This window comes from Streptomyces sp. NPDC107521, from assembly GCF_055598485.1.
On the sequence record NZ_JBVKAT010000026.1, the window covers coordinates 57672 to 108994 of the forward strand.

At 72.0% G+C, this 51323-nt stretch carries 44 protein-coding genes and 1 tRNA gene (1 of these 45 only partly in view); 25 read left to right on the plus strand and 20 right to left on the minus strand.

Annotated features, from left to right (window positions below):
• On the plus strand, positions 1–1537 hold the 3' portion of the coding sequence (locus tag ACZ7LB_RS28710; RefSeq protein WP_471472114.1) for a DUF6185 family protein. It extends 1067 nt beyond the left edge of the window; the window shows 1537 of its 2604 coding nt (coding positions 1068–2604); the start codon falls outside the window, past its left edge; it ends in the stop codon at positions 1535–1537.
• Positions 1538–1850: 313 nt separating this feature from the next.
• Here ACZ7LB_RS28710 and ACZ7LB_RS28715 read toward each other — a convergent pair whose 3' ends face one another.
• The 3 genes from ACZ7LB_RS28715 to ACZ7LB_RS28725 form a co-directional block, all read right to left on the minus strand.
• Positions 1851–2477, minus strand: a complete 627-nt coding sequence (locus tag ACZ7LB_RS28715) for a hypothetical protein (protein ID WP_471472115.1) — start codon at positions 2475–2477, stop codon at positions 1851–1853.
• A 359-nt stretch (positions 2478–2836) separates the two neighbouring features.
• On the minus strand, positions 2837–3169 hold the full coding sequence (locus tag ACZ7LB_RS28720; protein ID WP_471472116.1) for a hypothetical protein: 333 nt from the start codon (positions 3167–3169) through the stop codon (positions 2837–2839).
• A 333-nt stretch (positions 3170–3502) separates the two neighbouring features.
• A complete protein-coding gene (locus ACZ7LB_RS28725; RefSeq protein WP_471472117.1) occupies positions 3503–4318 on the minus strand; it encodes a DUF6551 family protein in 816 nt (271 codons plus the stop codon).
• A 227-nt stretch (positions 4319–4545) separates the two neighbouring features.
• Here ACZ7LB_RS28725 and ACZ7LB_RS28730 point away from each other — a divergent pair, with 227 nt between their 5' ends.
• The 3 genes from ACZ7LB_RS28730 to ACZ7LB_RS28740 all read left to right on the plus strand — a co-directional run bounded on the left by ACZ7LB_RS28730 (position 4546) and on the right by ACZ7LB_RS28740 (position 9369).
• Positions 4546–6228 carry an HNH endonuclease signature motif containing protein gene (locus tag ACZ7LB_RS28730; RefSeq protein WP_471472118.1) on the plus strand — a complete coding sequence of 561 codons (1683 nt, stop codon included), beginning with the start codon at positions 4546–4548 and terminating at the stop codon, positions 6226–6228.
• A 294-nt stretch (positions 6229–6522) separates the two neighbouring features.
• The gene (locus ACZ7LB_RS28735) at positions 6523–7476 is read left to right on the plus strand and encodes a DNA-processing protein DprA (RefSeq protein ID WP_471472119.1); all 954 of its coding nucleotides are present in this window, start codon (positions 6523–6525) and stop codon (positions 7474–7476) included.
• A gap of 1104 nt (positions 7477–8580) precedes the next feature.
• On the plus strand, positions 8581–9369 hold the full coding sequence (locus tag ACZ7LB_RS28740) for an NUDIX domain-containing protein (RefSeq protein WP_471472120.1): 789 nt from the start codon (positions 8581–8583) through the stop codon (positions 9367–9369).
• On the opposite strand, the gene ACZ7LB_RS28745 is transcribed toward ACZ7LB_RS28740, so the two are convergent.
• The gene (locus tag ACZ7LB_RS28745; RefSeq protein WP_471472121.1) at positions 9353–10360 is read right to left on the minus strand and encodes an XRE family transcriptional regulator; all 1008 of its coding nucleotides are present in this window, start codon (positions 10358–10360) and stop codon (positions 9353–9355) included. The two genes, ACZ7LB_RS28740 and ACZ7LB_RS28745, sit on opposite strands and share 17 nt — an antisense overlap.
• Before the next feature lie 766 nt (positions 10361–11126).
• On the opposite strand from ACZ7LB_RS28745, the gene ACZ7LB_RS28750 reads away from it, so the two are divergent.
• The 12 genes from ACZ7LB_RS28750 (at position 11127) to ACZ7LB_RS28805 (ending at position 22051) form a co-directional block, all read left to right on the plus strand.
• Positions 11127–11396 (plus strand): DUF6284 family protein, encoded by a 270-nt coding sequence (locus tag ACZ7LB_RS28750; RefSeq protein WP_471472122.1) that lies wholly within the window; start codon positions 11127–11129, stop codon positions 11394–11396.
• Complete coding sequence (locus ACZ7LB_RS28755) at positions 11393–11839, plus strand: Pycsar system effector family protein (RefSeq protein ID WP_471472123.1); 447 nt, start codon at positions 11393–11395, stop codon at positions 11837–11839. Before ACZ7LB_RS28750 ends, ACZ7LB_RS28755 begins: the two co-directional genes overlap by 4 nt.
• A complete protein-coding gene (locus ACZ7LB_RS28760; protein ID WP_471472124.1) occupies positions 11836–12942 on the plus strand; it encodes a conjugal transfer protein in 1107 nt (368 codons plus the stop codon). The genes ACZ7LB_RS28755 and ACZ7LB_RS28760 overlap by 4 nt, the downstream gene beginning before the upstream one ends.
• Positions 12943–13007: 65 nt before the next feature.
• Positions 13008–13763 (plus strand): phosphoadenosine phosphosulfate reductase, encoded by a 756-nt coding sequence (locus ACZ7LB_RS28765; protein WP_471472125.1) that lies wholly within the window; start codon positions 13008–13010, stop codon positions 13761–13763.
• Between the two features lie 40 nt (positions 13764–13803).
• Positions 13804–14121 (plus strand): hypothetical protein, encoded by a 318-nt coding sequence (locus ACZ7LB_RS28770; protein ID WP_471472126.1) that lies wholly within the window; start codon positions 13804–13806, stop codon positions 14119–14121.
• 105 nt (positions 14122–14226) lie between these two features.
• On the plus strand, positions 14227–16356 hold the full coding sequence (locus ACZ7LB_RS28775) for an FtsK/SpoIIIE domain-containing protein (protein WP_471472127.1): 2130 nt from the start codon (positions 14227–14229) through the stop codon (positions 16354–16356).
• Between the two features lie 203 nt (positions 16357–16559).
• Positions 16560–17024 carry a hypothetical protein gene (locus tag ACZ7LB_RS28780; RefSeq protein WP_471472128.1) on the plus strand — a complete coding sequence of 155 codons (465 nt, stop codon included), beginning with the start codon at positions 16560–16562 and terminating at the stop codon, positions 17022–17024.
• Positions 17025–17053: 29 nt separating this feature from the next.
• The gene (locus ACZ7LB_RS28785; protein ID WP_471472129.1) at positions 17054–17488 is read left to right on the plus strand and encodes an NUDIX domain-containing protein; all 435 of its coding nucleotides are present in this window, start codon (positions 17054–17056) and stop codon (positions 17486–17488) included.
• 86 nt (positions 17489–17574) lie between these two features.
• Positions 17575–18486 carry a bifunctional DNA primase/polymerase gene (locus ACZ7LB_RS28790; protein WP_471472130.1) on the plus strand — a complete coding sequence of 304 codons (912 nt, stop codon included), beginning with the start codon at positions 17575–17577 and terminating at the stop codon, positions 18484–18486.
• A gap of 3 nt (positions 18487–18489) precedes the next feature.
• A complete protein-coding gene (locus ACZ7LB_RS28795; protein WP_471472131.1) occupies positions 18490–19965 on the plus strand; it encodes an ATP-binding protein in 1476 nt (491 codons plus the stop codon).
• Positions 19966–20428: 463 nt separating this feature from the next.
• Positions 20429–20614 (plus strand): helix-turn-helix transcriptional regulator, encoded by a 186-nt coding sequence (locus ACZ7LB_RS28800; protein ID WP_471472132.1) that lies wholly within the window; start codon positions 20429–20431, stop codon positions 20612–20614.
• A 57-nt stretch (positions 20615–20671) separates the two neighbouring features.
• The gene (locus tag ACZ7LB_RS28805; protein WP_471472133.1) at positions 20672–22051 is read left to right on the plus strand and encodes a tyrosine-type recombinase/integrase; all 1380 of its coding nucleotides are present in this window, start codon (positions 20672–20674) and stop codon (positions 22049–22051) included.
• 174 nt (positions 22052–22225) lie between these two features.
• Here ACZ7LB_RS28805 and ACZ7LB_RS28810 read toward each other — a convergent pair.
• A tRNA-Tyr gene (locus tag ACZ7LB_RS28810) sits at positions 22226–22307 on the minus strand.
• 235 nt (positions 22308–22542) lie between these two features.
• Here ACZ7LB_RS28810 and ACZ7LB_RS28815 point away from each other — a divergent pair.
• Complete coding sequence (locus ACZ7LB_RS28815; protein WP_365207592.1) at positions 22543–23031, plus strand: YajQ family cyclic di-GMP-binding protein; 489 nt, start codon at positions 22543–22545, stop codon at positions 23029–23031.
• Between the two features lie 282 nt (positions 23032–23313).
• Here ACZ7LB_RS28815 and ACZ7LB_RS28820 read toward each other — a convergent pair whose 3' ends face one another.
• The 13 genes from ACZ7LB_RS28820 to ACZ7LB_RS28880 all read right to left on the minus strand — a co-directional run bounded on the left by ACZ7LB_RS28820 (position 23314) and on the right by ACZ7LB_RS28880 (position 36726).
• Positions 23314–23580: a GlsB/YeaQ/YmgE family stress response membrane protein gene (locus ACZ7LB_RS28820; protein ID WP_471472134.1), complete on the minus strand. Its 267-nt coding sequence runs from the start codon at positions 23578–23580 to the stop codon at positions 23314–23316.
• A gap of 107 nt (positions 23581–23687) precedes the next feature.
• Positions 23688–24104: a YccF domain-containing protein gene (locus ACZ7LB_RS28825; protein WP_161227914.1), complete on the minus strand. Its 417-nt coding sequence runs from the start codon at positions 24102–24104 to the stop codon at positions 23688–23690.
• Positions 24101–24961: a zinc metalloprotease HtpX gene (gene htpX, locus ACZ7LB_RS28830; RefSeq protein WP_471472135.1), complete on the minus strand. Its 861-nt coding sequence runs from the start codon at positions 24959–24961 to the stop codon at positions 24101–24103. The genes ACZ7LB_RS28825 and htpX overlap by 4 nt, the downstream gene beginning before the upstream one ends.
• 724 nt (positions 24962–25685) lie before the next feature.
• Positions 25686–27350 (minus strand): NADH-quinone oxidoreductase subunit N, encoded by a 1665-nt coding sequence (locus tag ACZ7LB_RS28835; RefSeq protein ID WP_471472136.1) that lies wholly within the window; start codon positions 27348–27350, stop codon positions 25686–25688.
• Positions 27347–28921, minus strand: coding sequence for a complex I subunit 4 family protein (locus ACZ7LB_RS28840; protein ID WP_471472137.1), 1575 nt, complete (start codon positions 28919–28921; stop codon positions 27347–27349). Before ACZ7LB_RS28840 ends, ACZ7LB_RS28835 begins: the two co-directional genes overlap by 4 nt.
• Positions 28922–28927: 6 nt before the next feature.
• Positions 28928–30922 carry an NADH-quinone oxidoreductase subunit 5 family protein gene (locus ACZ7LB_RS28845; RefSeq protein WP_471472138.1) on the minus strand — a complete coding sequence of 665 codons (1995 nt, stop codon included), beginning with the start codon at positions 30920–30922 and terminating at the stop codon, positions 28928–28930.
• Positions 30919–31368: an NADH-quinone oxidoreductase subunit NuoK gene (nuoK, locus tag ACZ7LB_RS28850; RefSeq protein ID WP_471472139.1), complete on the minus strand. Its 450-nt coding sequence runs from the start codon at positions 31366–31368 to the stop codon at positions 30919–30921. The genes ACZ7LB_RS28845 and nuoK overlap by 4 nt, the downstream gene beginning before the upstream one ends.
• Positions 31368–32063 (minus strand): NADH-quinone oxidoreductase subunit J family protein, encoded by a 696-nt coding sequence (locus ACZ7LB_RS28855; RefSeq protein ID WP_471472140.1) that lies wholly within the window; start codon positions 32061–32063, stop codon positions 31368–31370. Before ACZ7LB_RS28855 ends, nuoK begins: the two co-directional genes overlap by 1 nt.
• On the minus strand, positions 32060–32686 hold the full coding sequence (locus ACZ7LB_RS28860) for a NuoI/complex I 23 kDa subunit family protein (protein ID WP_471472141.1): 627 nt from the start codon (positions 32684–32686) through the stop codon (positions 32060–32062). Before ACZ7LB_RS28860 ends, ACZ7LB_RS28855 begins: the two co-directional genes overlap by 4 nt.
• Before the next feature lie 2 nt (positions 32687–32688).
• Positions 32689–33657 (minus strand): complex I subunit 1/NuoH family protein, encoded by a 969-nt coding sequence (locus ACZ7LB_RS28865; protein ID WP_471472142.1) that lies wholly within the window; start codon positions 33655–33657, stop codon positions 32689–32691.
• Complete coding sequence (locus tag ACZ7LB_RS28870; protein WP_471472143.1) at positions 33654–35615, minus strand: NADH-quinone oxidoreductase subunit C; 1962 nt, start codon at positions 35613–35615, stop codon at positions 33654–33656. Before ACZ7LB_RS28870 ends, ACZ7LB_RS28865 begins: the two co-directional genes overlap by 4 nt.
• Positions 35612–36325 (minus strand): NADH-quinone oxidoreductase subunit B, encoded by a 714-nt coding sequence (locus ACZ7LB_RS28875; protein WP_471472144.1) that lies wholly within the window; start codon positions 36323–36325, stop codon positions 35612–35614. Before ACZ7LB_RS28875 ends, ACZ7LB_RS28870 begins: the two co-directional genes overlap by 4 nt.
• Entirely contained in the window at positions 36316–36726 is a 411-nt protein-coding gene (locus ACZ7LB_RS28880; protein ID WP_161227905.1) for an NADH-quinone oxidoreductase subunit A, read from the minus strand. Before ACZ7LB_RS28880 ends, ACZ7LB_RS28875 begins: the two co-directional genes overlap by 10 nt.
• A 208-nt stretch (positions 36727–36934) precedes the next feature.
• Here ACZ7LB_RS28880 and ACZ7LB_RS28885 point away from each other — a divergent pair, with 208 nt between their 5' ends.
• The 7 genes from ACZ7LB_RS28885 to ACZ7LB_RS28915 all read left to right on the plus strand — a co-directional run bounded on the left by ACZ7LB_RS28885 (position 36935) and on the right by ACZ7LB_RS28915 (position 46697).
• On the plus strand, positions 36935–38167 hold the full coding sequence (locus ACZ7LB_RS28885) for a sensor histidine kinase (RefSeq protein WP_471472145.1): 1233 nt from the start codon (positions 36935–36937) through the stop codon (positions 38165–38167).
• A 552-nt stretch (positions 38168–38719) separates the two neighbouring features.
• Positions 38720–40096, plus strand: coding sequence for a sensor histidine kinase (locus tag ACZ7LB_RS28890; RefSeq protein WP_471472146.1), 1377 nt, complete (start codon positions 38720–38722; stop codon positions 40094–40096).
• A gap of 547 nt (positions 40097–40643) precedes the next feature.
• On the plus strand, positions 40644–41315 hold the full coding sequence (locus ACZ7LB_RS28895) for a response regulator (RefSeq protein ID WP_471472147.1): 672 nt from the start codon (positions 40644–40646) through the stop codon (positions 41313–41315).
• A gap of 248 nt (positions 41316–41563) precedes the next feature.
• Positions 41564–43495 carry a 2-oxoacid:acceptor oxidoreductase subunit alpha gene (locus ACZ7LB_RS28900; RefSeq protein ID WP_471472148.1) on the plus strand — a complete coding sequence of 644 codons (1932 nt, stop codon included), beginning with the start codon at positions 41564–41566 and terminating at the stop codon, positions 43493–43495.
• Positions 43488–44546, plus strand: coding sequence for a 2-oxoacid:ferredoxin oxidoreductase subunit beta (locus tag ACZ7LB_RS28905; protein WP_471472149.1), 1059 nt, complete (start codon positions 43488–43490; stop codon positions 44544–44546). Before ACZ7LB_RS28900 ends, ACZ7LB_RS28905 begins: the two co-directional genes overlap by 8 nt.
• A gap of 377 nt (positions 44547–44923) precedes the next feature.
• The gene (gene rarD / locus ACZ7LB_RS28910; RefSeq protein WP_471472150.1) at positions 44924–46063 is read left to right on the plus strand and encodes an EamA family transporter RarD; all 1140 of its coding nucleotides are present in this window, start codon (positions 44924–44926) and stop codon (positions 46061–46063) included.
• Between the two features lie 157 nt (positions 46064–46220).
• On the plus strand, positions 46221–46697 hold the full coding sequence (locus tag ACZ7LB_RS28915; RefSeq protein WP_471472151.1) for a VOC family protein: 477 nt from the start codon (positions 46221–46223) through the stop codon (positions 46695–46697).
• An 842-nt stretch (positions 46698–47539) separates the two neighbouring features.
• Here ACZ7LB_RS28915 and ACZ7LB_RS28920 read toward each other — a convergent pair.
• On the minus strand, positions 47540–48202 hold the full coding sequence (locus ACZ7LB_RS28920) for a zinc ribbon domain-containing protein (RefSeq protein WP_471472152.1): 663 nt from the start codon (positions 48200–48202) through the stop codon (positions 47540–47542).
• A gap of 1089 nt (positions 48203–49291) precedes the next feature.
• Here ACZ7LB_RS28920 and ACZ7LB_RS28925 point away from each other — a divergent pair.
• Positions 49292–50245: a M28 family metallopeptidase gene (locus ACZ7LB_RS28925; protein WP_471472153.1), complete on the plus strand. Its 954-nt coding sequence runs from the start codon at positions 49292–49294 to the stop codon at positions 50243–50245.
• Between the two features lie 61 nt (positions 50246–50306).
• Here ACZ7LB_RS28925 and ACZ7LB_RS28930 read toward each other — a convergent pair whose 3' ends face one another.
• Positions 50307–50954 (minus strand): tetratricopeptide repeat protein, encoded by a 648-nt coding sequence (locus tag ACZ7LB_RS28930; RefSeq protein WP_471472154.1) that lies wholly within the window; start codon positions 50952–50954, stop codon positions 50307–50309.
• Between the last annotated feature and the right edge of the window lie 369 nt (positions 50955–51323).

Consider the following 51323-nt stretch of genomic DNA (forward strand, 5'->3'; position numbering starts at 1 on the left):
GCCCGCGAACATCTGGCTGCACGAGGACAACATCGAGGACGTCCAGCACCTGCGGGACACCCACGGCTTCCTCTGGCTCGCCGTGGCCTGCGGCTGCGTCGCCTTCGTCTGGATGGTGGGCACCCTGGCGGCCGCGCAGCGCCTGCGCCTGGCGCCGCGGCTGACGTCCTCCGGGGCGTCGCAGCGGGGCCGCTTCCCCTGGTGGGCGCTGCCCGCCTGCGCCGCGCTCTCGGCCGCCCTGGTCGCGCTAGGGCTGTGGGCCACCCGGAACGCCTGGAAGCAGGAGACATGGCTCAGCACGGGCGGCTGGGACCCCTACTACGACCGCTGGCGGCTCGCCTACGTCGCGAACCAGGGGCTGGCCTGGTTCCCCTCCACCTGGCCGGACTGGTTCCCCCTGTGGACGGGGTGGCTGACCGGGATGGCCATGCTGCTGGCCGTGCTCGCCGCCCGCTCGGCGGCGCCGGGTGCCGCCCGGGTGGCGCCCCGGATGCCGGACTCGCTGGTCCTCGCCGTGTTCTTCGTGGCCATGGTCGCGCCCAGCCCCGGTTGGTACGTGGGGCTGCCGGCGCCGCTGCTGTCCGTGCCGCCGGTGCTGGCCGCCGGGTGGGCCCTGCTGGCGCTGGGACGGCGGCGCTCGGTACTGGGGCAGGAACTCGCGCCGGGGACACCGCTGCGGGCGGTGATAAAGGAGTCGGACCGGCGCTGGCTGATCGAGTCCGCGCGCAAGTACCGCGACCTGCACTCGCAGCTGCGCCAGTGGGAGCAGGGCGACCGGGACGGGGAGCGGGCGGAGCTGGAGAGCAAGCTGGACAAGCTGCACCGCTGGAACCCCGGCGACACGGCCTCCCCGTACTCCGGCGATCCGCTGCCCGCCTCGGTGGACGCCGTCGAGCTGGCCCTGGCCTGGGGGCCGCGGGCCACCTGGTGGCTCAACGCCCGCCGCGCCGCGCTCCTCGCCGCGGTCCTCGCGCTGCCGGCCACGGGGGTGGCGTTCTGGGCGGACCGGGTGCGCGGGCCGCTGTGGTCCAACATGACGCGGGAGCAGTTCGGGATCGCCGGGCTGGTGGAGTACGTCATCGCCTCGGAGGCCATATGGGCGGCGGCCGGCTTCGTCCTGGGCGCGCTGTGGCGGGTGCTGCCCGGCCGCCGGGGCCCGGCGAAGGCCCTGGGGCTGGGCCTGGTGTACGCGGCGCCGGTCGCCCTGCACTGGGTCATCACCCGCGCCCTGGGCGAGTCCTTCGGCACCTGGGCGCTGGACGTGGCCCTGACGGTTCTGGTCCTCACGTCGACCGGGGTGGCCATGGACATCGACACGTTCCGCCAGGAGGACCACTACTGGCCGACCCGGATGACCCTGCTCCTGTCCATCTACCAGCTCCGCACAGCCTCGGTCCAACTGGCCTTCTTCGTGGCCCAGTTGGTGGCCCTGGTCGGCGTCTGGCAGCAACTGAAGGGCAACGACCCCACGGTCCTGATCCAGCCCCAGCCCCCGACGGGCACACAGGGGGGCCCACCGGAGGGCGGGACGCCCTGAGGAGGTGTCTGCGGTGACGCCCTGAGGTCCTCTGCGGGGGGCTGGAGGGGACTTCGGGGGGACGGTGGAGGGGCGCCTGCGAGGGATGCCCTTGGGAGGCGGGGTGCGTGAGAACAAGGTGAGGTGTGCGGGGTGGAGGGTGCGTGAGGGGATACGCCCTGACGATGCTCGCTGATGACGGCCTCCTGAACAGGACGCTCAGCGCGGGGCGCGAACCGGGCCCGCCCACCTCGGTCGCTCCCGGGGTTGTGCCCGCCTCCGCCCCTGACCTGCTCTCAGGGCCGGGGGCGGCCCCCGGCCCGGTCAGGTCAGGTCACGCGTCGGGGAACTCGTGCAGCGCCGAGGGAAAGACCACCCGGCCAGCCTCATGGGTGACCACCGCCGAGCCCTTCGGCACCGCCACCTGCGAGAGGGCCGTCCAGACACCGAGGGCAAGTCCGCCGAGCCCCGGCATCCGGCGCGCCTGAACGGCACCGCGGGAACGGCTCTGCGCGAGGTCGCGGGGCCGCCAGTCCCCGGAGGTTAGCCGCCGGCGGCTGTTCAGGGGCGGTGCGGTCGCCACCTGGAGCGTGTGCTCCAGCGCGAGTCCGCAGACCTGACGGCCCATGTCCTCGACATCCGCCCGTTCGGCCTCCGGTGCCCCTCCCAGCAGCAGCGGCCAGCGGATCACCACCACCCTCTCCCAGACCTCGGGCGGCACCGTGTTGGCCAGGTGGTGGCTCTCACCCACCGGGAGGTCCCGCAGCCTACGCCCGGCCTCCAGGGTCTGCCCGACGTAACAGAGCCCGGCGCCGGAGGCGAACACCCCGTAGAGCACGGGCCCGGTAACAGCGGGGCTGCCGCCCTCCGCGCCGGTCAACAACGCCCCCACCCGGTGAGCGAACCGGTACCGGCGCTCCTGCCATCGGGCCAGTTGCGAGGGATCGCCCAGCAAGGTCACCAACGATGCGCGCCACGTCCGATAGGCATCCTCATGCACCTGACCCGCCCCGGCCGCACCGTGCCCCAAAAGACCGTCCACACCCGCAGCGTAGACCGCCCTGGAACACTCCCGACGGCCTGCGAACCCGCAACCGCCGTACTCGGCCGAAAGGACCACGGCCGGGGGCGAACAGACAAGAAACCCCCTCCGATCAGCGAAATTCGCTGTTCAGAGGGGGTTTTCCCCAGTGTGGCGGCGCCAGGATTCGAACCTGGGAAGGCTGAGCCGGCAGATTTACAGCGGGCCGCGCCTGACTGGTTTGACCTTGGAGTACGCACGTCCAGGCGCCCCCTGGGGGATGCCTGGGGGAACGACCCTCACTTGGGCGCCTGGGAAACGTGCGAGCTCGCTGGGGCAGGTACCTGCCTGGATGTCTCCTCGCCTCTTGGGGAGGACACGATCGCAAGGGTGAGGACGACCACGCACGCGAGCGTCACCCCCATGGCCCCCATGAATACGAGGCGCTGCTTCTGGACGGTGGCAACTCGTCCCTTCGCGTCACTGGCAATGATCTCGTTCACCTTCGTCCGGTGATCGAAGAAGGTCTTGATAGCGTCCTTGGGTAGGTTCCTTACGACGCGCGCCGTAGCCAGGACTAGACCAACGACGAGCATCACAACAAGCGCAAGGAAGGTCGTCCACGTGGGCATGCCTTCAGGGAGCTGGAACAACACTGTTTTGCTGACCCTTCGATGCGGTCGGCAAGACGGGCACAGCACGTCGGCGGGATCTGCCACGGCAGAAGTCCGCCACCTTCGAGGACACAGATCTCGCAAGGTGGCGAGAGCTTCTAGACATGGGCATGCCTGGAGTAGGACCCCAGGGCTCATCGCGTCCCAGCATCGAGGCGACGCATGGTACGTCCCATCCACGGACACGCACAGCACCCACCAGGGGCGTCCTGCGCGTGACACAAAAACGCGTGCATTCCGTCAAGCCGTTAGATTCATGCCCGTCCGGGTTCGGCAAGGGCACCAGCTGACTTAGGCGTCCGGAATCCGGTTCGCCGCCCGGCGCCCTGCGTTCCAGGCGAACTTGACCAGACGGTATGCCGTTGTGACGCGCGACCCAGTGCCGCTGTTGTTGAACCCACCACGAGACGACTTGCTGAGGATCTCGGCTCGCCACTTCGCCGCCGTACCCTGCGCCAGCATCTTTCGAGCGAGCTCCGTGTCGTCGACCATTTCCCCCCACTTGCCGAGAAACTGGCCGATGCCACCGAGGATCATGCCGTCCCACGTTTCCGGCGAGCGGTCAAAGGCGTTCTCGGCCACGGCGAAGGTTCGGTCGAGGACCGTCGCGCCGAACCGCTCCGTGATTCGGAGGACTCCGGACACGGCACCCACACCGTTGGTGGAGGTGGAGCCGAGGGTGAGCCCGTGCTTCTTCAGGACTCGATCGGTGTCGACAAAGAGAGAAACCCCGCCGGTGAGGCCCACGTGGTATTCGTCGATGGGCCTAGGCTTGTGGGACTCACGGTTCTTGATCAGGAAGAGGATCGCCTCCTGATCCAGCGTCAGGCCGTGGTGGATCTCGGCCTTCACCGTGCGGATGCCGGCCAGCTGGCAGGCACGGTGACGGTGCTGTCCATCCACGATGTACATCTCGCCGTCATCCCTCTGGGACACCATGATGAGGCCGATAGCCTCCCGGACGATGTTGTCCGCGATGCGCTGAGCCCTGCCCTCATTGAGGGTCCGCTGGGCTTGGGGATCGATCTTGAGGTCGCTGACCGCGACCTCGTTCCCGTAGTCCACTTTGTGGGCCGGGAGCTCATAGGCGTACTGAGCTTTAGGCATGAAGGTGCCCTTCCGCGCTGCTTTCAGGGGATTGTCGGCATAGCCGGGGATATGGGGATACAGCGCGCAGAGAACTCAACCACATCGGTTGTTCCGGTTCAAGTGGCCGTGAAAAATCGGGCAGGTAAAGGACCCTTGTGGGGCACGCGCATCCACCATGACTCGGAGACGGACCGACAGCGCTGCGCCGAAGAGCTCTGTCAGTGCCCTGATCTACGGTGTCGCCCATGGCACCTTCGGAGATCACTCGCGCGGGCATCCTTCAGGCGATTGCGGAGCACGATCGGCTCGGCCCGGAAGCGTTTCGGGCTGAGTACGGCTTCCACGCCGCGGCGACGTACTTCCTTGAGCACGAAGGCAGCCTGTACGACTCGAAGGCCATAGCTGGCGTCGCCCACCTGTACGACTTCGGTGTAGCTCTCAAGCCCTCATCACCTGGTCTCAGTGGTGGCCGCAAGCACGCGGTGGCCTGGCTGAGACGGGAAGGCTTCACCGTCGTCGAACCCCCAAAAACCTTCCACAGGCGAGTGGGCGACGTGCGGCCGGCCCGTCGCCCTAAGGGCCCAGCCCTACACCGCCCCATCCTTCTCCTGTGGGCCATCGGGCAGGCCGTCGCCGGTGCGCCTCGCTTGCAGCCGTGGTCGGCGACTCGCGACGCAGTCGCGCCCCTGTTGGAAAAGTACGGCCAGGTTGACGATGGTGCGGACGCGGCCCGCTACCCGTTCTGGGCCCTCACGCGCGACGACCTCTGGAGCGTTGAGCAAGCTGAAGCGCTCTCCCAGACCAGTCGAGCACGCCGCCCCACCCTGGCATCCCTCAATGCAGTCGACCCTCCCGCGGGACTGCCAGAGGACGACTACAAACTGCTCCGCTCACAGCCTGAGGCTGCTGCCGCAGCGGCGGCAGGACTGATCGCCCGCTATTTCCACGTCCTCCCAGCAGGGCTGCTGGAAGACTTCGGCCTTCACGACTTGCTCGCCGGCCGGTGGGCGGACGCACTGCGACCCGTACTCGGTGAAACCTTCGAGGACCGCGATGCGATCTGGCGGGTCTATGGCGGCCAGAAGATGGCGGGCATCGGCTGTCTCGCCGACGGCATCCTGAGTGTGTTCTCGGATAACAAGGGACCCTACGCGGACGGACGCATCCCGGATACAACCTTGATCGCCTATGTCGGCGATGGCCTCTCTGGCGACCAAAAGCTGACCGACGGCAACGAGCTCATGGCCGAGCACCAAGCTGCTGGACGTCCGCTGCGCTACTGGCACAAGCCGTTCCGAGGACAGTGGAGCTTCGAGACATGGGCTGTGATCGTGCAGCGCCGCCTACGTTGGGGCATCGGTGCTGACAAGCTGCCGCGGCGCGAGTTCCTCTGGGTGCTGGCGCCGGTCCCATCACCGGAGCGTGAAACCTGGCCCCGTGAGGTCTTTGAAGCGCTGGAGGCCGATACAGGCGAGCTGCACGACGACACAGATGACTACCGCCCTAGCGATGTCGCGCTCGTGCCTGAGGCTCCGGACACTGCGGAGAGCGACGAGGAAGCGTACCGGCGTCTGGCAGAGAAGGCAGAGGCGAACGCTAGGTGTCGGGGCCAGATGAAGAAGCCCACGAAGGCCGATAGGTACGTCCGTGACCCCAGCGCGAGAGGGGCGGTCCTCCGGCGCTGCCAGAAGCAGTGCGAAAACCCCGAATGCGCTGGCCATCCCGACGAGTTGACCAAAGCTGGCCTGCCCATCCTGCAAGTCGACCACGTTAAAGACCTGGCCAAGGGCGGACCTGACGTCCCTTGGAACATGATCGCCCTATGCCCGAACTGCCATGCCCTCAAGACCTATGGGGCTAACAGGGAGAAGCTCACCCGCCTCCTCGCGGCTACCGCTCGCCTCCTCCACGAGGCGAAGTTCAAGTGACCCACACGTCGCAAGCCAGGTCGCTGGTACGCACCAGAAACACCCAGCGCACCGTCTCAGCTTCGAGGGCGCGGACCAATCAAGATCGGACTCGCTAGGTGCACATCGATGATGTCGAGGTCGGTACGCACGCACCCAGACTCGGTCGCCGCACCTACGAGACTGAGCGTGCAACGTTGCGAAGCTCTCATGTATGTACTCGCCGTGCGAATCTATAGCTCCAGGCGTCCTCCCCACACTAAACTCCGAGACCGGTCCTTCGAACAGTGATCTTTGAGTAGAAGGAGAAGCACGATGATCGATGACACGCAGATGCGCCTCTTAGCGCTTTGCTCGCTACGCACAGAGGGCAAGAGCGTCGACTGGTCGGTACTCGCCAGGGGAGCCGCGAGCGGACATCTCGACAGCCTCTGCGACGGCTTCATCCCCGAGGAATCAGCCTCGGCCCGCAAAGCCACACCCGTCCTTCGACAGGCGCTTCGCGAACAGCCTCTCAGCTCGCACTTGTCGCGCATTGAGCATGAGCTGGAGCTGGCCGCGCAAGTGGACGCACGGCTGGTTACGGTCCTAGACGCCGATTACCCAGCGAACTTGCGAACCGTACCCGACCTTCCACCGTTCCTATTCTATCGAGGAAATCTGGACCTGAAGGCGGATGCGCGTTCAGTTGCCGTCGTAGGAACGCGCAACGCGACAGAGGTTGGACTATCGCGCGCTCGAAGGGCCGCACGCGAGCTGAGCGAGGCAGGTTTCACGATCTCTTCCGGGCTGGCGCGAGGCGTAGACACTGAGGCTCACCGAACGGCTCTCTATTTCGAACGCCGGACGATCGCCGTGATTGGCACGGGTATCACAAAGTGTTACCCGAAGGAAAATTACGAACTTGCGGAGCAGATCGCAGAAACCGGGGTACTGATCTCCCAGTTCTGGCCATCTCGCCCGCCAGGCAGGGACACCTTCCCTCGCCGGAATCATGTAACTTCCGGCATTAGTCTCGGTAGCGTGGTCATCGAGGCATCAAGTACGTCCGGCGCTAAAATGCAGGCACGCATTGCGGGTGAACAGGGGCGACACGTCCTGCTACTCCAGTCCCTTGCGGAGGAGCAACCATGGGCGCGCAAGATGATCGACGCCCAACGGGCGGTGCCCGTGACCGAAACCGAACAGATGATCGAAATTCTCGCCGGGTCTACCCAACCCAGTAAGGCACCCGCCGCACCAACACAGCTCCTACTTGACGTCAAGTGATTGCCCGCCGACGGACTGTGCGCTTAGCCTCTCCTAAAGGGGTAGAGCTAAAGCAGGGGGTCGAGGGTTGTCGTACCGTCGTTTCACGCGCCCAGACAGTAGCGGCTGGAGCACGGCAGGGTGGGTCCGGTGGCTGCAGGAGCAGGATGTTGCACCATCCGTACTCGACACGGATGGAAATTCATGCTGCTCCCTGTGCCGGACACCGACCCGCGTCGGCCCTCTCGGCACGCCATACGACTACTGCCACGCTTGTCGCTACACGTTTTCCGACGTACTAGATGGCCTGGTCCCAATTTGCTACTCGTTGAGTGACGGCTTCGAAGGAATTCTTTGGCGAGCAAAAAATGAGCCTGCCGACTCCTGGTTGCGCTTACCCCTAGGAGCCCTACTTTGGACCTTCATGCGGAAACACTTAGACTGCATAGAGTATTCCTATGGCGGAGCCTTTGATTTAAAGATCGCTATGCCTTCACACTCCTCAACAAGAGGCGGCGTGAGCCATTTAGATGAAGTCATAGGGCGCGTGCAGAACTTTTCTAGCGAATGGACGCACGGTCACCTTGTAAAGATGGACGCCTCCAAAGCAGGAACCCGACGAGCGAAGATAGTTCCCGATCTGTTCCTAGCGAACCGAGGCGTCAAGGGGAAGCGAATCCTGCTGTTCGATGACACATTCACGACCGGCGGCTCTATGGGAAGTGCGGCACACGCACTCAAAAAAGCGGGCGCCGCGTGCGTCGTCGGACTAACCCTTGGACGCCAAATACGAGCAGACTGGGATGATTCGCGCGACTTCGCCTCGACGCTCGCCGACAGAGAGCTAGATGTAGATCAGTGCGTCGCACATGACCGAGACCCCTTCAGCCTCTTCTTCGGACAGTCGGGGTAAAAACGAGTCAGCCACTTTAGGCTCGTTAACCGCGGGGCCCCAAAAACTTGCCGCCATAGGGGCACTCAACACTCTCAAGAATTCCTGAGCCACTGTTGAGGTGATCGCGTTCTGCTTCGTCGGCGGCTTTCGGGATTACTTACAGCGCTCAATACTCGCCTGCCGCCCGCTACGCTGGTACGCACCACGTCAGAACGGAGAGTGCTGCGCGGATGGGACCGAAGACGACCAGGGTCTACGAGACGCTTCGCGCGCGACTCGCGGCAGGCGAGTACGCGCCCGGTGACAAGCTCCCCTCAGAACGCACGCTCGTGGAAGAACTCGGCATCGGCCGGACGGCTCTACGGCAGGTGCTCGCCCGTCTCCTCTCAGAAGGACACTTGGAGGTGCGGGGACGAAGTTCGTACCGGGTGCCGGGCGCGGTGAGCGTTCAACGTCCGGAAGGGCTGGAACCCTGGCGTATCCACGGCGAGCGCGACGTGTACGACAACCGGTGGGTCAGACTCCAGCTCTGGGACGTGGAGCCACCGGGGGTGAAGCGGTTCGAACACCACGTTGTGAGGCTCCACCACGTGGCGGTCACGGCCGTCATTGACGATCAGGACCGCGTCCTGATGATGTGGCGGTACCGCTTTGTCCCGCAGCAATTCGGCTGGGAACTCCCCGGTGGCATCGTCGACCAGGGGGAAGACCCGGTGGACACGGCACTGCGGGAGACCGTCGAAGAGACGGGATGGCGACCCAAGTCACTGGAACACGTCGTGAGCTATCAGCCCATGGTCGGCATGGTCGACTCGCCACACGAGATCTTCCTAGCGCATGGCGCCGAGAAGATCGGCGAGCCAACCGACCTGGAAGAGGCCAGCCACATCGAGTGGGTACCGCTAGCGGACATCCCCAGGCTCATGGCTCGCGGTGAGCTGCTGGGCTCGGGCACCCTGATCGCTCTCCTGCACATCTTGGCGACCCGACGCACCCAGGGACTCACAACCGCGCAGTGAGCATGTCGACGCGACGGCGCTGCCGGACCGAACCGGTCCGGCTCGCCAACAGTCGGGCCTGCCGCAGGTGCGTACCGGCGTTGTCGTACTCGGCTCGTGTGAGGTGCGCTTGGGCAAGGTCGGCGTGGAGGCCGGCGCGTGCGCGAACGAACGTCGGGTCCATCACCTCAAGCGCGCCGTAAAGGCCGGTCACCGCTGACTCCTCCCCAAGCAGGGCGAGCACGTTGCCCTGCCACCGGGCGAGATGCGAGCCGTTCAGGAAGATGCTCACCATGTCAGGGTCCCGATCTTCGGGGCCCGGCGGGATGACAGCCATGGCCGCGTCCAGCGCACGCTGGCAGTCGTCCGGCATGTTGGCGTGCGCGCACATCTCGGCTTCCGCGGCGTACAGCCATGCCCGGAGGCGGGCGGAACCGGCTTGCCCGACGGTGCGCTGAGCATCCCGCACGAGGTCGACGGCGAGCGCCGGCCGTCCCGCTTCGCAGAGCACATATGCCTGCTCGCCCATGGCATGGGCCAGGTACATGGGCTCTTCAGCGTCGCGCGCCGCGCGCTTGGCAAGTTCATAGTGTCGCCACGCCCGCTCGACGGCCCCCGAGTCGATTGCCTGCCACGCTGCGAGAGTTGAGGCGCCAGCGAGCGCGAGCGCCACGGGCCGACGGGCGGAAGGCAGCACGGCGAAGTTGAGCGCGTCTTCAAGGGCGGTCAGGTGGCCGGACATCTGATCGACCAGGGCCGCGGCGCCTCTCTGGCGGTCCATGGTCCGCAGTAGCTCTGTCTGGTCGTTGAACATCTTCACCATGGACTCGCTGACACTGCTGGCTGAATCGATCCGACTCAACAGGTCGTCGTAGCCGTCGGCAACCGGTGCCACGGGGGCCGGGTCAGAATCCCTCAGCTCCCCGTCCGTAACGCCGAGGAGCTGCCGCAGGACGCGCGCGTACCGGTCCGAGATGGTGCGCTTGCCGTTCTCCCACTCGGACACGTACACCCGCAGACTCGCGGTTGAAGCAACCTCCGTGAGGCTCCGTCGGGCGAACTGCTCGATCTCGCGAACCAGTCGTTCCTGCGACCATCCGCGCGCCGTCCGCGCACTCCGAAGTCCCTCACTCACAGGCCCACCTCCCGGCGTTCGCTTGCCTCACAGCACCTTGTCAGCCTGACGCACGTCGCCGCAGGTCAACAGGGGTTAACAGGCCGAAAGTTAAGCCCTGTTGGCTACCGGCGGCCCTGCCTCCAGAGGTCTTCTGGAGATACACCGCGGCGGTTCGACCGCCACCCGATCCAGCGAACCATCTTGACTCTGGTGCGCACCAGTTGCACTCTACTGGTGCGCACCAGATACGGGCTGGCCCTGGAATCACGGTGTATGAGGCAGTGCCCGGATGGCTTGGCCCGGATTCCGCGCTGCGGAGAACTCAACAGAGTGCCGACCCAGCCGCATGAACACGTGCGGTCGATGGGTGCAGGTCACCATCCCGACCGCCCATGTCGGGCCGGGTGGCCTGCCCTGATCCGCCCGTCGGGGCGGTGACTGGCATTGCGTGATCTGACATCCGCAGAACCTTCGCGGCATCTGCCGCGCTCGAACCATCAGCCCTTCCGTCGCGCGGGTCGCGGCGGCCGGTTGCCTCCGCTGCTCGTCTCGTACGAGCAGCGCTGAGGGGAGCCGGAACCGACTCCAACGGCAAGCGGCTCCCGGGGTGCCACCCGGGAGCCGCGTTCGGGCCGTTCCTCGCTGGAAGGAACCACGACCCATGGACCACATCGTCGCTGTTCAGGACGCTGTTACCGCGTTCGCCGACTTTATGGACCCGACGAACGCGGAGCTGAACGCGATCGAGCAGGAGATGCCCGTCATCCTCGCGGACGTCGACCTGCTCGACGCGCACATCGTCACCCTCGACCGCACACCGACCGAACTGGACGCCCGCCGCATCCGCCGGGCCCGCCGCCGCGCTCTCGCCGCCCGCGTCGCCCTGCTCAACTCGACGGCCGGCGCGAGCCTTCCCGGGGGTGCCGCGTGAGTGCCACCGACCGGACCCTGACCGCCGCCCACGCTGAAGTGAAGGCGGAGATCGCGCGGACGGACACGAAGACGGCGCTGCTGCTGGCGTTCGTCGGCGCGGTGCTCGCCGGTACGTGGACGGTCGCCCGCCACCTGTCGCTGACCGTGCCCGCCATCGTCGCGGGCGGCATCGGTCTCGCGCTGCTGGTCGGGGCTGCCGGGCTGCTGCTGCGGTCGGTGCGCCCGAACCTGGGCGGGCGGCATGGCTTCCCCTTGTGGGCCACCCTCACCGCTGAACAGATTGGCGCCGCCGTCATCTCCGATCTGGCCGCTGACGTCGCCGGTCTGTCCCGGCTCGCGGTCGCCAAGTTCACGTGCCTGCGCCGCGCGGTCGACCTGACCATGACCGGCGGCGCGCTGCTCATCCTCGCCGCCCTGCTCGCCACCGGGGGTACCCGATGACCGGCAGCAAGCTGACCCGCGTACAGATCGGTGTGCTGGCAGCCGCGTTCGTTCCGATGCTGGCAACGGGCGTGTTCGGCGGTATCGGCACGTACAGCAACATCGGCCACGCCTACGGCAAGGGCACCGCGCTTGGTGCGCTCGCCGCGGGTGAGGGCGCCACGGCCGTGCTCGCCCTGGTCCTGCTGGGGCTGACCATGCTGGGCCAGTCCTCCCCGCGCATCGTCAGGCTCGGGCTGTGGGCGCTGCCGGCCGCCGCCGCCGTGATGGGGGCGATGGCCGCACCCGATCTGGGCCGCACCGTGATCTACGCGCTGACCCCGATGGGCATGTCCGTCTCGGCCGAGGGCATGGCGTTCCTGGCCCGCCGAATCGTGGTGCACACCGACGGCCGCGATGCCGAGAACGAACGCCGCACCGCCGATCTGGTGCAGGCCCTGGCCTACCACCGCGCCCGCGCCACCCAGCACCCCAGCGACCGGGTCAAGAAATGGTCCGAGCGGAAGTCGTGGCGACTGGCCCGCAAGGTCGGGGTCGGGGACGTGGCGCTCGGATCGAGGCTGCTGAACGTGCAGCGCGACCGCGTCACCGCCGGCGCGGACGCCGCCCTTGCCTCGATGTTCGGCGGTCTCGCCCTCGATCCCGCACCAGTCGCGAATGCGGAGGAAGCCACCAAGACCGATACGAAACGGTCTATGGCTGAACTGCCGGAATCGACGTCGGACCCGGTGGTGACGCTGACCCGGCTGACCGTGCCCGAACCGGTCGCGGTCGACCTGGGCAAGTCGACTCCGCACCTCAAGCCGCTCCCGCCGGTCGACCCTGCTCCGGTCGCCTCGATCGAAGCGCGCGCGGTGCCGGCGGAGTCGACCCGGCCGCGCCGCGCCACCGGCCGCGTGCCGGACGCGGCCAAGCCGACCCGACCGAAGCGCACCCCGGAACAGTTGCTCGCCGAGGCACGCGCGGTGACGGCGGATTGGCCGGACGCGAAGGTGACCGGCGAGGGCATCCGCCGCGCCGTGCGCACGTCGCCGGCGAACGCCCGGGTGGTGCGGGACACGCTCCTTGCCGAGCGGGCCCGCACGGTGGAGGTGGCGGGATGAGCACGCCCACGACGGACACGGTGAAGTCGTTCAGCTTCGGCGGCGGTGTACAGTCCACGGCTGCCTTGGTCCTCGCAGCTCAGGGTGAGCTGGACTACCGCACCTTCCTGATGGCGAACGTCGGGGACGACTCCGAACACCCCGGCACCCTCGCCTACCTGCGCCAGTACGCCATCCCCTACGCCGAAGCGCACGGCCTTGAGCTGGTCGTACTGGACCGCGTGATGAAGCGTTCCGGTGAGGTCCGCACGCTCTTCCAGGACCTGACCCGGGAGGGTTCGAGGTCGCTGAACATTCCGGTGCGGATGTCGAACGGGGCCCCTGGCACCCGCTCCTGCACGGCCCAGTTCAAGATCAAGGTCATCGCCGACGAACTCAAACGGCGCGGCGCCACCAAGGACGCGCCGGCCATCGTCGGGATCGGGATCAGCCTGGACGAGATCCAGCGCGCGAACAACCGGCGCTGCGAGCCACACGAGCGCATCGAGTATCCGCTGTTGGAGCGCGGTATCCGGCGCATCGACTGCGCCCGCATCATCCGCGGCGCGGGCCTGCCAGTGCCGCCGAAGTCGTCGTGCTGGTTCTGCCCGTTCCGCCGGCCGGAGACGTGGCACGACATGCGCCGAGACGAGCCCGAGCTGTTCGAGAAGGCGTGCCAGCTCGAAGAACTCCTCAACCGACGCCGCGACGAACTCGGCAAGGACCACGTCTGGCTGACCCGGTTCAACCGGCCGTTGCGTGTCGCGATCCCGGACGGCGTCGACACCCTCCCGTTCGACGAGTGGGACTCCGGCTGTGACTCCGGCTGGTGCATGACCTGACCTCAGCGAATCTTCCCAACCTCAGGAGGAGAAGCCACGCATGCGTAACGCCGACATACGCCGCCTGGACCGCGAGATCCTGGCGACCTCAAAGAAGTTGGACGCGGTCCGCCGGGGTGAGTGGTGGCCGCTGACCGGCAGTGAGCGCCGGGCGATGGCCCGTGCCCTGGCCGTCGGCGGCTACAAGGTGGCCCGGGGCCGTAGCGCCGGCCGTGAAGAGCAGCGCATGGACGCCACCGGCAACAGCGCGGAGCTTCGGCTGACCGCGGAACTGACCGCCCTGCATGGCGAGCGTCAGCGGCTGATCACCGAGGCCGCCCGCGCCAAGGCCAAGAAGAAGTCGTCCGGCTGGTTCTGACCAGCCATTTCGGTACCGGGGTGGCCGCCTCTTTCCACGGACCCGGCCACCCCGGCTCTCTCCCTACCTCCCGCCCTTGTAGGGGCAGTCAGGAGAACTTCCAGCATGTCTGAAAACGTCGTCCACCTCCACAAGCCCACCGATCCCCCGGCCCCGGACACCGCCCCCACGGTGCTCACGGTCGTGCCCGACGCGCCGCCGGCCCGTCCCGTGCCGCTGTGGGTGCGCTCCGGCCGCGCCATCAAGACCGGCGTGACGCACGAGCGGACGAAGACGGCCGTGCGCGCGACGGCCCGGCACGGCCTGTACACCCTCAACGGCGGGCGGATCGTGGCCCATCTCGCGTGGGACGGCCGGACCGGCTCGCGGTACGAGCGGATAATCCGGGCGGCGGAAGCCGCGGGGAACCTGGAAGCGGCCGAGGAGTGGGAGGAGCGGTTGCAGCGTTTCCGCGCCGCCCGCCACCACCGCCGTATGGACCTGCTGCACTCCCCGGTGGAGGCCGCCAAGGGCGTGGCCGTCGGCGCCGGTATGAGCATCGGCGTCCTGGTCGCCCTCGGTGTCGTGATGGCCGTCAACACGGGCCAGGTCGGGGACGTCGTCACGCCGCTGTCGGCGACGGTCGACTTCATCGCCCTGCTGATCCGGATCGTGCAGATCGTGTGGGGCCCGGCGCTCACCATCGGCCCGTTCCTCGCGTTGCTGGCGCTGTGGTCGGTCGGCGGCAAGCAGCACGCCGCACCTGCCTGGGCACTCCCGGCGAACGTCCGCTCGGGTGAGGGTGAGCCGATCACCCCGTCCATCGTGGTCAAGGCCCTGCGCGACCTCGGAGTGCCCGCGCTGCGCAACGCCATCAAGGAGATGGGCGACGCCGGCGCGTCCATGCTCGGGCCGATCACCATCGCCGGATGCGGCGTCGAGGTCGACGTGACCCTTCCCTCCGGGGTGGCCACGAACGAGGTGCAGAGCAAGCGCAGGAAGCTTGCCGAGAACCTGACCCGGCACGAGCACGAGGTGTTCATCGCGATCCCGCAGGCGGCGCGGACGGTGCGGCTGTGGATCGCCGACTCCGGTGCGCTGGACGAGCCGATCGGCCCGTCCCCGCTGGTCACGGACGAGACGATGACCGCCGACTACAAGAAGGGCAAGGCCCCGTGGGGCCGGAACCTGCGCGGGGATGCGGCGGAGCTGAGCGTGTATCAGCGGCACCTGCTCATCACCGGCCGCTCGAACCAGGGCAAGACCGCCGCCCTGCGCTCGCTCGCCCTGTGGCTGTCGCTGGACCGCTCCGTGCAGTTCTGGATCGCCGACCTCAAGGGCGTGGGCGACTGGAGCATGTACGAGGGCATCGCGGAGGTGCTGATCGAGGGGCCGTCCGACGATCACGTCGTCCAGGCGACCGAGATGGTCGAGGACGCGGTGGAGGAGATGAACCGGCGGATCGAGGTGCGCCGCACCGACCCGGCCGCGACGTTCCCGCCGCTGATCGTCCTGGTGGACGAAGCTCAGGTGGCGTTCATGTGCCCGGTCAAGGGCGAGGACGGCCGCCCCTACGGCGGCGCCAAGGCCACCTCTCGCTACTTCATGGCGGTGCGCAAGATTCACAACCAGGGGCGTGCGGTCGACGTGCTGATGTGGCAGGGCACGCAGGACCCCACCGACCAGAACCTTCCCAAGCTGGTCCGCGAGGGCGCCCACACCCGCGCCTCCCTCGTCCTGGGCACCGAGACACAGTCCCGGATGGCCCTGGGGGACAAGGCCGTGGACGACGGCGCCGCCCCGCACCTGCTGCGCCAGGGTCTGGACAAGGGCACCCTCGTCGTCGCCTCCGACGGCATCGAGATGCCGGCGGGCCAGTCCTCCATCACGGTCCGCACCCACTTCATCGACGACGAGCCGGCCGCCGAGATCGCGGAGCGGGCCAAGGCCCTGCGCGACGGCGTCACCACCCTGCGCGTGGTCGACCAGACCGAGGAGCGCGACGCGCTCGCCGACGTCGCCGCCGTCATCGGCGACGCGCCCCGGCTGCGGACCAACGAGGTCCTCAAGCGGCTGCACGCCCTGGCCCCGACGGTCTACGGCGACCAGTGGACCAACGACCGGCTCAAGAGCCTGCTGGAGGAGCACGGCGAGGAGCCGAAGAAGTCGCACGGCGTCATGGTCGTCCACCGCGATCACGTCCTGCGGGCCATCGCCAACCGCGACGAGACGGGTTCCGCTTCCGCCGCCGAGTAGCGGGGAGGCGCGGCCGTCCGGCCCGGGGAGGCGGGGAGAACTCCCCAACCCCCTCCCCGGCCCGCATCCCCCACGTTGATCAGCGAAAACACCGTTTCGGGGAGGCAGGGAGCCTGCCTGCTCAAACCCCCGAAACCCCCTCCACACGGCACCCCGAAGGGTGTGCCCCCGCCTCCCCAACCAAGCACCGGAAGGGATTCCGCATGTACCCCGACCACACCCCGCACGTGCCCGAGCAGCGGGCCGTAGAGGTCCACCAGCCCACCCCACTCCCGCCCGCCGCCGTCGCCCCGGCGCCGGTCGTTGCGGTGCAGCCGGGCGCGGTCCCGGCGGTGGCGAGCATCGTCCTCCCGGACGGCCGCGTCGTCACCGGCTACGCCATCAACCCCGCCCAGCCCGCACCGGCCGCGACCAAGCCGGCCGTCTCCCGCACGGCCGCGAACGTCGCCCTCGGGGGCGTCGGCTTCCTCGCGGTGTCCGGCGGACTGATCCTGCTCACCTCGTTCATCGCCGCGCTCACCGCGTTCATCGGCCAGCTCGTCATCCTGGCCGCCGTCATCTTCGGCGGATGGGTCGCCGTCCAGGTGCTCAGCGCGAGCGGCCACAAGGGCGGCACCACCGTGAACATCCGCAAGGCCGTGTTCAAGCGCAACCACTTCCACGGCTGAACCCGTTCCGCACAGGGAGCGAGAACCGAATGACCGACACCACCGAAACCTTCGAGACCATCCGGTACACCGCCGACGTGGTGTGCATCCGGAGCGGCACAGTCCTCCTGATCGAGCGGGGATGGCCGCCGCACCAGGGACGGCTGGCCTTGCCCGGCGGGCACGTCGACCCCGGCGAGACCTCCCGCGCCGCCGCCGCGCGAGAACTGCTGGAAGAGACCGGCGTCCACGTCGACCCCTGGGACATGGAACTGATCGGCATCTACGACGCCCCCGACCGCGACCCACGCGGCCGATACGTCACCGCCGCCTACCTCGTGACCGTCCCCGACGACACCACCGCCCGCGCCGGGGACGACGCCGCCGCCGTCCGCTGGCTTCCGCTCGAAGACGCCCAGGGTCTCGCGTTCGATCACACCGACATCGTGCTCAACGCGCGGTACCGGCAGAACAGCCCCTTCTAGCTACGCCAAGGGCGGCCCCATTCCGCCAAGAAGCCGGGGCCGCCCTTGCCTGCCAGCGCCCATCAAGGAACTGGAGATACCCCAGCATGACTCAACCCACCGTGATCCGGCGAGTGCCGGACATCCTCCCCTCTCCTACCGGCGGCGGCGTGAGCGCGACGCCGCAGCCCCTGCCCACCGCGTTGAGTCTCGCCGCGGCCAGCGTGCCCGTGCTGCCCCTACGCCGGGACAAGGTGCCGTTCGGCAACTGCACGACGTGCGCGGGCAACGCGTGTGGCGGCCGGCCGAACATGAAGACCCCGGGGCCCTGCCACTGCCCCGGCGTCTGCCATGCCTGGGCCGCCGCCACCACCGACCCGGCCGTCATCGCCTCGCCCCCGTGGGCGGCGGCATGGCGACGGGCCGTGTGCGTCGGCTACCACCCCGGCGGCACCGGCCTGACCGTGGTCGACCTCGACGACGCCGACGCCATCGCCTGGGCCCGTACCACCCTGCCCGCCACCCGGACCGTGCCGACGACGCGCGGTGAGCACTGGATCTACCGGGGCACCATGACCTCCCACAACGCCGTCCGGCCCGGCGTGGACATCAAGTCGGCCATGGCCTACGCCCGCTACCTCGGCGCCGGCACCGGCACCCTCGCCCCCCTCCCCGACACCGTCCGCGCCCTGGCCGTGAAGGAACCGCCCGCCGCCCGGCCCGCACCCCGCCCCGTGCCCGTGCCCGCGTTCTCCGGGCGGGGTCCGTGTCCGCATCGCACGCCTGTCTACCTCGCCCGTGGGATCGCCATGGCCGAACAGCGCATCGCCCAGGCCACCAGCGCCGTCCACGCGACCGTGTACGCCGCGTTCCTGGCGGTGCTGTCCACGCACGGCCGGTGCGGCTGCCTCACCGACACCCACATCGCCCGCCTGTTCACCGCCGCGCAGGCCAAGGGAGAGACGGCCCGGCACTGCACGGACGCGTGGACCAACGCCCGCACGGCGCTGGGGATGTGAGCCGTGTCCGAGGACGAGAAGACCCCAGCGCGTGAGGTCATCACCGCCTACGCACAATCCCACTTCCGGTACTTCCGCACGACCGAGGGCACCGTCTACGCCCAGCGGATCGGCCACCCCGTGGCCCGCCCGATCCGTTCCCAGGGCACGACGGGGAGCCACCGGCAGGAACTCATGGTCGACCTGTTCAACGATGGGGTCGGCGTCTTCAACGGAACCGCCCTGAAGGAGGCGCTCGACTTGATCGAGGCGCTGGCGCTGAGCCAGGACGTGCAGGCAACCCACATCCGGGTCGCCCCCGGGTTCGACGGGGCGACGTGGCTCGACCTGGGCCGCGACGACGGCCAGTCCGTCCGCATCCACCCCAACGGGTGGGAGATCCTCGTACCGGACCCCCGTGAGGTGTGCTGGCGGCGCACCCAGCTCACCGGGGAACTGCCCCTGCCCGCCCGGGACACCGACGGCAAGGGCATCGACCTGCTGCTGAGGCTCACGAACTTCGCCACCGCCGAAACCGAGTGCCTGGCACTGGCCTGGCTCATCGGCTGCCTCGGCCCCTCCGTCCCCGTCCCCGCCCCGTTCCTCACCGGCCCCCAGGGAGCAGGCAAGTCGACGGCCGGCCGGATGCTGGTGAGGGTCATCGAGGGCATGACCGGCGACCTGCGCCGGGCCCCCAAGGACGAAGAGAACCTGATCACCGCCGTCGCCGCCGGATGGGTCACCGCCCTCGACAACCTCTCCCACCTCGCCCCCGACCTCTCCGACCTCATGTGCTGCATCGTCACCGGCGCCGAAAGCATCAAGCGCGCCCTGTTCAGCGACGGCGACGTCGTCCGCTCCCGCTACCGCCGCCCCCTCCTCCTCACCGGCATCGACGTCGGCGTCATCCGCCCCGACCTCGCCGAACGCCTCCTCACCCTCCGCCTGGAACGCCCCCGCGTACGCCGGACCGAGGCCGAACTCTGGACGGAGTTCGAAGCCGCACTCCCCGTCATCCTCGGGTCCCTGCTGGACCTGACCGTGAAGGTGCGGGCAGCACAGGCCGACATCCCGAGCGACCTGCGCATGGCGGACTTCGCCCACCTGTGCGCACAGGTCGACGCCGCGACCGGGTTCCGGACCCTGCCCGCCTACCGGGCCGGTCTGGACGACCTCAACGACGACGTCATCGAGGGCGACCTCCTCGCCCAGGCCGTCCTCAGGCACGCCGCCGCCCTCGACCCCGGCACAACGGACCGGATGACCTCCACGGAATGGCTCCACCGCCTCACCACCCTCTACAGCGGCGACGAATGCCGCACCGTGCCCAAAGGGTGGCCCACCACCGGGAAAGTCCTCTCCGACCGCCTCAAACGCCTCCAGCCCACCCTCAACGCCCGCGGCGTCCTCATCGACTGGGGCCGCACCCGCGAAGGCCGCTACATCGAACTCAACCGCCACACCCCCCACCCCGACCACCAACAACCCCCACTGCACTAACCCCCGGCACAGCCCGAGCAGCCCGACGGCACCGCGGACAAGCAAGAGGAGCACCCGCCCACCCGGGAGCCGGGTGCTCCTCTTGCTGTTCGGCGCAGCCGCCCCCGATGGACGCGCCGCGAGCGGCTCCCCAACCAGCCCTGACCCGCACCACCCCACAACAACCACCACTCCCCTTTTTCCTAAGAAAGGGAAAGCTGCGTCACCCGCGTCACCCACGCACCCGAAACACCACCTGACCAGCCACGGAAGACGTGACACAAGACAGCTCCGGCCGCGTCACCCACCGTCACCCGCGTCACGCCCGTGACACCGCCCGCGTCACGAATGACGCACCCACAAACACCCGCGTCACCACAAAACCCCAGCTCAGCAGCCCTACACGACGCTGCCGACGCAGTGACGCAGAAATCACGACCTCGGACAGAAGCGCCCCGCCGCTCAACCCGTTCCAAGGAGTGCCGTGACCCGAGACCCGAAGCTCAAGCTCCGCGAAGTCCTCGAAGAGATCGAGATGAGCCGAGCCGCCTTCTACCGCATGCGCGCCCGCGGCAAGGCACCCAAGCTCATCAAGCTCCCCAACGGCCAGCTTCGCTGCCGCCGCAGCGACCTCGACGCCTGGTGGGCATCCTTCGAAGAAGCTGCCTGACCGTCACCACTGCGAGAAACGAGGGGCCCGCTTCCGGCGGGCCCCTCTGGAGTTCACATGGCATTGACCTACGACGTCCGTCTCTACTCCATCGAGATCCGCAAGGAACGCCCCAAGCCCTACCGCGTCCAATGGCTGGTCGGAGTACGCAAGCATTCCAAGAGCTACACACTCAAGGCTCAGGCCGAAGGGCGCCGTTCAGAACTCATGGCGGCCGTGCGGCGCGGTGACCAGTTCGACGAGGAGACGGGCCTCCCGGTCTCCGAACTACGCGCCAAACTCGGCTCCATCACGTGGTACGAGCACAGCCGTACGTACGTCGACCGCAAGTGGGCTTTGGCGCCGGCCAAGTCGCGGAAGAACTACGCCGACGCACTGGCGACCATCACCCCCGCACTCGTGAAGACGCGGACGGGGATGCCCGACGTCGCCCTCATGCGCCGCGCGCTCTACGGATGGGCCTACAACCGGAACCGCTGGAACGAGACGCCCCCGGACGACGTGGCCCACGCCCTCGCCTGGGTCGCCAAGCACTCGCTGCCAGTTTCCACTCTGGAGGACCCCGCCACCGTGCGTCTGGCTCTGGACGCGCTCTCCTTGCGGCTCGACGGCAAGGAAGCGGCGCCGCGGACCGCAAAGCGCAAGCGCGCCTGCCTGAGCGACGTGCTCGGGCTCGCCGTCGAGGAGAAGTACTTCGCCGTGCCGGTCAACCCGATCAGTGCCGTGAAGTGGACCGCGCCCAAGTCGGTGGAGGCCGTCGACCCCGAGAGCGTCGCCAACCCCCGCCAGGTCCGCGCACTACTGGCAGGGGTCCGCGGGCAGGGGCCGCGCGGGCGGCACCTGGAAGCCTTCTTCGGCTGCCTGTACTACGCGGCCATGCGCCCCGCCGAGGCCGCCGGGCTGCGCGCAGGCCAGTGCCACCTCCCGGAGACGGGGTGGGGGATGCTTACCCTGCGGGAAGGAGTCGTCCGGGCCGGGCGGAGCTGGACCGACGACGGGACGGCGCACGAGAGGCGCCACCTCAAGGCCCGCGCCAAGAAGGACTCCCGACCGGTGCCGATCCCGCCGCACTTCGTCCGCCTGCTCCGGCAGCACATCGCCACGCACGGCACGGCACCCGACGGCCGTCTCTTCCGGACGAACCGCGACGGCCTGCTACAGGAGACCGGCTACGGAGAGGTCTGGGCCAGGGCCCGCAAGGACGTGCTGAGCGAGGCGGAAACGGCCTCGCTGCTGGCCCGCCGCCCCTACGACCTGAGGCACGCCGGCGTCTCCTTCTGGCTCAGTTCCGGGGTGGACGCTATGGAGTGCGCCCGCCGGGCCGGGCACAGCGTCGCCGTACTGCACAAGGTGTACGCCAAGGTGCTCGATCAGACCCGGGAACACGCCAACAGCCGTATCCAGGCGGCCCTTCGGGAGTGGAACGAGCCGGGGTGATCATGCTCACCCCTGGGGGACACCTGGGGGACACGCACTGATCAGAGACGGGATTCGGGCGGTACGAGGTGAGACACGCCCCCGCCACGACCGCGAGGAATCGAACAGAGTACGACAACGAGAAACCCCCTCCGACCAGCGAGATTCGCTGTTCAGAGGGGGTTTGCCCCAGTGTGGCGGCGCCAGGATTCGAACCTGGGAAGGCTGAGCCGGCAGATTTACAGTCTGCTCCCTTTGGCCGCTCGGGCACACCGCCGGGGGTTGATGCCCTTCGAACCGCTTTTCGGCGGCGCTCTGTGGCAACGACGTAAACAATACCCGATCCGGAGGGGTGCTTCGCCACCTGATTGATCGCCACTCCGGGGGCGGGGGGGTGGCTAGGCTTGTCCGGATGCGGCCGGGGCCCCGGTGGGGCCCGGTGGCCGCCGACGGATACCGGTACGGACGCGTTACGCGGCCCGACACGCACCAGATACAAGGAGCCACAGGACATGGCCGACTCCAGTTTCGACATCGTCTCGAAGGTCGAGCGGCAGGAGGTCGACAACGCCCTCAACCAGGCCGCCAAGGAGATCTCCCAGCGCTACGACTTCAAGAACGTGGGCGCCTCGATCGCGTGGTCCGGGGAGAAGATCCTCATGGAGGCCAACTCCGAGGACCGGGTGAAGGCCATCCTCGACGTCTTCCAGTCCAAGCTGGTCAAGCGCGGCATCTCGCTGAAGGCCCTGGACGCCGGTGAGCCGCAGCTCTCCGGCAAGGAGTACAAGATCTTCGCGTCGATCGAGGAGGGCATCTCCCAGGACAACGCGAAGAAGGTGGCGAAGATCATCCGCGACGAGGGCCCCAAGGGCGTCAAGGCGCAGGTGCAGGGTGACGAGCTGCGGGTCAGCTCCAAGAGCCGGGACGACCTCCAGGCCATCATCTCCCTGCTCAAGGGCAAGGACTTCGACTTCGCCCTGCAGTTCGTCAACTACCGGTAGGACCCCGTGGTCCCGGCCGGGGCGGTAGGAGTCCCCGCCCCGTCCCCCGGGTCGGGGTCACCGCCCCGCCCGTCCCCCGTCGGGGCGGGGTCCGGTGGGACTCGGCGGCCCGGCAGGGCCCCGACGCCCCGGTACGGCCGGGCGCGCCGGGGCGTCGGAAACGGCGGAGGGCGGCACCGTGCGGTGCCGCCCTCTCCGTTGCGTGGGTGGGGCGCCGGTGCCGCGGCCTCCCGCGTACGCGCCCCCGCTTCCCGGGCGCCCGTGGAAGCCCGGCCGCCCGGGTCAGTCGCGGGAGTTGCCGAAGAGCAGGCGGTAGCCGATCAGGAGGACCAGCGAGCCGCCGATGGCCGCCGCCCAGGTCGTGCCGTCGTAGAAGTTCTTGCTGACCGGGTGGTCGAACCAGCGCGACGAGATCCAGCCGCCGATGAAGGCGCCCGCGATGCCGATGAGGGTGGTGCCGATCAGGCCGCCCGGGTCGCGGCCCGGCAGCAGCAGTTTGGCGATGGCTCCGGCCAACAGTCCGAGGATGATCCAGCCGATGACGGTCATGCCGTGACCCTGCCCTTTCTGCCTGTTCCCACACGGGCGCGCCCTCCGTCACCCGCTTCTCGGGGAGGAGGACGTTCCGGGCGGGTCCGGTGGTTGCGCGGCGGACGCTACCAGCCCGTGCCCTGCCCGGGGCCACCGGCGGTGAAGGGCTGGTCGGTGCGCACGATCTCGCGGCCCAGCGGCAGCAGCGACACCGGGATCAGCTTGAAGTTGGCGATGCCCAGCGGGATGCCGATGATCGTGAGGCAGAGCATGAAGCCGGTGACGATGTGGCCGAGGGCCAGCCACCAGCCGGCGAGGACCAGCCACAGCACGTTGCCGACGCAGGACGGCGCGCCCGCGTCCCGGCGCTCGACCGTGGTGTACCCGAAGGGCCACAGGGCGTAGACGCCGATGCGGAAGGCCGCGATGCCGAACGGGATGCCGATGATCGTGATGCAGAGCAGCAGCCCCGCGGCCAGGTAGCCGAGGAAGAGCCAGAAGCCGCTCAGGACGAGCCAGATGATGTTCAGGATGGTCTTCACTGGTGGCCTGCCATCTTCTCCAGGCGGGCGATGCGCTCCGCCATGGGCGGGTGGGTCGAGAACATTTTCGACAATCCCTGTCCCGGACGGAAGGGGTTCGCGATCATCATGTGGCTCGCGGTCTCGATCCGCGGCTCCGGGGGCAGCGGGAGCTGCCGGGTGCCCGCCTCCAGCTTCCGCAGGGCGCCCGCCAGGGCGAGCGGGTCGCCGGTGAGCTGGGCGCCCGACGCGTCGGCCTCGTACTCCCGGGAGCGGCTGATGGCGAGCTGGATCAGGCCGGCGGCGAGCGGGCCGAGGATCATGATGAGCAGCATGCCCAGCAGACCGGGCCCGTCGTCGTCGTTGGAGCGTCCGACCGGGATGAGCCACGCGAAGTTGACCAGGAACATGATCACGGAGGCGAGGGCGCCCGCGACCGACGAGATCAGGATGTCGCGGTTGTAGACGTGGCTCAGCTCGTGGCCGATGACACCGCGCAGCTCCCGCTCGTCCAGCAGGCGCAGGATGCCCTCGGTGCAGCACACGGCCGCGTTGCGCGGGTTGCGGCCGGTCGCGAAGGCGTTCGGCGCCTCCGTGGGCGAGATGTAGAGCCGGGGCATGGGCTGGCGGGCCTGCGTCGACAGCTCGCGGACCATGCGGTACAGCGCCGGGGCCTCGAACTCGCTCACCGGCCGGGCCCGCATCGCGCGCAGGGCGAGCTTGTCGCTGTTCCAGTACGCGTAGGCGTTGGTGCCCAGGGCGACGAGTACGGCGACGACGAGACCCGCCCGGCCGAAGAAGCTGCCGATCAGGATGATGAGCGCGGACAGGCCTCCGAGGAGGACCGCGGTCCTGAGCCCGTTGTGCCGGCGGTGCACGGTGCGCCCTCCAAATCGTGCAGCGGGGGAACCTGCGCTTGCTGGTCTCGCGCGCTGTGGTTGCTTCCTGTCCCGTGATGCCCCTGGTGCCGTGGTCTCGTGTGTGTCACGTCCAGTGGACCCTTACGAACTGGTCAACGCCAGGCGGGGGCCGCCAGTTCCCCGGCGGGCCCGGCGCCGGGGTGCTCCGTACGGGTGAGGGGCCCCGCCGGGCCTCGACGCGCGGGACCACCCGCGCACGGGTGCCCGCTTCCCGGTGGTCGCGTCCCGGGGGCTTCACGACGGACGTCCCTGGCGCGCACGGACGCCCCGCCGGGGTACCGAGGCCGGCCCCGTCCCAGGCGCCGGGCCGGGCCCCGCCCCGAGGTCGCCCGGCCGGACCCCGGCCCCAGGACACCGGGTCGAACACCCCCTCCAGGGCTCCGAGCCGGACACGCCCCCGGGCCCCGGCCCGCGGCCGCCCTCCCACGCGGGTACCGCTCCCCCGGACCAGCTCCAGGAGCACGGACCGCCTCCAGGAACCCCCACCCGGCCCCAGGAACCCCCTTCGGTGCTCCCGGCGCTCCCGGAGCGGCCCCCGGGACGGGGTGCGCTGGAGGGCCCTAGTACTGCACCTCGCCGCGTTGGCGTCGGTCGCCAGGGCTCCGCCCCGACTCCCTCCTCCGCCTCGCGACGCACGGCGCCGGAACCCGCTCCCCGATCCGGCCCGATCCAAACGAACGCCCTAGAACAGGCCGCCCCCGGCGAAGCGCAGGACGAGCTGGGGCGCGCCGGAGAGGACCACCGCGGCGACCGCCGTCACGGCCAGCGCGGCCGCGAGCGGGGCGGGGAGGCGCAGGACGGCGGCCCGCACGCCCGCAGCGTTCCCGGCCCCCGTCCCGGGCGGGGTGGCCGCCCCGCTCCCGGTCCCCACCCCGGCCGGAGTGCCCCCGGCGTCGCCGGAGCCCGTACCGGTGGTGGCGTTCCCGGCGCTCCCGGCGGCCCCTCCGGGCGCGGGGTCCCGGAACAGCAGGGCGGTCCACTGGAGGTAGTAGAACAGCGCGATGACGACGTTGGCGGCCATCACCGCGGCGAGCCAGCCGAGCCCCGCGTCCACGGCGGCGGAGAACACGGTGACCTTGGCGAAGAGGCCGATGACACCGGGCGGCAGCCCCGCCAGGCAGAGCAGGAAGAACGCCATGAGCAGCGCGGTGAGCGGGTGGGCGGCGTACAGCCCCCGGTAGTCGGCGACGCGGTTGCGCGGCCGTCCGCGGCCCACCAGGGCGGCCACGGTGAACGCGCCCAGGTTCACGGCGGCGTACATCAGCGCGTAGGCGACGGTGGAGCCGACGGCGCGCCCGGGGTCGTCGGAGTACCCGGCGGCGGCGATGGGCACCAGGAGGTAGCCCGCCTGGCCGACGGAGGACCAGGCCAGCAGGCGCACCGCGCTGAAGGCGCGGGTGGTGGCCTGGCGCAGGGCGGCGACGTTGCCGACGGTCATGGTGAGCGCCGCCAGCACGGCGAGGGCCGGGCCCCAGGCGTCGGCGTACGACGGGAGGGCGACGACGGTGACCAGGATCAGGCCGCTGAAGCCGACCGCCTTGCCGACGACCGACAGGTAGGCGGCGACGGGCAGGGGGGCGCCGACGTAGGTGTCGGGGACCCAGAAGTGGAACGGCACCGCGGCGGTCTTGAAGGCGAAGCCGACCAGGGTGAGGACGACGCCGGTCTGGGTGAGGACGGCGAACTGCCCGTCGACGTGCTGGACGCGCTCGGCCAGCCGGGTGAGGTGGAGCGTGCCGGTGGTGGCGTACAGGAAGCTGACGCCCAGGAGGCTGACCGCGGTGGCGGTGACCGAGGAGAGGAAGAACTTCAGGGCCGCCTCGGAGGAGCGCCGGTCGCCGCGTCGCAGGCCCACCAGGGCGAAGGCGGGCAGGGAGGCGACCTCCAGGGCGACGATCAGCGTGGCGAGGTCCCGGGCGGCGGGCAGCAGGGCGGCCCCGGCGGCGGAGGAGAGCAGCAGGAACCAGTACTCGCCCTCCGGGAGCCCCCGGTCGGCGTCCTTGAGGGCGGTGAGGGAGAGCAGGGCGGCGAGGAGGGCGCCGCCGAGGACGAGGAGCTGGACGGCGAGGGTGAAGGTGTCCGCGGTGTAGGCGCAGGCGGAGGCGTCGCCGGTGAGGCAGAACGTGGAGCGGTCCTCGCCCGCCAGGGGCAGCAGGGAGAGCGCGGCGAGGGCGAGTCCGGCGACGGCGGCCGGACCGAGGAGGGCCTTGCGGGAGTCCGGGACGAACAGGTCGGCGACGAGGACGGCGAGTCCGGCGAGCGCCGCCAGGGTGGGCGGGGCGACGGCGAGCCAGTCCACGGACTGGACGAGGCTCTGGGCCAGCGGCTGGGCGGCCTGGACGCTCATCGGGTGCCTCCTGCGAGGAGCTGCTGCACGGCCGGGTCGGTCAGCCCGAGGAGGGTCCGGGGCCAGAGTCCGGCGACGACGGTGAGGACGACGAGCGGGGTCCAGGCGGCGAACTCGTACCGGCGGACGTCGGGGAGGCCGGGGGCGTCCCGGTCCACGGCGCCCATGCAGACGCGGCGGACCACGACCAGCAGGTAGGCGGCGGTGAGCAGGGTGCCGGTCGCGGCGACCGCCATGAAGGTGAGGAAGGCCGGGCGGCTGAGCCCCGGGGCCGGGTCGAAGGCGCCGAACAGGGCCAGCATCTCGCCCCAGAACCCGGCCAGTCCGGGCAGGCCGAGGGAGGCGACCGCGGCGAAGGCGAACATGCCGCCCAGGCGCGGCGCCCTGCCGTACAGGGCCGCCCCGGTCCGGTCGGCCAGGGTGTCGAGGTCGGTGGTGCCGGTGCGGTCCTTGAGGGCGCCGACGACGAAGAACAGCAGGCCGGTGATGAGGCCGTGGGCGATGTTGGCGAACAGGGCGCCGTTGACGCCCGTCGGGGTCATGGAGGCGATGCCCAGGAGGACGAAGCCCATGTGGCCGACGGAGGAGTAGGCGATGAGGCGCTTCAGGTCGCCCCTGGCGCCCCGCCGGGCGAGGGCCAGGCAGGCCAGGGAGCCGTAGATGATCCCGACGACGGCGAAGGCGGCCAGGTAGGGCGCGAAGGTGCGGAAGCCCTCCGGCGCGACCGGCAGCAGGATGCGGACGAACCCGTACGTGCCCATCTTCAGCATCACGCCGGCCAGCAGCACCGAGCCGACGGTCGGCGCGGCGGTGTGGGCGTCGGGCAGCCAGCTGTGCAGCGGCCACATCGGGGTCTTCACCGCGAGCCCGATCCCCACCGCGAGTACGGCGATGACCTGCACCGACGTGGTCAGTGACCGGCCGTTGTCAGTGGCCAGTGCCACCATGTCGAAGGTGCCAGCCCTCAGACCGATGAGGAGCAGGCCGAGCAGCATGACGACCGAGCCGAGGAGCGTGTAGAGGACGAACTTCCAGGCCGCCGCGGCCCGGTCCGCGCCGCCCCAGCGGGCGATGAGGAAGTACATCGGGACGAGGACCGTCTCGAAGGCGAGGAAGAACAGGATCAGGTCGAGGACGGCGAAGCTGGCGAGGGTGCCGCACTCCAGGACGAGCAGCAGTGCCACGAAGGCCTTCGGGCTCGGGCCGGACGGCATGTGGAAGTACGAGTAGAGCGCGCAGAGGAAGGTCAGCAGCGCGGTCAGGAGCAGGAGGGGGAGCGAGATGCCGTCGACACCGAGGTGCAGGCGCACGTCGAGGGCGGGGATCCAGGGGACGTCGGTGACGGCCTGCATGTCCGAGGGCCGGTCGTGGTCGAAGCCGAGCACGAGGACGACGGCCGCGGCGAGGACGGCGCCGGTGACGGTGACGCCGTGGCGCAGGACGGCCTGCTCGGGCGATCTCCCCCGCAGACCCGGCGGCGCGGGCAGCAGGGCGGCGGCGGCGCCGAGCAGCGGCCCGGCGACGACGACCGCCAGGAGGACCCGCATCACGGACTCGTTGATATCGATCACGCCTGCTCACGCTCCCGTGGCGACGAGGACGGCGGCGACCGCGAGGACGACGGTGCCGGCGAGCAGCGCGCTCACATAGGTCTGCACATTGCCGGTCTGGGCGCGGCGGGCGGCGGCGCCCAGCCAGCGGGGCAGGGTGCCCGCACCGCGCACATAGGTGTCGACGACCTCCCGGTCCAGGAACCGGACGAGGTCCGCGCCGGCCCGGACCGGGCGGACGAAGAGGGCCGTGTAGAGGGCGTCGAGGTGGAATCCGGCCGCCGCGTGCCGGTGCAGCGGGCCGAGCAGCAGCCGTCCGGGGTCGGCCGGGTCGGTGGCCCCGGCCACGTCGCCGTAGGCGGCCCGGTGGCTGGCGATGACCTCGGCCTCGACCTCTCCGGCGTCCGCGTCGGGGTGGGCGGCGACGGCGCCGAGGGGCACCCGGGCGGCGAGGGCGGTGGTGTGGCGCCAGGCGGCGTAGGTGACGAGGCCGCCGATCAGGGCCACGCCGGTGCCGAGGACGGAGGTGGTGAGGGTGGGGGTGAGGTCCCCGCCGCCGAACCAGTCGGGCAGCCGCCGGAAGGCGAGCCCGCCGAGCGCGAGGGAGGGCAGGGCGAGCACCCAGAGCACGGCGTTCATGGCCATCGGCTGACGGCCGTGGTCCGGGGCCTCGGTGCCCCGGCCGCGGAAGGCCAGCAGCCACAGCCGGGTCGCGTACGCGGCGGTGAGGACGGCGGCGAGCAGCGCGGCGACCAGCACGGTCCAGCCCGCGGCGCCGGGCGCGTGGGCGGTGCGGCCGGTGGCGGCGTGCTCGGCGGCGACCAGCACGGACTCCTTGGAGAAGAAGCCGCTGAAGGGCGGGATCGCGGCGAGGGCGAGCAGGGCCACGGTCATCGTCCAGTAGGCGTCGGGCACGCGGGCGCGCAGGTCGCGCATGCGGGACATGGCGGCCAGCGAGTTGGTGCCGGCGGCGTGGATGACCACCCCGGCGGCGAGGAACAGCAGCGCCTTGAAGGCGCCGTGGGTGAGGAGGTGGAAGACGGCGGCGCCGCGGTCGCCGGTGGCGAGGGCGCCGGTCATGTAGCCGAGCTGGCCGATGGTCGAGTAGGCGAGGACGCGTTTGATGTCGTCCTGGGCGAGCGCGGCCAGGGCCGAGCCGACCATGGTGACGGCGGCCATGACGGCGAGCACGGTCATCGCGGCCGGGGACGCCTCGAAGAGCGGGAGGAGCCGGGCGACGAAGTAGACACCGGCGGCGACCATCGTCGCGGCGTGGATCAGCGCGGAGACGGGGGTGGGGCCCGCCATCGCGTCGGGCAGCCAGGTGTGCAGCGGGAACTGGGCGGACTTGCCCGCGACGCCGGCCAGGAGCAGCAGGGCGATCAGGGTCGGGTGGTCGAGCGAGCCGGAGGCGACGGCGCCGAGGATCCGGGTGATGCGGAAGGAGCCGGTCTCGTGGGCCAGGGCGAGCAGGCCGATCAGGAAGGGGACGTCGCCGAGCTTGGTCACCAGGAAGGCCTTGAGGGAGGCGGCGCGCGCCTCGCGGGTCTCCCAGTAGTGGCCGACCAGGAAGTAGGAGCAGATGCCCATGATCTCCCAGCCGACCAGCAGCACCATCAGGTCGCCGGAGTAGACGACGAGGAACATGGCGGCGGTGAACAGGGAGACGAGGGCGGCGTACGAGGGGTAGCGCGGGTCGTGGCGCAGATAGGCCGTGGAGTAGATCTGCACGCAGCAGGCGACGGTGGCGACGAGCACGGCCACGAGGGCGGCGAAGCCGTCGATGTGCAGGGCCAGTTCGATCGGCACGGAGCCGGTCGGGGTCAGTTCGGTGACGGCGTCGACGGGCCGTCCCCCGCCCTGGCGCGCGGCGACCGCGGCGGCCAGCCCGAGCGAGGCGAGGGTGGGCAGGACGGCGAGCGGGCGGACGAAGCCGGGGGCGGTGCGGCCCAGCAGGAGCCCGGCCAGGGCGCCGAGGAAGGGCAGGACGGGGACGAGTACGGCGAGGGTGGTCGTGGTCACGCGCTGGCCTCTGCCTTCTCGGTGGCCGTTCCGGTCGCGGGGGTGCCGGGGCCGGGCCGTCCGGAGCCCTCGGGGTCGTCGGGTCCGCCGCCGTCGCCGGGCCCGTCGTCGCCGTCGTCGGGGCCGTGGCCCTCGGCGGTGTCGCGGAGCCGGTCGATGTCGGCGGTGCCGCGGGCGCGGTGCACGGCGAGCACGATCGCCAGGCCGATGCCGATCTCGGCGGCGGCGATGGCGATGGTGAACAGGGTCAGGGCCTGGCCGGAGTGCAGGGTCTCCTCGGCGGCGCGGCTGAGCCAGACGTCGAAGGCGACGAGGTTGAGGTTGACGGCGTTGAGCATCAGCTCGACGGACATCAGGACGAGGATCGCGTTGCGGCGGGCGAGGACGCCGTAGACGCCGGTGCAGAAGAGGAGGGCGGAGAGGACGGCGGGATAGGCGAGGTGCATCAGCGCTCGCCCTCCCCGTCGGCGCCGGGGCGGCGGCCGTCGGCGGAGGTCGCGGGGCCGGCGCCGTCGGCCGTGGAAGCCGCGGGTCCGGTGCGGGTGCCGGTGGCGGCGGGGCCGGTGGCCGTGGCCGTGGCCGTGGCGGCGGCGTCCGAGACCGAGTCCGCGGTCCGGCGGGAGAGGACGATGGCGCCGACCAGGGCGGACAGGAGCAGGACCGAGAGCGCCTCGAAGGGGAGCACCCAGTGCTGGAAGAGGAAGGCGCCGGTCACGGCGGTGGACCCGGCGGCGGGGCCGTCCAGGTCTATCCAGGTGGTCCGGAAGGCGTCGGTCACGACCCAGACCAGCGCCGCCGCGGCGGCCACCGCCACGGCGAGGGCGGCCCACCGGTTGCCGGAGTCGGCGTCCGGGGAGCGGCCGATGGGCGCCCGGGTGAGCATCAGGCCGAACAGGATCAGGACGACGACCGACCCGACGTAGATCAGGACCTGCACCCACGCGATGAACTCGGCGGTGAGCAGGAGGTACTCGACCGCCAGCCCGCCGAGGGCCACCACCAGCCACAGGGCGGCGTGCACCAGTTGCCGGGTGGTGACGGTGACCACGGCGGCGCCGAAGGTGACCAGGCCGACGAGGACGAAGGCGATCTCGACGCCGGTCGGGGACAGGAAGCCGGGGTGCGCTGCGGCGAGGGTCACGACTCTCCCTCCGGGGACTCGGGGCGCCCGGCGGACGGTCCGGACGCGGGGCCCGCGGCGGGGCCGGTGCCGGTACTTGTGCCGGGGCCGGGGCCGTCCTGGGCGGCGGCCAGTTTCTCGGCGGTCCGGCGGGCGGCGGCGAGTTCCTTGGGCTCCTCGGCGCCGGGGTCCAGGGCGGGCGGGGCCGGGACCGTCCACATCCACTCGCGGAGCTTGTCCCGCTCGTGGGTCAGCTCGCGGATGTCGGTCTCGGCGTACTCGAACTCCGGGGACCAGAACAGCGCGTCGAAGGGGCAGACCTCGATGCAGATGCCGCAGTACATGCACAGGGAGAAGTCGATGGCGAACCGGTCGAGGACGTTCCGGCTGCGCTCGCGGCCGCCGGGGACGGCGGCCGGGACGGTCTCCTTGTGGGAGTCGATGTAGATGCACCAGTCGGGGCACTCGCGGGCGCAGAGCATGCAGACCGTGCAGTTCTCCTCGAACAGCCCGATCACCCCGCGGGTGCGGGGCGGCAGGTCCGGCTGGGTCTCCGGGTACTGCTCGGTGACGGTCTTCCGCGTCATCGTGCGCAGGGTGACGGCCAGGCCCTTGGCCAGCCCTGAGCCGGGGATGGGGGACATGGTTACCGGATCACCACCTTGACGATGCCGGTGAGGGCGATCTGGGCGAGGGCGAGGGGGACGAGGACCGTCCAGGAGAGCTTCTGGAGCTGGTCCTCGCGCAGCCGCGGGTAGGTCACGCGCAGCCAGATGACGACGAAGGCGAGCAGGGCGGTCTTCAGCAGGGTCCACACCCAGCCGAGCCCGTCGGCGCCCCAGGGGCCGTGCCAGCCGCCCAGGAAGAGGACGGTGGTCAGCCCGCACAGCACGACGATGCCCGCGTACTCGGCGAGCAGGAACAGCGCGAAGCGCAGCCCGGTGTACTCGGTGTAGGCGCCGAAGATGATCTCCGAGTCGGCGACCGGCATGTCGAACGGCGGTCGCTGGAGCTCCGCGAGACCGGCGACGAAGAAGACCAGCGCGCCCACGGCCTGCCAGGGCAGCCACCACCACTGGAAGGCGTCCAGGATGCCGATGAGCGAGACCGTGCCCGCCGCCATGGCGACGGAGGCGGCGGCGAGCAGCATCGGCAGCTCGTACGCGAGGAGCTGGGCGGCGGTGCGCAGGCCGCCGAGCAGGGAGAACTTGTTGGCGGAGGCCCAGCCGGCCATGAGCGAGCCCAGGATGCCGACGCCCATCACGGCGAGGACGAAGAAGACGCCCGCGTCGACCGCCTGGCCGACCGCCCCCTCACCGGGGCCGACCGGGATGACCAGCACCACCAGCAGGTAGGGCAGCAGGGCGACGGCGGGGGCGAGCTGGAAGACGCGGCGGTCGGCGTCGGCCGGGACCACGTCCTCCTTCTGCGCGAACTTCACGCCGTCCGCGACGAGTTGCGCCCAGCCGTGGAAGCCGCCCGCGTACATCGGGCCGAGGCGGCCCTGCATGTGCGCCATCACCTTGTGCTCCGTCTGCCCGACGAGGAGGGGGAGGACGAGGAAGGCGACGAACACGACCAGGAGCCGCAGGGTGACGTCGAGCACGTCGTTCACCGCGGGCCTCCTGGGGAGTTCGGCCGGTCCGGCCGGCCGGGACGGTGCGGACCGGGGGGCGGGGTGTCGGGGTCGTCGGGGGACGGGGACGGGGGTGTGGCCGGGGACGGCGGCTCGGGGGCGCCCGGGGCACCGTCGTCCGGGGCGGCGGGGACCTCCGGAGCCGCCGGGGTTCCGGGGCCCTGCGGAGCCGCCGGGGTGCCGGAAGCCTCGGGAGACGCCGGGGGCTCGGGGGCGCCGGAGTCAGGGGCGCCGGGCCCCTCGTCACCGTGCGGCGCGGGTTCCCCCCCGGCCGGGCGCTCCGGCCGGGACGGGGGCGAGGTCCGCGTCGCGGGGGCCGCCTCCGGCCCGGGGGCCGCCGCGGGCTCAGAGGCCGCCGCCGCGGGCTCGGTGGGCGCCACCGCGGGCTCAGAGGCCGGCTCCCGCTCGGAGACCGCGCCGGGTACGGCGGTGTCATGGGGTCCGGGGGCTGCCTCCGGCCCGGAGGGCGCCGCGGATGAAGTGCCCTCTTCCGGCACGGAGGTCGCCTCGGACGAGGTGGTCCCTCCCGGCACGGAGGTCGCCTCCGGCCCGGAGGGCTCCTCCGGCTCGGGGGTGCCGTCCGCCCCGGGGGTGCCCTCCTGCGAGGAGCCCCGCTCGGTTCCGCCGGTCGGCGAGGAGCCGTGCTCCCGCACGGGCCGTCCGCCGCCCTCGGTGTCCGCCCCGCGGTCCCCGTCGCGTACGGGTTCGTCGAAGGCCGGGCGGGCGTGGTGCCAGGGGGCGTCCGGGCTGCGGGACGCGCCGGGCGCGGCGGCCGAGGCCCCCGAGTCGGGGGTGTGTCCAGCGGGGCCGGATTCCGTGGGAGCCGGGGCCCCGGAGGGGGCCGACCCGGCGGCGGGCCCGGTGGACCCGGGCTCGGTGGGCGTGGACTCGGCGGTGCCGGGCTCGGTCTGCGCGGGCCCGGCGGTGCCGGACTCGGCGGACGCGGGCTCGGCAGGACCCGGCCCGGTCGGTGCGGGCCCGGCGGGGGCCGGGCGTTGGGAGGCCGAGCCCTCGCCGGCGCTGCGGGACCGCCGCGCGGGGCGCTGACTCGCGGAGCCCTCCGAGGCGGACCGGGAGCGGCGCGGTGCCGGTGCCGGGGTCCCCGACGGGGTCGCGTCCGGGGAGCCCGGGGCCCCCGGGGCCGGTGCCGGTGCCGAAGGCTCCGCGGGAACTGCCGGTGCCGAGGGGGTCGCCCCGCCCGGGGACGTCACCGGTGCCGTCTGGCCGGCGGAGCCCCCGGCGGCCGTACGGGCACGCCGGACCGGCCGCTCCCCCGCGGTCCCGGCGGCTCCCGCGTCCGCCGCACGACCGGCACCCGCGCCCGCCGCGCGCCCCGCAGCCCGCGCCGGGCGGGCCGGAGCCGCGGGGAGCCGGCCCTTGAGGGGACCCCACTCGTTCGGGTCGGGCACCCCCGGCGGCAGCATCTGGCGGCGCCGGGGCCCGCCGTGCTCGGACTCGCCGGGCTCCTTGGCACCGGGCCACGCCTTGGCGACCCGGGCGGCGAGCACGAAGTCCTTGCGCAGGGGGTGGCCCTCGAAGCCCTCCGGCAGCAGCAGGTGGTCCAGCCCGGGGTGGTCCTCGAAGACGACGCCGAACATCTCGTGGGTCTCGCGCTCGTGCCAGGCCGCGCCCGCGTACACCGCGACGGCGGTCGGCAGGACGGGCTCCCCGTGCGGGACCGTGGTGCGCAGCAGCAGCCGCCGCACCGGGGCGAGGGCGGCGACGTGGGCCGCGACGCGGAAGCCCGCGCCCGGTTCGTCGACCGCGCTCAGCCAGTCGAAGTAGGTGCAGCCCAGCCGGTCCCGGGCCGTCCCCAGGGCGGTGATCCAGGACTCCGGGGGGACGTCCACGGTCAGGACGTCGTACGACTCCTCGGCCGCGGCCCCGGCGCCGAACAGTTCCTCGGCACCGGCGGGCAGCCATCCGACCGCGCTCATCCCGTCTCTCCCGAACCCGAACCCGAACCCGGCCCCGTGTCCGTCCCCGGACCCGTACCGGACCCCGAACCCGAACCGGACGCGGAGCCAGCGCCGGGGCCGGACTCCGGACCGGCGCCCGGCGCCCGACCCGGTCCCCGCACCAGCCCGCTCCGCAGCGCCGCCGCCGACGGCCGGTCGGACGCCCCGTACCGCTCCGCCAGCGACTCCCGCGCGATCCTCTCCTGGAGCTTGAGGATGCCCTGGAGCAGCGCCTCGGGCCTCGGCGGGCACCCGGGGACGTAGACGTCGACGGGAATGATCTGGTCGACGCCCTTGGTCACGGAGTACGAATCCCAGTACGGGCCGCCGCAGTTGGAGCAGGCGCCGAAGGAGATGACGTACTTCGGCTCGGGCATCTGCTCGTGGAGCCGCTTGACGGCCGGGGCCATCTTGTCGGTGACCGTGCCCGAGACCACCATCAGGTCGGCCTGGCGCGGGCCGGGCGCGAAGGGGATCACACCGAGCCGGATGAAGTCGTGGCGGGCCATCGACGCGGCGATGAACTCGATGGCGCAGCAGGCGAGTCCGAAGTTGAAGACCCAGAGCGAGTACCGGCGCCCCCAGTTGAGGACGACCTTCATGGGTTCGGGGGCGAGCCGGGCGAGCGCGCCGAGCCGCTTCGGCTCCGGCAGCGGCACCGGCCCGGGGGCGGCGGGGTTCACGTCCACGACATGACGCCCTTCTTGTAGGCGTACAGCAGGCCCACGGTCAGAAAGCCGAGGAAGACGAACATCTCCACGAGGGTCGTCGCACCGTAGCCGGGCGCGGCGAAGACCGTGGCCCAGGGGAACAGGAAGATCGAGTCGACGGCGAAGACGACGTAGAGGAACGCGTAGACGTAGTAGCGGACCTGGGTGTGCGCCCAGCCCTCGCCGACCGGGTCGACCCCGCACTCGTACGTCATGAGCTTCTCGGGCGTCGGGACCACGGGACGCAGCAGCCGCCCCGCCCCGAACGCCACGGCGACGAAGAGCACGCCGACGACGGCGAGCACGCCGACGACCGCGTAGGACCGGAAGTGGTCCGCCGCGACGACGACCGTCGCCCCGGCGGTGATCGGCTCCGCCACGTCCGCCCCCTCGCTCCCTGCCGCGGCGCCGCGCGGCGGTTCCGCGCGCCGCTCTCCGACGATTTCCGTACGCACGGGAGTCTAGGCCCTGATAAAGGGACGGTAAGCAGCCCGTCGGCCCCGGGGACGCGGGGTGGGGTTTTCCCCCGCCCGTCCCCGGCGGCCCCCCTCATGGCATCGCGCGGGCCCGCACGGCACGCTGGCCGGTATGACCGAACACCTCTCGCGGCCGGCCGGGGCCGGCCCGGCGGACGACGACCGGCCGCCGCCCGCCCGTTTCGCCTACGACGGAACGACCTGGCGGGAGATCGCGCATCTGCTGGCCAACCTCCCGATGGCCCTGATCGGGTTCACCTACGTCGTGACGGTGCTGGTCACCGGGATCGGACTGACGGTCACGGTGGTCGGGCTGCCCCTGCTGGCGCTCGGGCTGCTCGGCGCGCGCCGGATCGGCAAGCTGGAACGGGCCCGCGCCCGCGCGCTGCTCGGGGTGCGGGTGGAGGAGCCGAGCCCGCTGCCGACGCACGTCGCGGACGGCTTCCTGCCCCGGCTGTGGATGGCGCTGAAGGACCCGGTGGGCTGGCGCACCATGCTGTACGACCTGATCCGGCTCCCCTGGGGCATCCTCACCTTCGTCATCACGCTGACCTCGCTGTTCGTGCTGTGGCCGGTGCTGCCCTTCCTGGCCCGCGCCCTGGCCAACGCGGACCGGGCGATGGTGCGGGCGCTGCTGTCGCCCTCCGACGAGCTGGAGCGGCGCATCGCGGAGCTGGAGTCGGACCGGGGCGTGGTGGTCGACACGGCCGCGGCCGACCTGCGCCGGATCGAACGCGACCTGCACGACGGCGCCCAGGCCCGCCTGGTCAACCTGGCGATGGGGCTGGGCCTGGCCAAGGAGAAGCTGCTGGAGGACCCGGACGCGGCGGCGGCGATGGTCGACGAGGCGCACGGCGAGGTGAAGCTGGCCCTCCAGGAGCTGCGCGACCTGGCCCGGGGCATCCACCCGGCGGTGCTGACCGACCGGGGCCTGGACGCGGCCCTGTCCTCCGTCGCCTCCCGCTGCACGGTGCCGGTGCGGGTGACGGTCGACGTGACGGAGCGCCCGGCGGCGGCCATCGAGGGCATCGCCTACTTCACCGTCTCGGAGCTGCTCCAGAACGTCAGCAAGCACAGCGGGGCGCGGACCGCGTCGGTGGAGGTCTGGCGGTCGGCGGACCGGCTGATGCTCCAGGTCGTGGACGACGGGCGCGGGGGCGCGCGGCTGGACGCCGGTTCGGGCATGCGGGGCCTGGCGGACCGGCTGGGCGCGGTCGACGGGCTGTTCGCCGTGGACTCGCCGCCCGGCGGGCCCACGACCGTCACCGCCGAGCTGCCCTGGCGCGACCGCACCGACGCGGGCGGTGCCGGCGCCCCCGCCGGACGGGCCCGGCGCGGGCGGTAGCGGACGGCGGGGCGGACGCGAGACCGGAGGCCCGGGGCGAGGGCGCGGGGCGGGGCGCGAGGGCGCGGGGCGGGGTGCGAGGGCGCGGGACGGGGTGCGGCCGTGGTGCCGAACCCGGCACGACGCGCGGGCGCGGGACGGGAGCCCGGCGCGGGACGCGGGACGGGAGCCCGGCGCGGGACGCGGGACGGGAGCCCGGCGCGGGACGCGGGACGGGAGTCCAGGGGACGAGCCCCTGGGCCCGGGCATCCGGGCAACCGGGCAACCGGGCAACCGGGAACAGGGGCCGGAAGCACCCCCCGGCGGCGCCCCCCGCCCCCCGGGTCGGGCCCTCGTGGCCCAGGGGGTGGGGAAAACCCCCGGCCCGAGACGCCGACGGGCTCCATGGCCCGCCGCCCCGCGGTGGAACAGGGTGGTGGGTACGACGGCACAGCCGTGGAACGGCGGTACGGCGGCCGTACCGCAGCCGGCGCCCGAGGGCGTCCCGGCCCGGCACACGGCCGGGCGGCGGCGCGGGACGACAGGACCAGGACGAGGAGAGGGACGGCACCGATGGCCACGGAGTACGGACAGGACCACGGGTTCGGCGGCGGCCCCGGCCTCCTCGGGGACGCCGGCCGCCCGCACCCCCGCACGCACCGGCTGCCCGCCGGGCTGCGGGCCCCGTTCGAGGCGCGCAGCTGGCGGGAGTTCGGCCATGTACTGCTGGGCCTGCCGATCGGCATCCTGCTGTTCACCTACGCCGTCACCATGGTCTCGCTGGGGGCGGGCCTGCTGGTGACGTTCCTGGGCGTGCCGGTGCTCGCCGCCGCGCTCGCCGGATGCCGGGGCCTCGGCGCGATGGAGCGGGCTCGGGCCCGCGCGCTGCTCGGGCTGCGGGTGGGCGAGCCGGAGCCGCTGCGTCCGGCGAAGCGGGGGGCGATGTCCTGGATGGGGGCCGTCCTCAGGAGCGGCTCCTCCTGGCGGAGCCTGCTGTACGCGCTGCTGCACATGCCCTGGGCGGTGTTCTCCTTCTCCGTCGCGGTGGTGATGTGGAGCTGCGCGCTCACGCTGCTCACGTACCCGCTCTGGTTCTGGGTGCTCCCGGCGTACGCGGGCCAGAGCGGCATCCAGCTCTACGGCGACGAGACGCACGCGGTCTTCCTGGACAACCCCTTCGAGATCACCGTCACGGCGCTGGTCGGGCTGCTGGTCACGCTGGCCGCGCCGTGGGTCGTGCGGGCCCTGACGACGGTGGACCGGCTGATGGTCATCGGGCTGCTGGGGCCGTCGCCGCTGGCGACCCGGGTGGTGGAGCTGGAGTCGGACCGGGGCGTGGTGGTCGACACGGCCGCGGCCGACCTGCGCCGCATCGAGCGCGACCTGCACGACGGCGCCCAGGCCCGTCTGGTCACCCTGGCCATGGACCTGGGGCTGGCGAAGGAGAAGCTGAGGGAGGACCCGGAGGCGGCGGCGCGCATGGTGGACGAGGCGCACGGCGAGGTGAAGACCGCGCTCCAGGAGCTGCGGGACCTGGCCCGGGGCATCCACCCGGCGGTGCTGACCGACCGGGGCCTGGACGCCGCGCTGTCCTCCGTCGCCTCGCGCTGCCCGGTGCCGGTGCGGGTCGAGGTGGACCTGGCGGAGCGCCCCGCCTCGGCCATCGAGGGCATCGCCTACTTCACCGTCTCGGAGCTGCTCCAGAACGTCGGCAAGCACGCGCGGGCCCGCTCGGCGGCGGTCGAGGTGTGGCGCGCCGGGGACCGGCTGATGCTCCAGGTCACGGACGACGGCGTGGGCGGGGCGGACCCGTCCGGCGGTTCGGGGCTGACCGGGCTGGCGGAGCGGCTCGGCGCGGTGGACGGCATCCTCGTGGTGGACTCCCCCGCCGGGGGCCCGACGCGGGTGACGGCCGAGCTGCCCTGGCGCGACGCGCTCACCACCCACTGAGCCGCGGGGCCGGGCGTCCGGGCCCGGGCCCGGTGCCGCGGGCCCCGACCGGGGCGGCACGCCGCTGGGCCGCGTCGGCGCCGCACGGCGGTCCGGACCGCCCGGGGCGAGCGCGCCCGAGGGGCACGGCGGGGCCGCCGCCCTGCCGGGACCGGCCCGCCGCCCCGGGACCCCGTGGGTTCCCGGGGCTGCCGTGTTCCGGAGCCGCCGGTTCCGCGGAGCCCTCCGGTTCCCCGGACCGGTGGGTGCCCGGACCGGTGGGTGCCCGGACCGGTGGGTGCCCGGACCCGGCGGCCCCGGGGCGGCTTCCCGGGCCCGCCCGGGTGCCGGGCCCCGGCCCGCTCGCGGACGCCCCGTCCGGTCCCGCAACTCACGCCCGTCGCTCCCCGTCGCTCCCCGTCGTGCCCCCGGCACGCCCCGTCGCCCCCGCCACACCCCGTCGCCGATGCTGGGATGCTGTACCTGTCGCACGGACCGTGCGCGGACGCGGAACCGGCCGCGCCGGGCGGTCCGCGGGCACGGAACGGCACATGGGGGGACGGGGAACGTGGAGGACAGGGTGCGCGTGGTCATCGCCGAGGATTCGGTGCTCCTCAGGGAGGGGCTGACCCGGTTGCTGACCGACCGGGGACACGACGTGGTCGCCGGGGTCGGCGACGGCGAGGCCCTGATCAGGACCATCGCGGAGCTGCACGCCGGGGACGGGCTGCCGGACGTGGTGGTGGCGGACGTGCGGATGCCGCCGACGCACACCGACGAGGGCGTGCGGGCGGCCGTGCAGCTGCGCAGGACCCACCCCGGGCTCGGGGTGCTGGTGCTCTCCCAGTACGTGGAGGAGCGGTACGCCACCGAACTGCTGGCGGGCTCCAGCCGCGGGGTCGGCTACCTGCTCAAGGACCGGGTGGCCGACGTCCGCGAGTTCGTGGACGCGGTGGTCCGGGTGGCCCGGGGCGGCACGGCGCTCGACCCCGAGGTCGTGGCACAGCTCCTCGGCCGCAGCCGCAAGCAGGACGTGCTGGCCGGGCTGACCCCGCGCGAGCGGGAGGTGCTGGGGCTGATGGCCGAGGGCCGGACCAACTCCGCCGTCGCCCGCCGGCTCGTGGTCAGCGACGGGGCGGTCGAGAAGCACGTCAGCAACATCTTCCTCAAGCTGGGACTGTCCCCCAGCGAAGGCGACCACCGGCGGGTGCTGGCCGTCCTGACCTACCTCAACTCCTGACCCCGGGGCGTCGCGCGCGCCCCCGTGGGCGCCCTCGGGAGGGCCCCGATACGGGAGTCTCGGCCCAGAACACCCGATCGAACGAGAAACCGTGACGGACCCGGCGCCGACCCGGTGCCGGGCCGCCCGCGCACCGTGACCAACATCCGGATGTCCCCCGGAAGTCGGCCGGTGCGGACGTAGTGTTGCTCCGGGATGGTCACGGGAGACCAGTCCTCGGACAGCCGCCTCGAAGGAGGTCCAGTTCAGTGACCAGCCAGGTCAGCAGCAGCCCAGCGGAGCACGCCGACGGAACCGTCGTGGGAGAGCAGCGCCAACCGGCGGGGACGAAGGACGTCCGCCGCCTGGACCGGGTGATCATCAGGTTCGCGGGGGACTCCGGTGACGGCATGCAGCTCACCGGTGACCGCTTCACCTCGGAGACCGCGTCGTTCGGCAACGATCTGTCGACGCTGCCGAACTTCCCCGCCGAGATCCGGGCCCCCGCAGGGACCCTGCCCGGTGTCTCCTCGTTCCAGCTCCACTTCGCCGACCACGACATCCTGACCCCCGGTGACGCGCCGAACGTCCTGGTCGCGATGAACCCGGCGGCGCTGAAGGCCAACATCGCGGACCTGCCGCGCGGCGCGGAGATCATCGTCAACACGGACGAGTTCACCAAGCGGGCGATGCAGAAGGTCGGCTACGCGGCCTCGCCCCTGGAGGACGGCTCCCTCGACGGCTACAGCCTGCACCCGGTGCCGCTGACCACCCTGACGGTGGAGGCCCTCAAGGAGTTCGACCTCACCCGCAAGGAGGCCGAGCGCAGCAAGAACATGTTCGCGCTGGGCCTGCTGAGCTGGATGTACCACCGGCCCACCGAGGGCACCGAGAAGTTCCTGCGGTCGAAGTTCGCCAAGAAGCCCGAGATCGCCGCCGCGAACATCGCGGCCTACCGGGCGGGCTGGAACTTCGGCGAGACCACCGAGGACTTCGCGGTCTCCTACGAGGTGGCCCCGGCCGCCAAGGCGTTCCCGCCGGGCGTGTACCGCAACATCTCCGGGAACCTGGCGCTGGCCTACGGGCTGATCGCCGCGGGCCGGCAGTCCCGGCTGCCGCTGTACCTGGGCTCGTACCCGATCACCCCGGCCTCGGACATCCTGCACGAGCTGAGCCGCCACAAGAACTTCGGCGTGCGCACCTTCCAGGCCGAGGACGAGATCGCGGGCATCGGGGCGGCGCTGGGCGCGGCCTTCGGCGGCTCGCTGGCGGTGACCACCACCTCCGGCCCCGGCGTCGCGCTCAAGAGCGAGACGATCGGCCTGGCGGTCTCGCTGGAGCTGCCGCTGCTGATCGTCGACATCCAGCGCGGCGGGCCGTCCACCGGCCTGCCCACCAAGACCGAGCAGGCCGACCTGCTCCAGGCGATGTACGGCCGCAACGGCGAGGCACCGGTCCCCGTGGTCGCCCCGCGCACCCCGGCGGACTGCTTCGACGCGGCCCTGGAGGCGGCCCGGATCGCCCTGGAGTACCGCACCCCGGTCTTCCTCCTCTCCGACGGCTACCTGGCCAACGGTTCCGAGCCGTGGCGCGTCCCGGAGCCGGCCGAACTGCCCGACCTGTCGGTCGAGTTCGCCCAGGGCCCGAACCACACCACCGAGGACGGCACCGAGGTCTTCTGGCCGTACAAGCGCGACCCCGGGACGCTGGCCCGCCCCTGGGCCGTCCCCGGCACCCCCGGCCTCGAACACCGCATCGGCGGCATCGAGAAGCAGGACGGCACCGGCAACATCTCCTACGACCCGGCCAACCACGACTTCATGGTCCGCACCCGGCAGGCCAAGATCGACGGCATCACCGTGCCCGACCTGGAGGTCGACGACCCGGACGGCGCCCGCACCCTGGTCCTGGGCTGGGGTTCCACCTACGGGCCCATCACCGCCGCGGTACGGCGGCTGCGCGCCGCCGGGGAGCCCATCGCGCAGGCCCACCTGCGCCACCTCAACCCGTTCCCCGCGAACCTCGGCACCGTCCTGGCCTCGTACGACAAGGTCGTGATCCCCGAGATGAACCTGGGGCAGCTCGCCACCCTCGTCCGGGCGAAGTACCTGGTCGACGCCCACTCGTACAACCAGGTCAACGGCATGCCGTTCAAGGCGGAGCAGCTCGCCTCGGCGCTGAAGGAGGCCATCGATGACTGATCCCGCGACCCTGCTCCAGCTCGTCCCCAAGGCCCAGGGCCGGCAGTCCATGAAGGACTTCAAGTCGGACCAGGAGGTCCGCTGGTGCCCCGGCTGCGGCGACTACGCGATCCTCGCCGCCGTCCAGGGGTTCATGCCCCAGCTCGGGCTGGCGAAGGAGAACATCGTCTTCGTCTCGGGCATCGGCTGCTCCTCCCGCTTCCCGTACTACCTGAACACCTACGGGATGCACTCCATCCACGGCCGCGCCCCCGCCATCGCCACCGGGCTCGCCACCTCCCGGCGGGACCTGTCGGTCTGGGTCGTCACCGGTGACGGCGACGCCCTCTCCATCGGCGGCAACCACCTCATCCACGCCCTGCGGCGCAACGTCAACCTCAAGATCCTGCTCTTCAACAACCGGATCTACGGGCTGACCAAGGGCCAGTACTCGCCCACCTCCGAGGTCGGCAAGATCACCAAGTCCACGCCGATGGGCTCCCTGGACGCGCCCTTCAACCCGGTCTCCCTGGCCCTGGGCGCCGAGGCGTCCTTCGTCGCCCGCACCGTCGACTCCGACCGCAAGCACCTCACCGAGGTCCTGCGCCAGGCCGCCGACCACCCGGGCACGGCGCTCGTCGAGATCTACCAGAACTGCAACATCTTCAACGACGGCGCCTTCGACGCCATCAAGGACAAGCAGCGCGCCGAGGAGGCGGTGATCCGCCTGGAGCACGGGCAGCCGATCCGCTTCGGCACCGACGGCACCAAGGGCGTCGTCCGCGACCCGCGCACCGGCGACCTGGAGGTCGTCGAGGTCACCGCGGACAACGAGGCCGGCCTCCTGGTCCACGACGCCGCCGCGGCCTCCCCGACCACGGCCTTCGCGCTCTCCCGCCTCGCCGACCCCGACACCCTGCACCACACCCCGATCGGGGTCTTCCGCTCCGTCGAGCGGCCGGTCTACGACACCCTCATGGCCGATCAGCTCGACACCGCGGTGCGGCGGGACGGCGAGGGCGACCTCGGCGCGCTGCTCGCGGGCGGCGACACCTGGACGGTCGTCGGCTGAGTCCGGCCCGCCCCGTGCGACGGGACCCCGGCGGACGCCGCCCGGGTCCCGTCGGCGTTTCCCCGGCACCCACCGCTTGCCGGGGGGCCGGAGGCCGGGAGGGGCCCGGGAGGCCGGGAGAGGGCAGGGGCCCGGGAGGCCGGGGGCCGTGGCCCGGGGAGTCCCGGGGCCGCCGGGTCCTGGTGCCGGTGCTCGGGCCGGGGGCCCCGGGGCCGCACGCGTCCGTCCGTGTCCTGGGGGGGATGACCGAGGGGCGCCGGGCGGGCACCCGGAGTCCGCGGACCGGGGCTGTCATGACCGTATCGCGGTACGGGTATGACGCGCGGCGGCGCGCGGCGTTACCGTCATGGCGCACGGACATGCGAGGGAGGTGCCCCATGGCGCGGATGTCGGGGAACGAACAGCGAATAGGCCTGCTGAACGGCTTCGCCGCCTACGGGATGTGGGGGATCGTCCCCCTGTTCTGGCCGCTGATGAAGCCCGCCGGGGCCGGGGAGATCCTCGCCCACCGCATGGTGTGGTCGCTCGCCGTCGTCGGCGCCGTCCTGCTGTTCGTCCGGCGCTGGGCCTGGATCGGGGAGCTGCTGCGCCAGCCGCGCCGGCTCGCCCTGATCACGGTGGCCGCGGCGGTGATCACGGTCAACTGGGGCCTCTACATCTGGTCCGTGAACAGCGGCCATGTCGTCGAGGCGTCGCTCGGCTACTTCATCAACCCCCTGGTGACCATCGCGATCGGCGTCCTGCTGCTCAAGGAGCGGCTCCGGCCCGCGCAGTGGGCGGCCGTCGGCACCGGCTGCGCCGCCGTGGTGGTGCTCACCGTCGGCTACGGCCGGCCGCCGTGGATCTCCCTCTGCCTCGCCTTCTCGTTCGCCACGTACGGCCTGGTGAAGAAGAAGGTCAACCTGGGCGGGGTCGAGTCGCTGGCCGCCGAGACCGCGATCCAGTTCCTGCCCGCGCTGGGCTTCATCGTGTGGCTGGGGGCGCGCGGCGACTCCACCTTCGCCACCGAGGGCCCCGGCCACGCGGCCCTGCTCGCCGCGACCGGCGTGATCACCGCGATCCCGCTGGTCTGCTTCGGGGCGGCGGCGATCCGGGTGCCGCTGTCCACGCTGGGGCTGCTCCAGTACCTGGCGCCGGTCTTCCAGTTCCTGCTCGGCATCGTCTACTTCGGCGAGGCCATGCCGCCCGAGCGCTGGGCCGGGTTCGCCCTGGTCTGGCTGGCCCTCGCCCTGCTCACCTGGGACGCCCTGCGCACCGCCCGCCGCAGCGCCCGCGCGCTCAGGGCACGGGCGGCGGCGGCCGGGGCGGCGGAACCGGCGCCGGGCGGGCTCGCGGCGCGGGAGGGGGACGTCGTGGCCTGCGGAGTGCCGGCGGCGGGTACCACGGCCCCGGGCACGGCCCCGGCGGCGGCTCCGGGCACGCCCATGACCCCGGGCACGGCGTCGGCGGCTCCGGGCGGGGCTGCGGCGGCCTCGGGCGGTGCGTCGGCGGGCCCGGGCGGGGCTTCGGAGACCTAGGAGAGCCGGGAGAGCCGGGAAGGGCCCGGGGAGACCCAGGAGGGACTGGGAGGCCAGGAGGCCCAGGAGGGACCGGGCGAGCCGGGAGCGGGCCGCCGGGGCGCGTCTCCGGGATGTCCCTGGCGCGACCCCTCAGGCACCCCCTATGACTGGTGCCATGAACGAGAACCCCGCCGCCGCACCGGCTCCCCTGCACTACAAGATCGTCATCGATGCCGCCGACCCGCACGCGCAGGCCGGCTTCTGGGCCGCCGCGCTCCACTACACGACGGAGGACCACAGCGGGCTCATCGAGGGGCTGCTCGGCGCCGGAGCCGTCCCCCAGGAGGCCACCGTCGAGATCCGGGGCCGCCGCGCATGGCGGGACCTGGCCGCCGTACGGCACCCCGACGACCCCTGGCAGGAGGGGACGGGCACCGGTCTGGGACGGCGGCTGCTGTTCCAGCGCGTGCCGGAGCCGAAGTCCGGCAAGAACCGCCTCCACCTGGACCTCCACAGCGAGCGGGGCCGCCGGGAGGAGGAGATCGCCCGCCTGGAGTCCCTGGGCGCGAGCGTGCTGCGCAGGGTGGCGGAACAGGGCGGGGAGTGGGCCCACATGCAAGACCCCGAGGGCAACGACTTCTGCCTCCACTGAGACCCTCGCCGGGGCGGGCACGGGACGGGCGAACGTCGGCCAAGCCCGGGGCGGGCCGCCGCCCGCTCGTGCTCGGCCCCGTTCCCGGAAGAGCGGAGAAGACCCAGCCGCAGCTGCCCGGGATCGGCCCCCAGAGATGAGGACCCGGCCCTTCCAGTCCTCGGTGACCGTCTCGGGCACCCGGGCCGCGGTGCTCCGGCTTCAGGCGCCTCGTGCGTGGTGTCCATCCGTGGGCCCCCTCCCGGCACCACGGATGGGCACACGGACGGGGCGGGGGCACCCGCCCCACTCCCGGGGCGAAACGGAACCCCGTGTGCGGGACGGACCGATTCCCGGCCGTCCGGGACGGGCCGAGCCGCACAGTGGGCCGTCAGGGCCGCGCGGCCGGTGCGCGGCGGACGGCCGACAGAACCCGCTGAACGTGCCATTCTCGCCGAACGGCAACTCGCCGTCGGACACTTGGAGGCCGCGTGCCACACATGGGGGCTCGCACTGGACGACTACCCGCTGGTCGACTCCGGCCGCATTGACAAGCGTATGACTGGGATGTTCCGGCTGATCCGCCCTCACGCCGCGAATCACGACGCTCAAGCGCTGCACGAGCAGGCGCGTACCGTCGTACGGCCCGAGCTGATTCCCGCGTAGCGGTGGTCCCGTCCCTCGCCCCGCGAGCGGCGGAGCGCGTCCATGACGCGGCAGGGCGGGAGGACCCGAATGGCCCGGGCGCTGTCAGCAGATCCCCGGCGGCGACTTTCGCCCTCCGCCCGAGACCCGCGCGGTGGGGCGGTGGTCCGGTCCCCGCCCCGGGGGCGGGGCCGGGAGCACACCGCCCCCCTGGGTGGTCAGGCGCGGGTGCCGCAGGTGGGGCAGAAGGCCGCGCCGGCGGGCAGGTCGCCGTTGCAGGAGCCGCAGGCGGTGCTCTGGGCGAGGCGGTGGCCGCAGCCGTGGCAGAAGGCGCCGCCCCTGGTCTCCGTCTGGCACTGGGGGCAGACGAGCTGGCGCCGCGCGGAGGCGTCGTAGGTGGCGCCGTCGCGCTGGCCGGCGTCGTAGGCCCGCTGGGTGACCATGTCGTTCAGACCGCGCTGCTGCGCCGCCTGGGCCTCGGCGGCGGTATCGGGCGAGCAGGTGAGGCAGAGGCCCTGGCCCGCGTTCCAGCAGCGCCCGCAGACATAGCCGGTGCAGCGCGGGCAGCGGTTGAAGTGGCCCTCGGCGTTCTCGATGGCCCGGGAGAACGCGGCGTCCTTCTGGTTGCCGAAACTCGCCCCCGCGACCCCGTCGGCGGCGGCGGACACGCCACGCGTGGCGCCGTTGCCGAACATCGACCAGGCGGCGCCCACGCCCTTGGAGACCCAGCCCGCGACCTGTCCGGCGCGGAACGGCTCGAAGGGCGAGCGCCAGGTGTCGTAGCAGCGGCCGCAGGAGAACTCGAACTGGAACCCCGCGCCGGTGCCGTGCTCGACGCACAGGTCTCTGTGGTTGTTGCTGAAGTGGATCTCGTTGCTCACGGTGCCCCCATACACACGGCTCTGATGTGCCCGGCGCACGACCGGCAGGCCCCCGTCGGACCCACCGCCCCTCGTCGCCGCCGCCCCGCAGACTAGCGCCTTCCGGCCACGCGGTGACCGGGTGGTCGGCCCCCGGACGGCCGGAAGCGCCCCGTGCGGTCGACGGCGGGGCGGAGCGCGGGCCCGGGGCGCGCGGTGCGCCGGGCCAAGACCGGGGGCGGAGCCACCCCGGGGGGCCATCCCGGGGGGCCATCCCGGGGGCGGGCGCGCGAGGCCTCCGGGGTTCGGGGCGGGGCCGCCCGGAGTCCGGGGGCCGGACCGCCCGGGGTTCGGGAGGAGGCTGGGAAGGACGGGCCGCACGGGGGTCCGGACGGGGCCCCGGACGGGGCCGCCCGAGGGGTCGTGAGGGCCCCTGGGCCAGGGGCCACCCCAGGGTCCGGACGGGGCCCCGGGCGTGGCCGCCCGGAGGTCCGGGAGGGTTCAGCGGGCGGGGTCGCCCGAAGGTCCCGAAGCGTTCGCGGACGGGGCCGCCCGAGGGGTCGTGAGGGCCCCTGGGTGAGGGGCCGCCCCTGGGTCCGGACGGGGCCTGGGCGGGGCCGCCCGAAGGTCCGGGAAGGGGCACGGGACGGGTCGTCCGGGGCCGGAACGGGGACCTGTGGGGAACCCGGGCCCAGTCCCTGGCCGGGGCCCGGCGGAAGGCCGCAGGTGTCCCGGCGGGTGCGCGGTGGCAGACCTCAGAGCGACCCCGGCGAGTGCGCGGTGGCAGACCTCGGGGCAACCCCGGCGAGTGCACGGTGGCAGACCTCAGGGCAACCCCGGCGGGTGGGCGGTGGCGGGCCTCGGGGCGATCCGGGCGGGGCTCGGCGGATGGCCTCGGATCGTTCCCGGTGGGGCCCTGCGGGAGGCCGCAGGTGTCCCGGGCGGGGGTCGGCCGGAGGCGTCGTCCGGGGGCGGTGGCCGCTCCATGCCGCCCGGCCCGGTGGCCGATTGACGGCCTTGACGTGCCGTCAGCCCCGGCTTCACCATCCAGGCACCCCATTCACCGGAGTCCCCCCACCCCGGGACTCCCCGGAATCCGGAGCCCCCCACATGAAGCTCTCCGTGTCCGGACGCACCCTGACGGCCAGTGCCGTCGCGGTCGTCACCCTGATCGCCGGCGGTTCCCTGGCCGGAGCCGCGCCCGCGCCCACCCCCGCGGCCCCGTCCGCCGCCGCGCCGGACATACCCGTGGCCAACGTCAAGGCCCACCTCTCGCAGTTCCAGTCCATAGCCTCCGCCAACGGCGGCAACCGTGCGCACGGCCGCCCCGGCTACCAGGCGTCGCTCTCCTACGTGAAGTCCAAGCTGGACGCCGCCGGATTCACCACCACCGTCCAGCAGTTCAGCGCCTCCGGGGCGATCGGGTACAACCTCGTCGCGGACTGGCCGGGCGGCGACACGAACAAGGTTGTCATGCTCGGCTCACATCTGGACGGCGTCGCCTACGGGCCCGGCATCAACGACAACGGTTCCGGCTCCGCCGCCGTCCTGGAGACCGCGCTCGCCGTGGCCCGCGCCAACTACCGGCCCACCAAGCACCTGCGCTTCGCCTGGTGGGGCGCGGAGGAGCTGGGGATGCTCGGCTCCCGCGCCTACGTCAACGGCCTCGGCGCCAACCGCGCGAAGATCAGCGGCTATCTGAACTTCGACATGATCGGCTCGCCCAACCCCGGCTACTTCGTCTACGACGACGACCCCACGATCGAGAGCGCGTTCAAGGAGTACTTCAGCGGCATCGGCGTCCCGACCGAGATCGAGACCCAGGGCGACGGCCGCTCCGACCACGCCCCCTTCAAGAACGTCGGCATCCCCGTCGGCGGCCTCTTCAGCGGCGCGGACTACCGCAAGACGGCGGCGCAGGCGGCCAAGTGGGGCGGCACCGCGGGCCTGGCCTTCGACCGCTGCTACCACGCCTCCTGCGACACCCTCGCCAACATCGACGACACGGCGCTGAACCGCCACAGCGACGCCATCGCCTACGCGCTGTGGAAGCTCTCCGCCTGACGGCACCGGAGGCCGGGGCCGGCACCGGGAACGGTGCCGGCCCCGTGAGCACCGGGCCCGGTCAGCCGGTCCCCACCCGGGCGCGCTCCGCCAGGCGGTCCATGCGGACACGTACGGAGTCCAGCCGCTCGGTGTCCCCGGCGGCCGGGCCCCCCTCGGCGACGAGTTCGTCCCACAGCCCGATCAGCTCGCCCCCAAGCTCCAGCCCCCGGTCCGGTGCGCGCACCCCCCGCCAGGAGGTGGCCGCGCTCTGGACGTTGCCGTAGGCGGCCTCCGCGTCGCCCCGGCGGCGGTGGACCCGGGCCAGGTCCAACGAGAGCAGGAAGGCCCGGTCCGGGTCGCCCGAGAGATAGGCGATGTACGCGGTGAGCTCGCGCAGCCGCAGCACCTCCGGGTGTTCGGGGCCCAGCGTGCCCGACGCCCGGTCCACCGCCTGCTCCGCCAGCAGCGCCGCCTCCTGGGTGCGCCCCGCCCGCACGGCCTCGTTGATGCGCGCGGTCGGCTCCGCCAGCAGGGCGGGGGTGGTGCTGTCGCCGGGCGCGGTGATCGGCTCGTCACCCAGCACGGCCTCCGCCACGGCGTCGAAGCCGCGGGCGGGGGTCGGGGTGGGCCCGGCCTCGTCCTCGTAGTCGAAGCCGGGGGCCAGTCCGGCGGCGATCCCGGCGGTGACCGCGGCCGGGGCCGCGCCGGGCGCCGGTGCGGACGGCACGGGCGGGACCGGGGACGGCGCCGGGGGAACCGGGGCCGGGCGGACCGGGGCCGGGGAGGGGATCGGCCGCGAGGGCCCGGGGACGGCAGGGACGGCAGGAGCGGCGGGGTCGGCGGGAACGGGTCCCTCGGTGGTCCCGGATCCGCCGTCGGCCCCGGGCGTTCCGGGCACCGCGGGACCCGCAGGTCCTGCGGGCGTCTCGGCGTCCTGGGACGCGGTGGGCTCTCCGGCGTCCGCGGCCCGGGCACCCGTACGGGCCGACGCCCCCTCGAACGCCGTAGGGGCCGTAGGGGCCGTAGGGGCCGTAGGGGCCGTAGGGGCCGTAGGGGCCGTAGGGGCCGTAGGGGCCGTAGGGGCCGTAGGGGCCGT

Excerpts from the sequence above, each read along its gene's own strand:
- ACZ7LB_RS28750 (WP_471472122.1), top strand. The coding sequence starts at position 11,127 with ATGGACCACATCGTCGCTGTTCAGGACGCTGTTACCGCGTTCGCCGAC.
- ACZ7LB_RS28860 (WP_471472141.1), bottom strand. The coding sequence starts at position 32,686 with ATGTCCCCCATCCCCGGCTCAGGGCTGGCCAAGGGCCTGGCCGTCACC.
- ACZ7LB_RS28740 (WP_471472120.1), top strand. The coding sequence starts at position 8,581 with ATGGGACCGAAGACGACCAGGGTCTACGAGACGCTTCGCGCGCGACTC.
- ACZ7LB_RS28725 (WP_471472117.1), bottom strand. The coding sequence starts at position 4,318 with ATGCCTAAAGCTCAGTACGCCTATGAGCTCCCGGCCCACAAAGTGGAC.
- ACZ7LB_RS28790 (WP_471472130.1), top strand. The coding sequence starts at position 17,575 with ATGACTCAACCCACCGTGATCCGGCGAGTGCCGGACATCCTCCCCTCT.
- ACZ7LB_RS28775 (WP_471472127.1), top strand. The coding sequence starts at position 14,227 with ATGTCTGAAAACGTCGTCCACCTCCACAAGCCCACCGATCCCCCGGCC.
- ACZ7LB_RS28770 (WP_471472126.1), top strand. The coding sequence starts at position 13,804 with ATGCGTAACGCCGACATACGCCGCCTGGACCGCGAGATCCTGGCGACC.
- ACZ7LB_RS28735 (WP_471472119.1), top strand. The coding sequence starts at position 6,523 with ATGATCGATGACACGCAGATGCGCCTCTTAGCGCTTTGCTCGCTACGC.
- ACZ7LB_RS28760 (WP_471472124.1), top strand. The coding sequence starts at position 11,836 with ATGACCGGCAGCAAGCTGACCCGCGTACAGATCGGTGTGCTGGCAGCC.
- ACZ7LB_RS28815 (WP_365207592.1), top strand. The coding sequence starts at position 22,543 with ATGGCCGACTCCAGTTTCGACATCGTCTCGAAGGTCGAGCGGCAGGAG.
- ACZ7LB_RS28805 (WP_471472133.1), top strand. The coding sequence starts at position 20,672 with ATGGCATTGACCTACGACGTCCGTCTCTACTCCATCGAGATCCGCAAG.
- ACZ7LB_RS28720 (WP_471472116.1), bottom strand. The coding sequence starts at position 3,169 with ATGCCCACGTGGACGACCTTCCTTGCGCTTGTTGTGATGCTCGTCGTT.
- ACZ7LB_RS28885 (WP_471472145.1), top strand. The coding sequence starts at position 36,935 with ATGACCGAACACCTCTCGCGGCCGGCCGGGGCCGGCCCGGCGGACGAC.
- ACZ7LB_RS28780 (WP_471472128.1), top strand. The coding sequence starts at position 16,560 with ATGTACCCCGACCACACCCCGCACGTGCCCGAGCAGCGGGCCGTAGAG.
- nuoK (WP_471472139.1), bottom strand. The coding sequence starts at position 31,368 with ATGCACCTCGCCTATCCCGCCGTCCTCTCCGCCCTCCTCTTCTGCACC.
- ACZ7LB_RS28925 (WP_471472153.1), top strand. The coding sequence starts at position 49,292 with ATGAAGCTCTCCGTGTCCGGACGCACCCTGACGGCCAGTGCCGTCGCG.
- ACZ7LB_RS28890 (WP_471472146.1), top strand. The coding sequence starts at position 38,720 with ATGGCCACGGAGTACGGACAGGACCACGGGTTCGGCGGCGGCCCCGGC.
- ACZ7LB_RS28820 (WP_471472134.1), bottom strand. The coding sequence starts at position 23,580 with ATGACCGTCATCGGCTGGATCATCCTCGGACTGTTGGCCGGAGCCATC.
- ACZ7LB_RS28785 (WP_471472129.1), top strand. The coding sequence starts at position 17,054 with ATGACCGACACCACCGAAACCTTCGAGACCATCCGGTACACCGCCGAC.
- ACZ7LB_RS28915 (WP_471472151.1), top strand. The coding sequence starts at position 46,221 with ATGAACGAGAACCCCGCCGCCGCACCGGCTCCCCTGCACTACAAGATC.
- ACZ7LB_RS28730 (WP_471472118.1), top strand. The coding sequence starts at position 4,546 with ATGGCACCTTCGGAGATCACTCGCGCGGGCATCCTTCAGGCGATTGCG.
- rarD (WP_471472150.1), top strand. The coding sequence starts at position 44,924 with ATGGCGCGGATGTCGGGGAACGAACAGCGAATAGGCCTGCTGAACGGC.
- ACZ7LB_RS28835 (WP_471472136.1), bottom strand. The coding sequence starts at position 27,350 with ATGAGCGTCCAGGCCGCCCAGCCGCTGGCCCAGAGCCTCGTCCAGTCC.
- ACZ7LB_RS28870 (WP_471472143.1), bottom strand. The coding sequence starts at position 35,615 with ATGAGCGCGGTCGGATGGCTGCCCGCCGGTGCCGAGGAACTGTTCGGC.
- ACZ7LB_RS28905 (WP_471472149.1), top strand. The coding sequence starts at position 43,488 with ATGACTGATCCCGCGACCCTGCTCCAGCTCGTCCCCAAGGCCCAGGGC.